This window comes from Pseudomonas sp. 7-41 (genome assembly GCF_021233075.1).
Lineage (GTDB): Bacteria > Pseudomonadota > Gammaproteobacteria > Pseudomonadales > Pseudomonadaceae > Aquipseudomonas > Aquipseudomonas veronii.
This window is the reverse complement of the sequence record NZ_CP089551.1, coordinates 1,954,442-2,009,287: the sequence shown is the minus strand read 5'-3', so window position 1 is coordinate 2,009,287 and position 54,846 is coordinate 1,954,442. Positions and strand designations below refer to the sequence as shown.

General features: G+C 63.0%; 58 protein-coding genes (2 of these 58 only partly in view). 24 read left to right on the top strand and 34 right to left on the bottom strand.

The window, feature by feature from the left end:
- On the bottom strand, positions 1-889 hold the 5' portion of the coding sequence (gene pdxB, locus LQ249_RS09050; RefSeq protein ID WP_017848766.1) for a 4-phosphoerythronate dehydrogenase PdxB. The gene continues 254 nt to the left of window position 1, outside the view; 889 of the gene's 1,143 nt are visible here — the first part of the coding sequence; the start codon lies at positions 887-889; its stop codon lies off the left edge, out of view.
- A gap of 180 nt (positions 890-1,069) precedes the next feature.
- Between pdxB and LQ249_RS09045 the strand changes: the two genes are divergently transcribed.
- Entirely contained in the window at positions 1,070-2,464 is a 1,395-nt protein-coding gene (locus LQ249_RS09045) for an MATE family efflux transporter (RefSeq protein ID WP_232566399.1), read from the top strand.
- 116 nt (positions 2,465-2,580) lie between these two features.
- On the opposite strand, the gene tusA is transcribed toward LQ249_RS09045, so the two are convergent.
- Together tusA and rlmM are read right to left on the bottom strand one after the other, a co-directional pair.
- Positions 2,581-2,832: a sulfurtransferase TusA gene (gene tusA, locus LQ249_RS09040; protein WP_017848764.1), complete on the bottom strand. Its 252-nt coding sequence runs from the start codon at positions 2,830-2,832 to the stop codon at positions 2,581-2,583.
- A 27-nt stretch (positions 2,833-2,859) separates the two neighbouring features.
- Positions 2,860-3,936 carry a 23S rRNA (cytidine(2498)-2'-O)-methyltransferase RlmM gene (gene rlmM, locus LQ249_RS09035; protein ID WP_232566398.1) on the bottom strand — a complete coding sequence of 359 codons (1,077 nt, stop codon included), beginning with the start codon at positions 3,934-3,936 and terminating at the stop codon, positions 2,860-2,862.
- A gap of 195 nt (positions 3,937-4,131) precedes the next feature.
- Between rlmM and acnA the strand changes: the two genes are divergently transcribed.
- Positions 4,132-6,873 carry an aconitate hydratase AcnA gene (acnA, locus tag LQ249_RS09030; RefSeq protein WP_057004998.1) on the top strand — a complete coding sequence of 914 codons (2,742 nt, stop codon included), beginning with the start codon at positions 4,132-4,134 and terminating at the stop codon, positions 6,871-6,873.
- Positions 6,874-7,017: 144 nt separating this feature from the next.
- On the opposite strand, the gene LQ249_RS09025 is transcribed toward acnA, so the two are convergent.
- Both LQ249_RS09025 and cysK read right to left on the bottom strand, forming a co-directional pair.
- The gene (locus LQ249_RS09025; RefSeq protein ID WP_017848761.1) at positions 7,018-7,956 is read right to left on the bottom strand and encodes an aspartyl/asparaginyl beta-hydroxylase domain-containing protein; all 939 of its coding nucleotides are present in this window, start codon (positions 7,954-7,956) and stop codon (positions 7,018-7,020) included.
- Positions 7,957-8,142: 186 nt separating this feature from the next.
- Entirely contained in the window at positions 8,143-9,117 is a 975-nt protein-coding gene (gene cysK, locus LQ249_RS09020; protein WP_017848760.1) for a cysteine synthase A, read from the bottom strand.
- Positions 9,118-9,373: 256 nt separating this feature from the next.
- Between cysK and LQ249_RS09015 the strand changes: the two genes are divergently transcribed.
- Positions 9,374-10,219 carry an AAA family ATPase gene (locus LQ249_RS09015; RefSeq protein ID WP_017848759.1) on the top strand — a complete coding sequence of 282 codons (846 nt, stop codon included), beginning with the start codon at positions 9,374-9,376 and terminating at the stop codon, positions 10,217-10,219.
- Between the two features lie 11 nt (positions 10,220-10,230).
- Positions 10,231-11,409 carry a vWA domain-containing protein gene (locus LQ249_RS09010; RefSeq protein WP_232566397.1) on the top strand — a complete coding sequence of 393 codons (1,179 nt, stop codon included), beginning with the start codon at positions 10,231-10,233 and terminating at the stop codon, positions 11,407-11,409.
- A gap of 25 nt (positions 11,410-11,434) precedes the next feature.
- Here LQ249_RS09010 and LQ249_RS09005 read toward each other — a convergent pair whose 3' ends face one another.
- The 4 genes from LQ249_RS09005 to LQ249_RS08990 form a co-directional block, all read right to left on the bottom strand.
- Entirely contained in the window at positions 11,435-12,175 is a 741-nt protein-coding gene (locus LQ249_RS09005; RefSeq protein WP_046384331.1) for a 5-oxoprolinase subunit PxpA, read from the bottom strand.
- Between the two features lie 217 nt (positions 12,176-12,392).
- Positions 12,393-12,935, bottom strand: coding sequence for a DUF2937 family protein (locus LQ249_RS09000; RefSeq protein WP_017848756.1), 543 nt, complete (start codon positions 12,933-12,935; stop codon positions 12,393-12,395).
- An 11-nt stretch (positions 12,936-12,946) separates the two neighbouring features.
- Positions 12,947-13,723 carry a class II glutamine amidotransferase gene (locus LQ249_RS08995; RefSeq protein WP_108524354.1) on the bottom strand — a complete coding sequence of 259 codons (777 nt, stop codon included), beginning with the start codon at positions 13,721-13,723 and terminating at the stop codon, positions 12,947-12,949.
- 30 nt (positions 13,724-13,753) lie between these two features.
- Positions 13,754-14,287 (bottom strand): hypothetical protein, encoded by a 534-nt coding sequence (locus tag LQ249_RS08990; protein WP_017848754.1) that lies wholly within the window; start codon positions 14,285-14,287, stop codon positions 13,754-13,756.
- A 21-nt stretch (positions 14,288-14,308) separates the two neighbouring features.
- Here LQ249_RS08990 and LQ249_RS08985 point away from each other — a divergent pair, with 21 nt between their 5' ends.
- Complete coding sequence (locus LQ249_RS08985) at positions 14,309-16,363, top strand: S9 family peptidase (RefSeq protein ID WP_017848753.1); 2,055 nt, start codon at positions 14,309-14,311, stop codon at positions 16,361-16,363.
- A gap of 34 nt (positions 16,364-16,397) precedes the next feature.
- Here the strand turns inward: LQ249_RS08985 and LQ249_RS08980 are convergent, their stop codons facing one another.
- Positions 16,398-16,676: a hypothetical protein gene (locus LQ249_RS08980; protein ID WP_017848752.1), complete on the bottom strand. Its 279-nt coding sequence runs from the start codon at positions 16,674-16,676 to the stop codon at positions 16,398-16,400.
- 78 nt (positions 16,677-16,754) lie between these two features.
- Between LQ249_RS08980 and LQ249_RS08975 the strand changes: the two genes are divergently transcribed.
- The 4 genes from LQ249_RS08975 to LQ249_RS08960 all read left to right on the top strand — a co-directional run bounded on the left by LQ249_RS08975 (position 16,755) and on the right by LQ249_RS08960 (position 18,962).
- Positions 16,755-17,441, top strand: coding sequence for a spermidine synthase (locus LQ249_RS08975; protein ID WP_017848751.1), 687 nt, complete (start codon positions 16,755-16,757; stop codon positions 17,439-17,441).
- Between the two features lie 60 nt (positions 17,442-17,501).
- Positions 17,502-17,876, top strand: a complete 375-nt coding sequence (locus LQ249_RS08970) for a YajD family HNH nuclease (protein ID WP_003210675.1) — start codon at positions 17,502-17,504, stop codon at positions 17,874-17,876.
- Between the two features lie 199 nt (positions 17,877-18,075).
- Positions 18,076-18,543: an RNA methyltransferase gene (locus LQ249_RS08965; protein WP_017848750.1), complete on the top strand. Its 468-nt coding sequence runs from the start codon at positions 18,076-18,078 to the stop codon at positions 18,541-18,543.
- Positions 18,544-18,611: 68 nt separating this feature from the next.
- Entirely contained in the window at positions 18,612-18,962 is a 351-nt protein-coding gene (locus LQ249_RS08960; RefSeq protein WP_017848749.1) for a YgaP family membrane protein, read from the top strand.
- A 65-nt stretch (positions 18,963-19,027) separates the two neighbouring features.
- Here the strand turns inward: LQ249_RS08960 and LQ249_RS08955 are convergent, their stop codons facing one another.
- Together LQ249_RS08955 and LQ249_RS08950 are read right to left on the bottom strand one after the other, a co-directional pair.
- Positions 19,028-20,248, bottom strand: a complete 1,221-nt coding sequence (locus LQ249_RS08955; RefSeq protein WP_108524353.1) for a hypothetical protein — start codon at positions 20,246-20,248, stop codon at positions 19,028-19,030.
- 13 nt (positions 20,249-20,261) lie between these two features.
- Entirely contained in the window at positions 20,262-20,711 is a 450-nt protein-coding gene (locus LQ249_RS08950) for a YcgN family cysteine cluster protein (RefSeq protein ID WP_017848747.1), read from the bottom strand.
- A gap of 153 nt (positions 20,712-20,864) precedes the next feature.
- Here LQ249_RS08950 and LQ249_RS08945 point away from each other — a divergent pair, with 153 nt between their 5' ends.
- Positions 20,865-21,458 (top strand): nitroreductase family protein, encoded by a 594-nt coding sequence (locus tag LQ249_RS08945; protein ID WP_232566396.1) that lies wholly within the window; start codon positions 20,865-20,867, stop codon positions 21,456-21,458.
- Between the two features lie 51 nt (positions 21,459-21,509).
- Here LQ249_RS08945 and LQ249_RS08940 read toward each other — a convergent pair whose 3' ends face one another.
- From LQ249_RS08940 to LQ249_RS08920, 5 genes are all read right to left on the bottom strand, one after another.
- Positions 21,510-22,442 (bottom strand): D-2-hydroxyacid dehydrogenase, encoded by a 933-nt coding sequence (locus LQ249_RS08940; RefSeq protein ID WP_232566395.1) that lies wholly within the window; start codon positions 22,440-22,442, stop codon positions 21,510-21,512.
- 109 nt (positions 22,443-22,551) lie between these two features.
- The gene (locus tag LQ249_RS08935) at positions 22,552-22,845 is read right to left on the bottom strand and encodes a YcgL domain-containing protein (protein ID WP_017848744.1); all 294 of its coding nucleotides are present in this window, start codon (positions 22,843-22,845) and stop codon (positions 22,552-22,554) included.
- Complete coding sequence (gene rnd / locus LQ249_RS08930) at positions 22,842-23,975, bottom strand: ribonuclease D (RefSeq protein WP_046384335.1); 1,134 nt, start codon at positions 23,973-23,975, stop codon at positions 22,842-22,844. Before rnd ends, LQ249_RS08935 begins: the two co-directional genes overlap by 4 nt.
- A 122-nt stretch (positions 23,976-24,097) precedes the next feature.
- Entirely contained in the window at positions 24,098-24,697 is a 600-nt protein-coding gene (locus LQ249_RS08925; protein ID WP_079443069.1) for a class I SAM-dependent methyltransferase, read from the bottom strand.
- A gap of 101 nt (positions 24,698-24,798) precedes the next feature.
- Complete coding sequence (locus tag LQ249_RS08920) at positions 24,799-26,169, bottom strand: glutamine synthetase family protein (protein WP_046384337.1); 1,371 nt, start codon at positions 26,167-26,169, stop codon at positions 24,799-24,801.
- 410 nt (positions 26,170-26,579) lie between these two features.
- Here LQ249_RS08920 and LQ249_RS08915 point away from each other — a divergent pair, with 410 nt between their 5' ends.
- Positions 26,580-27,353: a transporter substrate-binding domain-containing protein gene (locus LQ249_RS08915; protein WP_079443068.1), complete on the top strand. Its 774-nt coding sequence runs from the start codon at positions 26,580-26,582 to the stop codon at positions 27,351-27,353.
- Between the two features lie 50 nt (positions 27,354-27,403).
- Positions 27,404-28,243, top strand: a complete 840-nt coding sequence (locus LQ249_RS08910) for a cache domain-containing protein (RefSeq protein ID WP_057004993.1) — start codon at positions 27,404-27,406, stop codon at positions 28,241-28,243.
- Between the two features lie 69 nt (positions 28,244-28,312).
- Here LQ249_RS08910 and LQ249_RS08905 read toward each other — a convergent pair whose 3' ends face one another.
- A complete protein-coding gene (locus LQ249_RS08905; RefSeq protein ID WP_108524352.1) occupies positions 28,313-29,830 on the bottom strand; it encodes an MDR family MFS transporter in 1,518 nt (505 codons plus the stop codon).
- Between the two features lie 65 nt (positions 29,831-29,895).
- Positions 29,896-31,080 (bottom strand): 4-hydroxybenzoate 3-monooxygenase, encoded by a 1,185-nt coding sequence (pobA, locus tag LQ249_RS08900; RefSeq protein WP_442962253.1) that lies wholly within the window; start codon positions 31,078-31,080, stop codon positions 29,896-29,898.
- A 189-nt stretch (positions 31,081-31,269) separates the two neighbouring features.
- Here pobA and LQ249_RS08895 point away from each other — a divergent pair, with 189 nt between their 5' ends.
- The gene (locus tag LQ249_RS08895; protein WP_046384341.1) at positions 31,270-32,157 is read left to right on the top strand and encodes a helix-turn-helix domain-containing protein; all 888 of its coding nucleotides are present in this window, start codon (positions 31,270-31,272) and stop codon (positions 32,155-32,157) included.
- Between the two features lie 25 nt (positions 32,158-32,182).
- Here LQ249_RS08895 and LQ249_RS08890 read toward each other — a convergent pair whose 3' ends face one another.
- Positions 32,183-32,359 carry a hypothetical protein gene (locus tag LQ249_RS08890; protein ID WP_164887019.1) on the bottom strand — a complete coding sequence of 59 codons (177 nt, stop codon included), beginning with the start codon at positions 32,357-32,359 and terminating at the stop codon, positions 32,183-32,185.
- Between the two features lie 99 nt (positions 32,360-32,458).
- Positions 32,459-33,364 carry a LysR family transcriptional regulator gene (locus tag LQ249_RS08885; protein ID WP_032804836.1) on the bottom strand — a complete coding sequence of 302 codons (906 nt, stop codon included), beginning with the start codon at positions 33,362-33,364 and terminating at the stop codon, positions 32,459-32,461.
- Positions 33,365-33,469: 105 nt separating this feature from the next.
- Here LQ249_RS08885 and LQ249_RS08880 point away from each other — a divergent pair, with 105 nt between their 5' ends.
- Positions 33,470-34,336, top strand: coding sequence for an MBL fold metallo-hydrolase (locus LQ249_RS08880; RefSeq protein WP_169865084.1), 867 nt, complete (start codon positions 33,470-33,472; stop codon positions 34,334-34,336).
- Between the two features lie 34 nt (positions 34,337-34,370).
- Positions 34,371-34,985 (top strand): NAD(P)-dependent oxidoreductase, encoded by a 615-nt coding sequence (locus LQ249_RS08875; RefSeq protein ID WP_017848732.1) that lies wholly within the window; start codon positions 34,371-34,373, stop codon positions 34,983-34,985.
- Between the two features lie 59 nt (positions 34,986-35,044).
- Here LQ249_RS08875 and LQ249_RS08870 read toward each other — a convergent pair whose 3' ends face one another.
- The gene (locus LQ249_RS08870; protein ID WP_057004989.1) at positions 35,045-35,917 is read right to left on the bottom strand and encodes a LysR substrate-binding domain-containing protein; all 873 of its coding nucleotides are present in this window, start codon (positions 35,915-35,917) and stop codon (positions 35,045-35,047) included.
- A gap of 111 nt (positions 35,918-36,028) precedes the next feature.
- On the opposite strand from LQ249_RS08870, the gene LQ249_RS08865 reads away from it, so the two are divergent.
- The 4 genes from LQ249_RS08865 to LQ249_RS08850 all read left to right on the top strand — a co-directional run bounded on the left by LQ249_RS08865 (position 36,029) and on the right by LQ249_RS08850 (position 41,495).
- Entirely contained in the window at positions 36,029-37,654 is a 1,626-nt protein-coding gene (locus LQ249_RS08865) for a 5-guanidino-2-oxopentanoate decarboxylase (protein WP_232566393.1), read from the top strand.
- The gene (locus LQ249_RS08860) at positions 37,651-39,093 is read left to right on the top strand and encodes an aldehyde dehydrogenase family protein (RefSeq protein WP_232566392.1); all 1,443 of its coding nucleotides are present in this window, start codon (positions 37,651-37,653) and stop codon (positions 39,091-39,093) included. The genes LQ249_RS08865 and LQ249_RS08860 overlap by 4 nt, the downstream gene beginning before the upstream one ends.
- 141 nt (positions 39,094-39,234) lie before the next feature.
- Positions 39,235-40,422, top strand: coding sequence for a cyanate transporter (locus LQ249_RS08855; protein WP_232566391.1), 1,188 nt, complete (start codon positions 39,235-39,237; stop codon positions 40,420-40,422).
- A gap of 137 nt (positions 40,423-40,559) precedes the next feature.
- Positions 40,560-41,495: a LysR family transcriptional regulator gene (locus LQ249_RS08850; RefSeq protein ID WP_032804835.1), complete on the top strand. Its 936-nt coding sequence runs from the start codon at positions 40,560-40,562 to the stop codon at positions 41,493-41,495.
- A gap of 35 nt (positions 41,496-41,530) precedes the next feature.
- Here the strand turns inward: LQ249_RS08850 and LQ249_RS08845 are convergent, their stop codons facing one another.
- Positions 41,531-41,893: a 5-carboxymethyl-2-hydroxymuconate Delta-isomerase gene (locus LQ249_RS08845; RefSeq protein WP_017848726.1), complete on the bottom strand. Its 363-nt coding sequence runs from the start codon at positions 41,891-41,893 to the stop codon at positions 41,531-41,533.
- A gap of 55 nt (positions 41,894-41,948) precedes the next feature.
- A complete protein-coding gene (locus tag LQ249_RS08840; RefSeq protein ID WP_046384347.1) occupies positions 41,949-42,872 on the bottom strand; it encodes a LysR substrate-binding domain-containing protein in 924 nt (307 codons plus the stop codon).
- Between the two features lie 129 nt (positions 42,873-43,001).
- Here LQ249_RS08840 and LQ249_RS08835 point away from each other — a divergent pair, with 129 nt between their 5' ends.
- Entirely contained in the window at positions 43,002-43,181 is a 180-nt protein-coding gene (locus tag LQ249_RS08835) for a hypothetical protein (protein WP_017848724.1), read from the top strand.
- Here LQ249_RS08835 and LQ249_RS08830 read toward each other — a convergent pair.
- From LQ249_RS08830 to LQ249_RS08800, 7 genes are all read right to left on the bottom strand, one after another.
- Complete coding sequence (locus LQ249_RS08830) at positions 43,159-44,478, bottom strand: MFS transporter (protein ID WP_232566390.1); 1,320 nt, start codon at positions 44,476-44,478, stop codon at positions 43,159-43,161. The genes LQ249_RS08835 and LQ249_RS08830 overlap by 23 nt on opposite strands.
- A 56-nt stretch (positions 44,479-44,534) precedes the next feature.
- A complete protein-coding gene (locus tag LQ249_RS08825) occupies positions 44,535-45,857 on the bottom strand; it encodes an MFS transporter (protein ID WP_232566389.1) in 1,323 nt (440 codons plus the stop codon).
- Positions 45,858-45,930: 73 nt separating this feature from the next.
- Positions 45,931-46,809 (bottom strand): SMP-30/gluconolactonase/LRE family protein, encoded by an 879-nt coding sequence (locus LQ249_RS08820; RefSeq protein ID WP_232566388.1) that lies wholly within the window; start codon positions 46,807-46,809, stop codon positions 45,931-45,933.
- Between the two features lie 65 nt (positions 46,810-46,874).
- Entirely contained in the window at positions 46,875-47,807 is a 933-nt protein-coding gene (locus LQ249_RS08815) for a 3-keto-5-aminohexanoate cleavage protein (RefSeq protein ID WP_017848720.1), read from the bottom strand.
- An 80-nt stretch (positions 47,808-47,887) separates the two neighbouring features.
- Entirely contained in the window at positions 47,888-48,676 is a 789-nt protein-coding gene (locus tag LQ249_RS08810) for an SDR family oxidoreductase (protein ID WP_026140238.1), read from the bottom strand.
- Positions 48,673-49,395 carry a GntR family transcriptional regulator gene (locus LQ249_RS08805; protein ID WP_046384352.1) on the bottom strand — a complete coding sequence of 241 codons (723 nt, stop codon included), beginning with the start codon at positions 49,393-49,395 and terminating at the stop codon, positions 48,673-48,675. The genes LQ249_RS08810 and LQ249_RS08805 overlap by 4 nt, the downstream gene beginning before the upstream one ends.
- A gap of 135 nt (positions 49,396-49,530) precedes the next feature.
- Entirely contained in the window at positions 49,531-49,677 is a 147-nt protein-coding gene (locus LQ249_RS08800) for a hypothetical protein (protein WP_165933314.1), read from the bottom strand.
- 198 nt (positions 49,678-49,875) lie between these two features.
- Here LQ249_RS08800 and LQ249_RS08795 point away from each other — a divergent pair, with 198 nt between their 5' ends.
- Both LQ249_RS08795 and LQ249_RS08790 read left to right on the top strand, forming a co-directional pair.
- On the top strand, positions 49,876-51,183 hold the full coding sequence (locus LQ249_RS08795; protein WP_134939598.1) for an MFS transporter: 1,308 nt from the start codon (positions 49,876-49,878) through the stop codon (positions 51,181-51,183).
- Entirely contained in the window at positions 51,180-51,938 is a 759-nt protein-coding gene (locus LQ249_RS08790; protein WP_108524345.1) for a substrate-binding domain-containing protein, read from the top strand. Before LQ249_RS08795 ends, LQ249_RS08790 begins: the two co-directional genes overlap by 4 nt.
- Here LQ249_RS08790 and LQ249_RS08785 read toward each other — a convergent pair.
- A complete protein-coding gene (locus LQ249_RS08785) occupies positions 51,930-52,832 on the bottom strand; it encodes a LysR family transcriptional regulator (protein WP_017848714.1) in 903 nt (300 codons plus the stop codon). The two genes, LQ249_RS08790 and LQ249_RS08785, sit on opposite strands and share 9 nt — an antisense overlap.
- Before the next feature lie 269 nt (positions 52,833-53,101).
- Between LQ249_RS08785 and LQ249_RS08780 the strand changes: the two genes are divergently transcribed.
- Together LQ249_RS08780 and LQ249_RS08775 are read left to right on the top strand one after the other, a co-directional pair.
- On the top strand, positions 53,102-53,314 hold the full coding sequence (locus LQ249_RS08780) for a cold-shock protein (protein ID WP_169865068.1): 213 nt from the start codon (positions 53,102-53,104) through the stop codon (positions 53,312-53,314).
- A gap of 70 nt (positions 53,315-53,384) precedes the next feature.
- On the top strand, positions 53,385-53,594 hold the full coding sequence (locus LQ249_RS08775; RefSeq protein ID WP_046384355.1) for a cold-shock protein: 210 nt from the start codon (positions 53,385-53,387) through the stop codon (positions 53,592-53,594).
- Positions 53,595-53,668: 74 nt separating this feature from the next.
- Here the strand turns inward: LQ249_RS08775 and LQ249_RS08770 are convergent, their stop codons facing one another.
- Positions 53,669-54,103: a nuclear transport factor 2 family protein gene (locus LQ249_RS08770; RefSeq protein ID WP_232566387.1), complete on the bottom strand. Its 435-nt coding sequence runs from the start codon at positions 54,101-54,103 to the stop codon at positions 53,669-53,671.
- A gap of 147 nt (positions 54,104-54,250) precedes the next feature.
- Positions 54,251-54,846, bottom strand: the 3' portion of a protein-coding gene (locus tag LQ249_RS08765) for a hypothetical protein (RefSeq protein WP_232566386.1). The gene runs 1,003 nt beyond the window's last position; only the last 596 of its 1,599 coding nucleotides appear in the window; its start codon lies beyond the right edge, outside the window; the stop codon is at positions 54,251-54,253.

Below are 54,846 nucleotides of genomic sequence, written 5' to 3'. Positions count from 1 at the left end.
CCTCGGCCAGCCACGGCGGCGGCAGCAAATCACTCAGTTCAATCGCCGGCGCCTGGCCCAGATGCGCGCAGAACGCCTGGTAGATCTGCGCCGTGCCGCGCTGCTTGCCGTCCAGGCTGTAACCGGCGATGTGCGGGGTGGCCAGCACGCAGAGGTCGGCCAGGTCGACATCCACTTCGGGCTCGCCTTCCCACACATCCAGCACCGCTTGCAGGTCTTCACGCGAAAGCAGCACGTCGCGCAGGGCGGCGTTGTCCACCACCGGGCCACGGCTGGCGTTGATCAGCCAGGCACCAGGCTTGAGGCGATTGAGGCGCTCGCGGTCGAACAAGTGCCAGGTGGAGCCGTTGCCGGACTTGGTCAACGGCGTGTGCAGGCTGATCACGTCGCATTGCTCGATGATCTGCTCCAGGCTGACGTAGTCACCGTCTTCGGCGATCTGCCGCGGCGGGTCGCAGACCAGCACGTTCCAGCCCAGGCCCTTGAGCACCTTGACCAAACGCCCGCCCACTTCACCGGCGCCGACGACACCGTAAGTCCGCTGGTTGAGGTCGGCGCCCTCGATCTCGGCCAGGGTCTGCAAGCTGCCCAGCACGTAGTCCACCACGCCACGGGCATTGCAGCCGGGCGCGCTGGACCATTGAATGCCGGCACGCTGGAAATAGTCGAGGTCCAAATGATCGGTGCCGATGGTGCAGGTGCCGACAAAGCGCACCTTGGAACCTTCGAGCAAGGCCCGGTTGACGTTGGTCACCGAGCGCACCAGCAGCACATCGGCCTGCTCGACGGTGGCGCGGTCAATGGAACGGCCGGGCACCCGGCGTATTTCGCCAAATCCTTGGAAGAAAGCATCGAGCAGCGGAATATTTTCGTCGGCAACAATCAGCATGGCAGGCTCCTTTGGCGGAACAGCAGTGTACAGGGATGCGATCGGTGTTCCACCGCAGATCGAAGGTGGACGCTGCGGCGCCTGGAAGATCGCTTACAAATCGCTAACACAGGTTTTTTCCTGACCGCTGCGTCAACGCGTAGAATCCGCCGTCCTGCGCTCTTCTTTGGACATCTGCACGTGAACACCGCCACCGCCCCCCTCACCCGTCCCGCCCGCATCAGCCGGGAAGTGCGCGGCCTGCTGACACTCGCCGTGCCGATCATGATCGGCCAACTGGCAACCACCGCGATGAGCTTCGTCGATGCGGTGATGGCCGGGCGCGTCAGCCCGCAGGACCTGGCGGCGGTGGGCCTGGGCAATTCGATCTGGATTCCGGTGTACCTGCTGATGACCGGCACCTTGCTGGCCACCACGCCGAAAGTCGCCCAGCGCTATGGCGCCGGTCACTACAGCGAGATCGGGCCGCTGGTGCGCCAATCCCTGTGGTTGGCGGTGGTGGTCGGCATCACCGCGTCACTGCTGCTGCTCAGCGCCGAACCGATCCTGCACGCGATGAAGGTTGAACCCGACCTGATCAAACCCTCCATGGGCTACCTGCACGGTATCGCCGCAGGCATGCCGGCCGTTGCCCTGTATTACGTGTTGCGTTGTTTCAGCGACGGCCTGGGCCGCACACGCCCGAGCATGGTCCTGGGCCTGTGCGGGTTGGCGCTGAATATCCCGCTGAACTACATCTTCATCTATGGCCATTTCGGCGTGCCGGCCATGGGCGGCGTGGGCTGCGGCTGGGCCACGGGCATTGCGATGTGGGTGATGATGCTCGGCCTGGCGGGCTGGACGCGCTGGGGGCCGGCATACCAGAGCAGCGAACTGTTCAAGCGTTTCGATTGGCCGCAATGGGCGGTGATCAAGCGCGTATTGGGCATCGGCCTGCCGATCGGCATCGCGATCTTTGCCGAATCGAGCATCTTCGCGGTGATCGCCCTGCTGATCGGCAGCCTGGGGGCCACGGTGGTCTCCGGCCATCAGATCGCCCTGAACGTCAGTTCCCTGGTGTTCATGATCCCCTACTCCCTGAGCACGGCCGTCACCGTGCGCGTCGGCCAGGCCCTCGGCCGTGGCCTGCCGCGTGAAGCGCGCTTCGCTGCCGGGGTCGGCATGGGCACGGCGCTGGCGTATGCCTGCCTGTCCTGCAGCCTGATGCTGGTGTTTCGCGAGCAGATCGCGGCGATCTACACCCCGGACCCGGTGGTGATCCACCTGGCGTCGACGCTGATCGTGTTTTCCGCGTTGTTCCAGTTTTCCGACTCGATCCAGGTCACCGCCGCCGGTGCCTTGCGCGGCTATCAGGACACCCGCGTGACCATGGTGCTGACCCTGTTTGCCTACTGGGGCGTGGGGTTGCCGGTGGGTTACGCCCTGGGGCTGACCGACTGGCTGGGCGCGGCGAGCGGCCCCAGCGGTTTGTGGCAGGGGCTGATCGTGGGCCTGAGCTGCGCGGCGGGGATGTTGCTGGTGCGCCTGGCGCGCAGCGCACGCCGACGCATTCGCCGGGACAAGGCGCGGGGTTAAGCAGCACACACCCGCGCTTGCTCGCGAAGGTCGCCAGCGATAACGCAGCTTGCCTGGTTTGACGTGGCGCTCTCGGGGTTTTCGCGAGCAAGCTCGCTCCTACAGGAATCGGGGGCTTAGTCGAGCTTCTTGCGAATCCAGTACAGGTACGTACCGGCTTGTTCCTGCTGAGCCACCAGTTCGTGGTCGAGGAACACGCAGAACTTGGGAATGTCGCGGCGGGTCGACGGGTCGGTCGCGATCACCTTGAGCAAGCCGCCAGGCGGCAGGTCACGGATGTGCTGGTGCAGCATCATCACCGGCTCCGGGCAGTTCAGCCCGGTGGCGTCGAGGGTGCCGTCGACGGCAGTGTCGGTCATATCGCTCATTGATTACTCCTACGGCAGGCGCTCAGTTTAACGGGCCTTGGTTTTCTTCACATCCACCAGCCGACGCAAGTGGCAGGTCACTTCCTCACGGTCGTGGTACAGCTGCTTACAGCCGATTTCCACACGAATACCGCGCGCCTTGAAGCCGTCTTCGATGCGCTCGAGCAAACGCTTGACCTCGGCGTAACGCTGCTTCATCGGCAGTTTCAGGTTGACCACCGCTTCACGGCAATAGCCTTCGCCGATCCAGGTTTCCAGCAAGGCGGCGTTGCGAGCCGGTTTTTCGACGATGTCGCACACCATCCAGTCCACCGACTGCTTGGGCACGAAGGTGAAACCGTCGGCCATCAAGTGTTGCACCAGGCCGGTGTCCATCAGGCTTTCGGCCATGGGGCCGTTGTCGATGGCGGTCACCAGCATGCCCCGGTTGACCAGTTGCCAGGTCCAGCCGCCCGGAGCCGCGCCCAGGTCGACGCCGGTCATGTCGCCGTGCAGGCGCTCGTCCCACTGGTCGCGGGGGATGAAGTGGTGCCAGGCCTCTTCCAGCTTCAGGGTCGAGCGGCTGGGCGCATCGCGGGGGAATTTCAGGCGCGGGATGCCCATCGGCCACATCGCCGAGTTATTCGACTCGGCCAGGCCCATGAACACTTCGCGGCCGCTCTTGAAGGTCAGCAGCAGGCGCGGCTTGCTCGGGTCGTCCACCAGCTTGCCGGCGTTCAGCAGGGCTTTGCGCAGGTGGACTTCGAATTTCTTGCAGAAGTTCGACAGCTCCTTGCCGTCGTTGGTGTCGACCATCTCCAGCCACAGGCTGCCGCACACCGGGAATTCGCGCAGGTGCGCGAGGATCACGCTGATGCGGTCGGTTTCCGGCAGGTCGATGAACACCCCGCGCGCCCACTGCCGCGGGAAGATCAGCTCGGCAAAACGCTGGCCGTGCATCAGGCGCTGGGCGCCGTCTTCCTCGGTGCAGACAAATTCGGCGCAGGCGCTGCCGGTCTTGGCCTTGGCGTAGCCGGAAACGTTCAGGCGCGCGGCGTGTTCCGCGATCTCGGAACAGACCTCGCCTTCAAAACCCGGGCGGCAGTGCATAAAAAGGGTGTTCATCGACTCTCCTGGCGACCCAACGGACTTGCGCTATCGCAATGTCTGTCATGAAAACGCGCGCATGATAACTGACTTCGGAACCTTGGATCTGTCCATAGAGTCCAGTAATTAGCCAGCTACTGAAAACAGGGCTAGTTTGATAGTTCTGTTCGTCCCGTCAGGTCCGTAGCCGTGCGGACCATAAGGAGTCATGTAATGTCATCCCTTGATAGCCTGAGAACCCTTAAAACCCTGCAAATCGACGACAAAACTTATCACTATTTCAGCTTGCCCGAAGCCGCCAAGCGCCTGGGTGACCTGGATAAGCTGCCGATGTCCCTCAAGGTGCTGCTGGAAAACCTGCTGCGCTGGGAAGACAACAAAACTGTCACCGGCGCCGACCTCAAGGCCATCGCCGCCTGGCTCAAAGAGCGCCAGTCCGACCGCGAGATCCAGTACCGCCCAGCCCGCGTGCTGATGCAAGACTTTACCGGGGTGCCCGCCGTGGTCGACCTGGCCGCCATGCGCGCCGCCGTGGCCAAGGCCGGTGGCGACCCGCAGCGCATCAACCCGCTGTCGCCGGTGGACCTGGTGATCGACCACTCGGTGATGGTCGACAAGTTCGGCACCACCGCCGCGTTCGGGCAAAACGTCGACATCGAAATGCAGCGCAACGGCGAACGCTACGCCTTCCTGCGCTGGGGCCAGAGCGCCTTCGACAACTTCAGCGTGGTGCCGCCGGGCACCGGCATCTGTCACCAGGTCAACCTCGAATACCTCGGCCGCACCGTGTGGACCAAGGACGAAGACGGCCGCACCTACGCCTTCCCCGACACCCTGGTCGGCACCGATTCCCACACCACCATGATCAACGGCCTCGGCGTGCTCGGCTGGGGCGTGGGCGGGATCGAAGCGGAAGCGGCGATGCTCGGCCAGCCGGTGTCGATGCTGATTCCGGAAGTGATCGGCTTCAAGCTCACCGGCAAATTGAAAGAGGGCATCACCGCCACCGACCTGGTGCTGACCGTCACCCAGATGCTGCGCAAGAAAGGTGTGGTCGGCAAATTCGTCGAGTTCTACGGCGACGGCCTGGCCGACCTGCCCCTGGCTGACCGCGCCACCATCGCCAACATGGCCCCGGAATACGGCGCCACCTGCGGCTTTTTCCCGGTGGATGAGGTGACCTTGGACTACCTGCGCCTGTCCGGTCGCCCGGCGCAGACCGTCAAACTGGTCGAGGCCTACACCAAGGCCCAAGGCCTGTGGCGCAACGCCGGCCAGGAGCCGGTGTTCACCGACAGCCTGGCCCTGGACATGGGCAGCGTCGAAGCCAGCCTCGCCGGACCGAAGCGCCCGCAGGACCGCGTGTCGCTGCCGAATGTCGGCCAGGCGTTCAGTGACTTCCTCGACCTGCAATTCAAACCGACCAACAAGGAAGAAGGCCGCCTGGAAAGCGAAGGCGGCGGCGGTGTGGCCGTGGGCAATGCCGATCTGGTGGGCGAAACCGACTACGAGTACGACGGCCAGACCTATCGCCTGAAAAATGGCGCCGTGGTGATCGCCGCGATCACCTCCTGCACCAACACCTCCAACCCCAGCGTGATGATGGCCGCCGGGCTGGTGGCGAAAAAGGCCGTGGAAAAAGGCCTGACCCGCAAACCCTGGGTAAAAACCTCCCTGGCCCCCGGCTCCAAAGTGGTCACCGACTACTACAAGGCGGCCGGCCTCACCCAATACCTGGACAAGCTCGGTTTTGACCTGGTGGGTTATGGCTGCACCACCTGCATCGGCAACTCCGGCCCGTTGCCCGAGCCGATTGAAAAAGCCATCCAGAAAGCCGACCTGGCCGTGGCGTCAGTGCTGTCCGGCAACCGCAACTTCGAAGGCCGCGTCCACCCGCTGGTGAAAACCAACTGGCTGGCCTCGCCGCCGCTGGTGGTGGCGTATGCGTTGGCCGGTACGGTACGTATCGATATCAGCCGCGAACCGTTGGGCAACGATCAACACGGCAATCCGGTCTACCTCAAGGACATCTGGCCAAGCAGCCAGGAGATTGCCGACGCGGTCGCCCAGGTCAGCACCGGCATGTTCCACAAGGAATACGCCGAGGTGTTCGCCGGCGACGCACAGTGGCAAGCCATCGAAGTGCCGCAGGCCGCGACCTACGTATGGCAGAAGGATTCCACCTACATCCAGCATCCGCCGTTCTTCGACGACATCGCCGGGCCGCTGCCAGTGATCAAGGACATCCACGGCGCCAACGTCCTGGCCCTGCTGGGCGATTCGGTGACCACCGACCACATCTCCCCCGCTGGCAACATCAAGGCCGACAGCCCCGCCGGCCATTACCTGCGCGAACAAGGCGTGGAACCGCGCGACTTCAACTCCTACGGCTCACGCCGCGGCAACCATGAAGTGATGATGCGCGGCACCTTCGCCAATATCCGTATCCGCAATGAAATGCTCGGCGGCGAGGAAGGCGGCAACACGCTGTATGTGCCCACCGGCGAGAAAATGCCGATCTACGACGCCGCCATGAAGTACCAGGCCGCCGGCACACCGCTGGTGGTGGTCGCCGGCCAGGAATACGGCACCGGCTCGAGCCGCGACTGGGCGGCCAAGGGTACTAATCTGCTAGGGGTCAAGGCAGTGATCGCCGAGAGCTTCGAGCGCATTCACCGTTCCAACCTGGTGGGCATGGGCGTGCTGCCGTTGCAGTTCAAGCTGGACCAGAACCGCAAGGCGCTCAAGCTCACCGGCAAGGAGAAGATCGACATCCTGGGCCTCAGCGACGCGCAGCTCGTGCCGCGCATGAACCTGACCCTGGTGATTACCCGCGAGGATGGCAGCAGCGAGAAGATCGACGTGCTGTGCCGGATCGACACCCTCAATGAAGTGGAATACTTCAAAGCGGGCGGCATCCTGCACTATGTGCTGCGCCAGTTGATCGCGTCATAAGGCGATCTCAAAAGCAATGGAGGTCCAATGTGGGAGGGGGCTTGCCCCCGATAGCGGTGGATCAGTCGATACATCTGATGACTGACACACCGCTATCGGGGGCAAGCCCCCTCCCACAGTTTTGACCGCATTTAAAACTTCAAGTCAGCCGAAGAGCCACTTCCACAGCAGTACCAAGACGACAACCGCCAGCACCGGCCGCGCAATGCGGTAGGCCTTGGGATGCTTGCGCTTCCACTGCTTGACCACGCTGCTGATCTTGTCGCTGAACGACTTGCTCCAGGCATAAGCCTGGTTGATGCCGCCGACGCGTTCGTCGTCCAGGTTCTGCGGCGCGGTGGCGCGGCCCAGTTGCGCGCTGACCCAGCGGTTGATGCGGGTCATCAGCGGATTGCTCAGCGGGCGCTCGATGTCACAGAACAGGATCACGCGGGTCTTTTCCGTCTCGTTCTTCACCCAGTGTACGTAGGTCTCGTCGAACATCACGTCTTCACCGTCGCGCCAGGCGTATTCCTGGCCGTCGACGAAAATGCGGCAGTCGTCGGAGTTCGGCGTGGACAGGCCCAGGTGATAACGCAGGGAACCGGCAAACGGGTCGCGGTGCGGGTTGAGGTGACTGCCGCCCGGCAACAGCGCGAACATCGCGCCCTTGACGTTGGGGATGCTGCTGACCAAGGCCACGGTTTTCGGGCACAGGGCCTCGGCCGAGGGCAGCGGTTTGTCGTACCACTTAAGGTAGAAACGCTTCCAGCCCTTCTTGAAGAACGAGCCGAAGCCGGCGTCATTATTCTTTTCGGCGGCGCGGATGTAACCCTCGTCGAACAGGTGCATGGCCTCTTCGCGGATCACTTCCCAGTTGTCCTTGAGCACGTCCAGTTCCGGGAACTTGCTGCGGTCCAGGTACGGCTTGGACGGCACGGCCGAGAACAGGTACATCAAGGCGTTATACGGGGCAAACAGCGCCGAGTGGTTGACGAACTGGCGCAACATCGGCAAACGGGCCTTGCCGCGCAGGTGTACGTACAGCGTGCTGCCGATAAACACCAGCAACACCGACAGTTTGGCGGCCAAAGAAAAGGTCATGCAGCAACTCCTGGAAATAAGCGCCTGGCCAACAACCTCCCGTCGAGGGGAAACCAGGCGTAGCAGCCGGCCATGATAAACACTCCGGACCTCGGGAAAAACCCGCGCAGTCCAACAATCAGCGTTTAAAACGGCGCGAGGGTAGGCCAATTATGCATAAGGCCCCCGCTCTCACGCTGATTTGCATCAAGCCTGGTTTTCTTGATCGGTAAACAAATCACTGAACAGCATGCTCGACAGGTAGCGCTCGCCGGAGTCCGGCAGGATCACCACGATGGTCTTGCCCTGCATCTCCGGCTTCTCGGCCAGGCGCACGGCGACCGCCATCGCCGCGCCGCAGGAGATCCCGCACAGAATCCCCTCTTCCCGCATCAGGCGCAGGGCCATGGCCTTGGATTCGTCGTCGCTCACCAGTTCCACGCGGTCGACCATCGACAGGTCGAGGTTCTTCGGCACGAACCCGGCGCCGATGCCCTGGATCTTGTGCGGACTCGGCTTGATCTCTTCACCGGCCAGCGCCTGGGTGATCACCGGCGAGACGATCGGCTCGACGGCCACCGACAGAATCGGCTTGCCCGCAGTGTTCTTGATATAGCGCGACACCCCGGTAATGGTGCCGCCGGTGCCCACGCCCGCCACCAACACGTCGACGGCGCCGTCGGTGTCGTTCCAGATTTCCGGACCGGTGGTTTTTTCGTGGATCGCCGGGTTGGCCGGGTTTTCGAACTGCGCTGGCATGTAGTAGGTGGCCGGGTCGCTGGCGAGGATTTCCGCGGCTTTGTCGATTGCGCCCTTCATGCCCTTGGCCGGCTCGGTCAACACCAGCTCGGCGCCCAGGGCCTTGAGCACTTTGCGGCGCTCGATGCTCATCGACGCAGGCATGGTCAGCACCAGTTTGTAGCCACGGGCCGCGGCGACGAACGCCAGGCCGATACCGGTGTTGCCCGAGGTCGGTTCGACAATGGTCATGCCCGGCTTGAGTTTGCCGGTGCTTTCCGCGTCCCAGATCATGTTCGCGCCAATGCGACACTTCACCGAATAACCCGGGTTACGCCCTTCGATCTTGGCCAGGATGGTCACGCCACGCGGTGCGATGCGGTTGATCTGAACCAGAGGCGTGTTACCGATGGAGTGCGCGTTGTCTGCAAAAATGCGGCTCATGACGGGTCCTTGAGGCGGCTTGAAGAAAGCCCCAAGGGTATGCCTCGTCTTCCAAAGCGTCCAGTCAGAGGAACGTCGGAGACATCGCAATAGTCAATCTCCTACAAGCCAGCAGAACGGCCCCGGGAACGACCACGCCTTCGATCGACTGAGCGCACGCGTGACTGGTCATTCAGAGACTGAATAACCCGTCTGCGTTCACAGTCGCCGGGGCCGCACGGTATAGTCGGGCATTGATGAATTCGAGGAATGACCGATGAAGTTCGAAGGCACCCAGGCCTACGTTGCCACCGATGACCTGAAACTGGCCGTCAACGCGGCCATCACCCTGGAGCGGCCGCTGCTGGTCAAGGGCGAGCCGGGCACCGGCAAGACCATGCTCGCCGAGCAGTTGGCCGAATCCTTCGGCGCCAAGCTGATCACCTGGCACATCAAGTCCACCACCAAGGCCCACCAGGGCCTGTACGAGTACGATGCGGTCAGCCGCCTGCGCGACTCGCAGCTGGGCGTGGACAAGGTGCATGACGTGCGCAACTACCTGAAGAAGGGCAAGCTCTGGGAAGCCTTCGAGGCCGAGGAACGGGTGATCCTGCTGATCGACGAAATCGACAAGGCCGACATCGAATTCCCCAACGACCTGCTGCAAGAACTCGACAAGATGGAGTTCTACGTCTACGAAATCGACGAGACCATCAAGGCCAAGAAACGCCCGATCATCATCATTACCTCCAACAATGAAAAAGAACTGCCGGATGCGTTCCTGCGCCGCTGCTTCTTCCATTACATCGCCTTCCCCGACCGCGCCACCCTGCAGAAGATCGTCGATGTGCATTACCCCGACATCAAGAAAGACCTGGTCAGCGAAGCGCTGGACGTGTTCTTCGACGTGCGCAAAGTGCCGGGCCTGAAGAAAAAGCCCTCCACCTCCGAACTGGTCGACTGGCTCAAGCTGCTGATGGCCGACAATATCGGCGAAGCGGTACTGCGCGAACGCGACCCGACCAAGGCCATCCCGCCCCTGGCCGGTGCGCTGGTGAAGAACGAGCAGGACGTGCAATTGCTCGAACGCCTGGCGTTCATGAGCCGTCGCGGTAACCGATAAGGGCGCCTGCCATGTTGCTCAACCTGTTCAATGAAATGCGTGCAGCCAAGGTGCCGGTGTCGGTGCGCGAGCTGCTCGACTTGATCAACGCCCTGAAACAGCGGGTGATCTTCGCCGACATGGACGAGTTCTACTACTTGGCCCGGGCGATCCTGGTCAAGGACGAACGCCATTTCGACAAGTTCGACCGCGCCTTCAGCGCCTATTTCAACGGCCTGGAAAAGCTCGACGACCACCTGCAGGCGCTGATCCCCGAAGACTGGCTGCGCAAGGAGTTCGAACGCTCGCTGAGCGACGAAGAACGCGCGCAGATCCAGTCCCTCGGCGGCCTGGACAAGTTGATCGAAGCGTTCAAGAAACGCCTGGAAGAACAGAAAGAGCGTCACGCCGGCGGCAACAAGTGGATCGGCACCGGCGGCACCAGCCCGTTCGGCTCCGGCGGCTACAACCCGGAAGGCATCCGCGTCGGCGATGCGGGCAAGCGCCAGGGCAAGGCGGTGAAAGTCTGGGACCAGCGCGAGTACAAGAACCTCGACGATCAGGTGGAACTGGGCACGCGCAACATCAAGATCGCCCTGCGCCGCCTGCGCAAGTTCGCGCGCCAGGGTGCGGCGGAAGAGCTGGACATCGACGGCACCATCGACCACACCGCCCGCGATGCCGGCTTGCTGAATATCCAGATGCGCCCGGAACGGCGCAACACCATCAAGCTGCTGTTGCTGTTCGACATCGGCGGCTCGATGGACGCCCATGTGAAGATCTGCGAAGAGCTGTTCTCCGCGTGCAAGACCGAGTTCAAGCACCTGGAGTACTTCTACTTCCACAACTTCGTGTACGAGTCGGTGTGGAAGAACAACCAGCGCCGCACGTCGGAGCGCACCTGCACCCAAGACTTGCTGCACAAATATGGCGCCGATTACAAAGTGATCTTTATCGGCGATGCCTCGATGGCGCCGTATGAAATCACCCAGGCCGGCGGCAGCGTCGAGCATTGGAACGAGGAGCCGGGGTATGTGTGGATGCAGCGCTTCATGGCCAAGTACAAGAAGCTGATCTGGATAAACCCGTATCCGAAGGACACCTGGGGCTATACGGCGTCGACCGGGATCGTGCGGGAGTTGGTCGAAGACCAGATGTATCCGCTGACCTTGCGCGGGCTGGAAGAAGGCATGCGGTTCCTTTCCAAGTAACCCGATATCTCCCATAGGCGTGGCGTCACTGGCACTTCAACGCCTCGCGAATGCGCTGCACGGAGGCCACCGAACTGGCGTTATCGCCATGCACACACAAGGTATTGGCCCGCAGGACCAAGGGGCTGCCATCGCTGGCGGTCAAGGGTTCGCCACGGGAAATGGTCAGGGATTGCTGGATGATGGCTTCGGTATCGTGGTGTACCGCGCCGGGCAATTGGCGGGAAACCAGGTGCCCCTTGTTGTCGTAGGCGCGGTCGGCGAACGCCTCGAACCACAGGATCACACCGTATTCGTCGCCCAGCGCCTGGGCCGCGCGGTTGTCGCGAGTGGCCAGCAGCATCAGCGGCAGTTCGCCGTAAGCGGCAACGGCCTGGATCACCGCACGCAACTGCGCGGGGTTGGCCATCATGTCGTTGTACATCGCGCCATGGGGTTTGACGTAGCTGACCCGTCCGCCCTGGGCGCGGCAAATGCCGTCGAGCGCGCCGATCTGGTAGTGCAACAGGTCTTGGATTTCTTCGGGCGTGTAGGCCATGGAACGGCGGCCGAAACCTTGCAGGTCCTGATACGCCGGGTGCGCCCCGACCAGCACGCCATGCTTGAGCGCCAGGCCGACGGTCTTGCGCATGACGCTCGGGTCGCCGGCATGGAAGCCGCAGGCCACGTTGGCGCAATCAATGAACGGCATGACCTCAGCGTCCAGACCCAGGTTCCAGTTGCCATAGCTTTCGCCGATGTCGCAATTCAATAGCAGACGGCTCACGCTGAGTGCTCCTGTAGGCTTTGTTTTTTTGTAGTGTGGGATCTTTTACACAAGACTCGCAACTTATCCCACCGTCCCAGCGACACTTATCGTGAAACGGCGCGATTTTTGGCGTGTGTCCGGGACGGTGTCCACCCCATAAAGGTCGACCCTATGAAGTTGAAGGAACGCGATTAAAACGGTGGGAGCAAGCCCCCTCCCACCATTACAGGCCTTTCTACAGCCCTTTCAAATCACGCTCTTCGATCGGCCGGCTCTGGCGCAGGCGCTTGCCGCCCAGCACCACCCAGTCGATCAAGCGGAACAGGCACTCCAGGCCGAACGACAACAACATCGCCCCGCCCAGGCCCCAGCCCATGGCTTCGGGGGTCAGCAGGATCTGGTAGCTGTAGCCGTTCCAGGTTTCCAGGCGGATCGCCGGGTCGGCCGCGACCGCTACCTGCAATGCGCGAATGTACCAGGGGCCTTGCATGGCCTGGAATTGCTTGTCCAGCGCCAACTGACGATCCAACAACGTGCCGAGGCTGTTGGCATCGCTGCGAAACACCGGGTCGTCGCTGGCGCGGTAGTGGGCGACCAGGGCCTGCAAGTCGCCGTTGAAGAACTGTTGCGCGGTGGATTCAAAGCCGCGCAGGCCGGTCTGGGCCTCGATCAGGTGGGCTTCGACGCGCTTGGCGTAGTCATTGATGAACCCCGGCACTTGCACACCGACCAACAAGCCAATGGCAAACAACACCAACCGCAGATAGCTGAGCAACATAGTCGACTTCCTTACTCGGTAATGCCCTGGCTGACGCATTCACCGCGCCGCCACAGGCTCCACTGGCCCGGTTCGTAGCGGGTCCAGTTTTCGTTGTCGGTCAGGGGTTCGGTGGCGATCACCGTTACCACATCGTTGGGCGTGGTTTCGGCCTGGAAATCGACGATCACGTCGACATCTTTCAAGCGTGCCGGGCCGAACGGAGCGCGCCGGGTGATCTGGGCCAATTTGGTCGTGCAGTAGCAGAACAACCAATCGCCGTCGCTGAGCAGGCAGTTGAACACGCCTTTGCTGCGGTATTCGGTGCAGGCGGCGATCAGGTCCGGCAGCATCTGTTCGATCTCCACCGGCTCCGGGAACGCCTCGCGGACGCGGTTGAGCAGGTCGCAGAACGCCGCTTCGCTGTCGGTGTCGCCCACCGGGCGGTAAAACGTGGCGCGCGGTTTGAAGTCGGCCAATTGGCCGTTGTGCGCAAAGCACCAGTTACGCCCCCACAGCTCGCGCACGAACGGGTGGGTATTGGACAGGCACACCTTGCCCACGTTGGCCTGGCGGATATGGCCAATCACCACTTCACTTTTGATGGGATAACGCTGCACCAGCCGCGCGACTTCCGATTCGCTGCTCGCGGCCGGGTCCTGGAACAGGCGCAGGCCACGGCCTTCATAGAACGCGATGCCCCAACCGTCGCGGTGGGGGCCGGTACGCCCACCGCGCTGCATCAGCCCGGTAAAGCTGAACACGATATCGGTGGGGACGTTGGCACTCATGCCCAATAATTCACACATGCCAGGGCTCTCGCTGCAGGGCAGACAACGTTAAAGGCGCGGTTCGACCCGCATACCGCCCACAGGCGCCGGGCGACGGAACGGCTCGTCATCGTCTTCGGGCTCGGCGGCCAAGGCGGCATCAGCGGCGGCCTTGCGCTCACGGCGGGCATTGGCGGCGCGCTCGATGGGCCAGCGGATCAACACAAACACGAGGTACACGCCAAAGGCGATCATCGTGTACATGAACAAGTCGGAGACGGCCCGCCAGGCGTTATTGCCGACCTTGAGCACCAGGTCCAGCGCAGTAATCGCCACGGCCGGCGCGAACTGGGTCTTGACCGGGTCGACGATGGTCGGGCTCAACAGCAGCACGGCCATCAGCAATTGCAGTGGCTCGCGCAACCAGCGCCAGATCCAGCGGGTCATGCGCCACCACACCAACAGGCAGCCCAAAGCGGCGAAGGCGTAAAGGCCCCAAGCGGTCAGATAATCGTTCTCGGTCATGGTGTCCATGGCAAGGTAGGCAAACAGGCCGCTATGATAACGGCTTTTGCGTGTCGCGGCTGCAATGCCTGCCACCATCCGCCAGACAGAGAGTGATCCATGCCGCCATCGACCCCCATCACTGCCGCCCCGATTGCCCGCAAGGCCCCAGGCCAGGACCCTTACGCCTGGCTGCAAGTGCGTGACAGCGCAGAAGTGATGGATTACCTGAAAGCCGAAAACGCCTGGCAGGAAGCCCAACTCGCCGGGCAACAGGCGCTGCGTGAAACCCTGTTCGAAGAGATCAAGGGCCGTATCCTCGAAACCGACCTGTCGCTGCCCTCCCCCTGGGGCCCGTACCTGTATTACACGCGCACCACCGCCGGCGACGAATACGCCCGCCACTACCGCTGCCGCCGCCCGGCCGACGACAGCAACCAGGTGGATGACAGCAGCGAGGAGCTGTTGCTCGACCCCAACGTGCTGGCCAACGGCGGCTTTTTCTCCCTCGGTGCGTTCAGCATCAGCCCCGACCATCAGCGCCTGGCCTACAGCCTCGATACCAATGGCGAAGAGATCTACACCCTGTACGTGAAGGAATTGGCCACCGACAAAGTCAGCGAACTGGCGTTCGATAACTGCGACGGCAGCATGACCTGGGCCAATGACAGCCTGACCCTGTTTTTCGGCGAACTGGACGATACCCATCGTCCGCACAAACTCTACCGCTATCGCCTGGACGGCACCGCCGCGCAGGAAGTGTTCCACGAGACCGACGGGCGTTTCTTCCTGCACTGCTACCGTTCCAGCTCCGAGCGCCAGTTGCTGGTGGCCCTGGGCAGCAAGACCACCAGTGAAATCTGGGCGCTGGACGCCGACCAGCCGCACCTGGACTTCACCTGCCTGGCGCCACGGGTCGAAGACCACGAGTACGACGTCGACCACGGCCAGCTCGACGGCGCGTGGACCTGGTTCATCCGCAGCAACCGCGACGGCATCAACTACGCCCTGTTCGTCGCCGCCGACACCGGCCGCGTGCCGACCCAGGCCGACTGGAAAAACCTGATCCCCCACAGCGATGAGGTGATGCTCGACGGCGTGAGCCTGAATGCCGGCGCCATGACCTTGAGCCTGCGCATCGGCGGCCTGCCGGTCATCGAAGTGCATCCCCAGGGTCTAGCGACCTATCGTGTGGAATTGCCTGACGCTGCCTACAGCCTCTACGTACAAAACAGCCTGGAATTCCCCAGCGACAAGATCCGCCTGCGCTACGAAGCCCTGAACCGTCCGGCCCAGGTGCGCCAGCTGGAACTGGCCAGCGGCGCGCAACAGGTGCTCAAGGAAACCCCGGTACTCGGCGTCTTCAACGCCGACGATTACGTCAGCCAGCGTTTGTGGGCAACCTCCGCCGATGGTACCCAGGTGCCGATCAGCCTGGTGGTCAAGCGCGACCAGCTCGGCAAGCCGACGCCGCTGTACCTCTACGGTTATGGCGCCTACGGCCAGAGCCTCGATCCGTGGTTCTCCCACGCGCGCCTGAGCCTGCTGGACCGTGGCGTCGCGTTTGCCATTGCGCATGTGCGCGGCGGCGGCGAGCTGGGCGAAGCCTGGTATCGCAATGGCAAACAAGAACACAAGCAGAACACGTTCAACGACTTTATCGCCTGCGCCGAACACCTGATCGCACAGGGTTTGACCTGCGCCAAACAGCTGGTGATCAGCGGCGGCAGTGCCGGTGGCCTGTTGATCGGCGCGGTGCTCAACCAGCGTCCGGAGCTGTTCCAGGCGGCGATTGCCGAAGTGCCGTTCGTCGACGTGCTCAACACCATGCTCGACCCGGACCTGCCGCTGACCGTCACCGAGTACGACGAGTGGGGCAACCCGCAGGAGCCCGAGGTCTATGCGCGCATCAAGGCGTATGCGCCGTATGAGAACGTGCGCGCCCAGGCCTACCCGGCCCTGCTGGTGATCGCCGGCTACAACGACAGCCGCGTGCAGTACTGGGAAGCGGCCAAGTGGGTGGCCAAGCTGCGCGACACCAAGACGGACGACAACCTGCTGCTGCTCAAGACCGAACTGGGGGCCGGCCATGGCGGCATGAGCGGGCGTTACCAGGGATTACGTGACGTAGCGCTCGAATATGCATTTGTGTTCAAGGCGCTGGGGCTGGTTTAGCGGTCCTGGCTGAACGCCGGAGCGCTCGACGCGGTTAACCGCCGGGCGTCTTCGGCTTGCTGTCGTTCGGCGGCACGCCGGGGACCGTCTGGTCCTTCGGTGGCGCAGGTAACACGATAGGCACCAGCGGCGGCGAGCCGTTCGTCTTGGGCACCGCCGGCGGGGTGACTTGCGGATACAGCGTCGGGGTGGGGGTGCCCGGCGCGCCTGGGGTTGGCGCCGGCGCAACCGGTACGGTTTGCAACTCCTGAGCCTGCGCCACACCCAATGTGAGCGCGCCCAACACAATGACCGTTAGAATGCTGCACTTCATCGATGGCTCCATGGCCTGACCGGAATGTCGTAAGGCTACTCCCAACCGCGCAAGAATGCCCTTCCCAATGAGATCTCCATGAAACGTTTCGTTCTGCTGGACACCACCCCGATCCCCGACAACGGCGGTGCCTTGTGCCTGTTCGAATACGGCGAGGACTTTGTCATCAAGATCCAGGGCGGCGACGGCGGCCAGTTGATGAACACGCGCATGCACGGCTCCGAAGACGCGCTGGCAGAAATCCCTTGTCGCAAAGTCGCCGGCCGCCCCGGTTCGCGGGTATTGATCGGCGGGCTGGGCATGGGTTTCACCCTCGCGTCGGCCCTCAAGCACCTGGGCAAGACCGCCGAAGTGGTGGTGGCAGAACTGGTGCCCGGTGTCGTGGAATGGAACCGTGGCCCTTTGGGCGAAAAGGCCGGGCGCCCGCTGCTTGACCCGCGCACCGTGGTCCGCATGGAAGACGTGGCCAAGGTGCTGCAAGCCGAGCCCCAGGGCTTTGATGCGATCATGCTCGACGTGGACAACGGCCCCGAAGGCCTTACGCAAAAAGCCAACAGTTGGCTCTACTCCGCCGGTGGCCTGGCCGCCTGCGCCAAGGCCCTGCGCCCCAAGGGCGTACTTGCGGTGTGGTCGGCCAGCGCCGACAAGCTGTTCAGCGACAAGCTGCGCAAGGCCGGTTTCAAGGCCGAGGAAGTGCAAGTGTTCGCCCATGGCAACAAGGGCACGCGGCACACCATCTGGATTGCGGAAAAGCTCAAGGGCTAATTGCGCCGCGATTGGCTAGAATCAACCCTATCCGTGACCCACCCGAAGACAGGAGCCATGATGAGCTCGACCAACCCGCCCTCCCACACCGCCAAGCTCGACCGCATCCTCGCCGATGCCCAGCGCGACCGGGAAATGGGCTACCGCGACAAAGCCCTGAAAATGTACCCCCACGTGTGCGGCCGCTGCGCCCGTGAGTTCGCCGGCAAGCGCCTGAGCGAACTGACCGTACACCACCGCAACCACAACCATGACGACAATCCCCAGGATGGGTCCAACTGGGAGTTGCTGTGCCTGTACTGCCACGACAACGAGCACTCGCGCTACACCGACCAGCAGTACTTCGGCGAAGGCTCCACCAGCAGCCCGACGATCGCCAAGGCCACGCACAACCCGTTCGCGGCGTTGGCAGGGTTGATGAAGAAAGACGACTGAAGTTGCGCGCGGGCTGCCCCGCCCTCTTCGCGGGCAAGCCCGCTCCTACCTTTGACCGCATTCCAGAGCATGGACACGGACCAATGTGGGAGCGGGCTTGCTCGCGAAGGCAGCAGCGCCAGCGACGCAGCGCTCGATAGCGACCACAGCCCGACCAATCCCCGTATAATCGCCGCTTTTCTCCAAGGCACCCTTCCCCGTGGGCAATAAACGCTACAGCTGCATCGGTCTGTATAACCCCAAATCCCCCGAAAACGTCGGTTCGGTGATGCGCGCCGCCGGTTGCTACGGCGTGGCCTCGGTGTTCTACACCGGCAAACGCTACGAGCGCGCCCGGGATTTCATCACCGACACCAAGAAGGTCCACCACGACATTCCGCTGATCGGCATCGATGACCTGAGAAAAATCCTGCCGCTGGGCTGCATCCCGGTCGCCGTCGAACTGGTGGACGGCGCCCGCCCGCTGCCCGAATACACCCACCCCGACCGCGCGCTGTACATCTTCGGCCCCGAGGACGGCTCCCTCGACAAAGAGATTCGCGACTGGTGTGAAGACGTGGTGTACATCCCGACCACCGGCTGCATGAACCTCGCCGCCACCGTCAACGTGGTGCTCTACGACCGCCTGGCCAAGGGCAATAACACCCGCTCTGGGCCCAAATACTGAGTTGCCGGGAACATCCGGCGCCTGCACACAGTCAGTTGCGTATCACTAGCCCTTGTTGGAGACCGATCATGAGCGACAGCAAAACCCTGCGACCTGTCATTGAATCCACCCCACGCCAGGCCCGCCCCACGCAGAACGTACACGGCTGGGAGCGCATCGGCTCGGTGGCCGGCGGCGTGATCATGGTCGGCAAAGGCCTGCGCCGTGGCGGGATTTTCGGGCTGCTCCAGGTGGCGATTGGCGGCGTGGCGCTGACGCGTGGGTTTACCGGGCACAGTTCGCTCAAGGACAAGCTGGAACAAGGTCGCCAGGAAATGAACAGCCTGCGCACGAAAATCGAGCGGGCCGGTGACGAGTTGAAGAACCTGAAGACCAAGGCGCAAACGGGGGCCGAAAAGGCCACAAAAACCACCGGCTGAGCCAAGTCTTCTGTCTGTTGCTGATCCAGATGTGGGAGGCGGCTTGCTCCCACCTTTATTCTGGGTCAGCGCAACAGCTTGGAGTCCAACACCACCGACGACTCGCCGATGATGCTCTGAGCCAGTCGCACAAACTCTGGGGTGCTGACGCTGTTCGCCCGCATCACCACTTGCGCAAGATCATCCAGCGAGCGCTTGTTGTGGGTTTTCACGCGGATCTCGCGATCCAGCTCCTGCATCACCACCACTGCCCGCGCCACGGTTGCGCCGCTGACGTGCTCGCCACGCAGGCTGGTGACGTCCTTGCCTTCGCGGGTCAACCGCGCCTGTATCGCCGCATAGCGCTCATCGGTGATCCCGCCGCCGCGGCGCAGCAACTCGATCGCGTAATACTCCGCCAGGCCTTCGCTGATCCAGTCGCTGGCATCATGGTCACTGAAGCGGCCGATGGCATGCACCACTTCGCGGATCAACGGGCTGCTGCCGTTTTCACTGACCAGCGGCGTGCGGCTGTTGAGGTAGACCGAGTCGCGCGCCGAGAAGGCGCCACGGCGCATCGGGTCGCTGGCGCCGACAATCAATAGCTTGGCGGGGTGACGCGGGAACGCGGCTTCCACCTGCGGCCAGACGAAAGTCAGCAACGTCAGCACATCCATACGGCGCATGGCCTGGCCCTTGGGCGAGGCCACGGTGACGTCGGTTTCGCCCAGGCGCACACGGCGGCTGCCGAGGTTACCGGCGAGCATCCAGCCGGTGGGGCGGTCGAACAGGCGCGAGACGTTGTTGATCCGGAAGGTGTGCTTGCCGATACGCGGCCAGGCGGTTTCGACGCTTTTCCAGCCCGTCGGCAGCTCGAACACCAGGCGCGAGACCAGCTCGACGCCGTCCTGCTGGTCGAGGTGCGCGGTCGGCACCAGGTCTTCCCCGCGAAACAGCGCCCAATCCGGCGTCATGCGCGTTTCATAGATACCCGGCTTGCGCGCATGGCTGAGGCGTACACGGTAGGTCAGGCTGGCCTTGTCGGCGCTGGGTTGCCAAAGGCCGCGATGGCCACTGACTTTCCATTGGCCATCGGCCTTGAAATCGCTGTAGTCACCGTCGCGCCCCAGCTCGAAATCCAGGCTGCGCACCGCCGAACCCTGGGACAGGCTCACGCGCACCTCAGCCTGATCGCTCTGGGGCAGCAGTTTGACGTGATAGTCCAGGTCGACTTTCTTCGCGCACCACGCCGGTGTGCTCAGCGCCAGCAACACCAGGCTTGCCGCCAGCCGGGTCAGCCCCTTCATACTCGCTCCTTGTTCAGCCAGCGCGGAAAATCAGGTAATCCTCCCAGTCTTCTTCGGGCACGCTGCCTTCGCGGAGCATGCGGCCGGACTGGGAAATGCGTTCGTGATGCACGGCGTCACGGTCGCCGCAGACCAGGTGATGCCACAGCGGCAAGTCCTTGCGCTCGCTGACCAGGCGGTAACCGCAGGTGGGCGGCAACCACTTGAACTGGTCGGCCTGGCCCGGGGTGAGCTGGATGCAGTCGGGCACCGACGCGCGGCGGTTGGGGTAATCGGTGCACTGGCAGGTTTTCAGGTCGAGCAGTTTGCAGGCGATGCGCGTGTAATAGACGCTGTTGTCGTCTTCATCCTCGAGCTTTTGCAGGCAGCACAGGCCACAGCCGTCGCACAACGACTCCCACTCCTCCTGATCGAGGTGTTCAAGGGTTTTGCGTATCCAGAAAGGTTCGACTTTGGCGGCCATGGCTCTACATCGGTATCGGTGGGTGAAAAGGCCGCCAGTCTAGTGCCCAAGGCCACTGGGGCCAAGCGCTTACGACTGGCGGTGTTGCAAGACTTGTCAGTCTAGTGGGAGCGCAGTAGCTTTGAGCGCCGAATTGACGATCAGGAACTGCCCATGAGCACCAACCCCCGCGCTGCCGATTACCCGATAAACCCCCAGTTCACTGACCGCTGGTCGCCCCGCGCCTTTACCGGCGAGAGCATCCCGCAGGAAACCCTGCTGAGTTTTTTCGAAGCCGCGCGCTGGGCGCCATCAGCCTACAACTCGCAGCCCTGGCGTTTTCTCTATGCGCGCCGTGACACGCCGGACTGGGAGCGTTTCCTCGGCCTGTTGAACGAATTCAACCGCAACTGGGCGCAGCATGCGTCGGCCCTGGTGATCATCGCCTCGAAAACCGACTTCATCGCCCCCGGCGCCAGCGAAGAAACCCCGGCGCTGTGGCACACCTTCGACACCGGTTCGGCCTGGGGCTACCTCGCGCTGCAGGCCAGCCTCAGCGGCTGGCACAGCCATGGCATGGCCGGCTTCGATCAGGCGCTGACGCGCAAGGAGCTGAAGATTCCCGAGGGTTATGCGCTGCATGCGGCGGTCGCGATTGGCAAGCTGGGCGACAAGTCGAGCTTGCCCGAGTACCTGCAAGGCCGTGAGACCCCAAGCCCGCGCAAGCCGTTGAGCGAGCTGGTTTCGCAAGGCGATTTCAGTCTCTAGGACTGACGTGGGAGCTGGCTCGCCAGCCCCCACCTGTGGTTCGACGCGGTGTCAGTAGCCGCGCTCGAAATCCACTTCACCGCGCAACACTTGTTTGGCCTGGTAGGCGCGCACGTTTTCCAGAAACAGTTGCACCATCATCGACGGCGAGGTCGGCGCCGAGCTGTGCCCGGTCAGCAGCAAGCCCCAGGCGGTCCAGAACGGGTGGCGCTGCGGCAACGGTTCCTGGCGGCACACGTCGATCACCGCGCCAGCCAGGTGCCCTTCTTTCAACGCTTCGACCAGATCCGCATCAACCACCGCAACGCCGCGGCCGACGTTGATAAACAACCCGCTCGGCTTGAATTGCTTGAACAGCGCCGCGTCGTACAGGTCGTGGGTGTTCGGCGTGTTGGGCAACAGGTTGATCACGTAGTCCGCTTCGCCCACCAGCCGGCCGAGTTGATCGAGCGCAGCCACTTCGACAAACGGCGCCTGCTCGCGCGCCTGGCTGGCGATGCCGTACAGCTTGACGCCAAACGGCACGAGGAACTGCGCCACGCGCTGGCCGATATCACCGCAGCCGACGATCAGCACCGTGCGCCCCGCCAGGCTCTGGCCCATGCGGTTGTCCCACTTGCGCTCGACCTGGCTGACCAGGCGCGCCAAGACTTCGCGTTCATGGCCGAGCATGTAGGTGAGGATAAATTCCGCCATGACCTGGCCAAAAATCCCCACCGCACGGGTCAAGCGATAGTCGCGGGGCAGGCCGTCGGCCAGCAGCGGCGTGATGCCGGCCCAGGTCGATTGCAGCCACTGCGGCTGGTGCCCCTGGCGCAACAGGGTGGCGAGCAGGTCCGGCTGGCCGAGCCACACCGGGCAATCGGCAGCCAGGCGCGAGAGTTCGGCCGAGTCGCCGCTGGTCAACACCTCGAGGTCCGGGGCCGCTTCGCTCAGCAACTGGGCGTAGAGCGGGTGATCCTGTTCAGCAATCAGAACACGCATGGTTCAAACCTTTCAAAAACAATGCGGACGGCCGCCCGCATCCTTACGGCCACCATCCATTAATACGATTCCATGGAAAAGAATGCGCCCCGGGCAGGGCACGCCGCGATCACATCGGGTCGTTGCGGCGCAGCAGCTCTTCGGGCAAGTGTTCGATGTACTCGTCCTCGGCCGGTGGCATTTGCAAGTGGTAGCCCTGCTTTTCGAGGTTTTCCAGGACCACTGCGATGTCCTCGCGCGACAGCTTGCGCTCGGGCGTCAGCACCATGTCGAAGGCGTGATGGGCCTTGCCGAAGGCTTCCATCAAGGGTTCCGGCACGCGCTCCAGGGCATCGCTTTTCAGCACGTAGAGATACATTTCGTTGCGTTTCAAGCTGCGATAGATGGAGCAAATACGTTTCAAGGCTGTTCTCCGGCAGTGGCCAGGCTGTCGAGCAGCGCCTGGCCCATCAACTCGCGGCGCCAGCCACGCAGCGAGTCTGGCAATTGGTAAGGCCCGTCGGGGTAGCCACTTTTGACCAGGGCTTCGAGGGTTTTCTTGCGCAGCATCAGTTCCGGCGCCATCTCCAGGCGTTCGGCTTGCGCCTGGCCCAAGGCGCGCAGGTGCTTGATCAGCGCAGCGGCATCCACCGGCAGCGGTTCAGCCACGGCGGGCGGCCATTGGTCCATGGACACGCTGCCGGCGCGCTTGATCAGGTCCAGCAGAAACTGGCCATCCTGACGCACGGTGCGCGGGTGCATGTCTTCGATTTTGCCCAGGGCGGCGAGGTTATCCGGCTGGGATTTGGCCAGGGGCCACAGCGAGTGTTCACGAATGATGCGATTGCGCGGCAGGTCACGGGCACGCGCTTGCTGCTCGCGCCAGGCGCACAGTTCACGCAGCACGGCGAGTTGGGCACGGGACAGTTTCCACGCCAGCTTGGCCTCGCGGTACACCTCGTAAGGGTCGACTTCGCGGCGCAGGTTGGCCACCAGTTCGGCACCGTCTTCCAGGACCCAGGCGTATTTGTCGTCCGACAGCCGCGGGCGCAGGCGAATGAAGACCTCGGCCAAGTGGACCGCATCTTCGGCGGCGTAGCTCACTTGGGTCTCGGACAACGGGCGCTGCAGCCAGTCCGAACGGGTTTCGCCCTTGGGCAAGTCGATATCGAGCACGGCTTGCACCAGGCGCGAATAGCCCATGGAGAAGCCGAGGTTCAGGTAAGCCGCGGCCAGTTGGGTGTCGAACAACGGCACCGGCAGGCTGCCAGTCAGGCGCAGCAACACTTCCAGGTCTTCACTGCAGGCGTGGACCACTTTGATCACGGCCGGGTTTTCCAGCAACGCCGCCAGCGGTTGCCAGTTGTCGATGGTCAGGGGGTCGATCAGGTAAGCGCGAACGCCATCACCGATCTGGATCAGCCCGGCAATGGGATAAAAGGTGTCGACCCGCATGAATTCGGTGTCGAGGGCGACGAATGGCAACTGCTGCCATTCGGCGCAATGCTGGCCGAGGCTATCGTTGTCGCAGATCCAGTGAATATCGATGGCCACACGGCTCTCCCTTGAAGAATGGCGCGCAGTATATATCGCGGAAGGGACTTGCGAGCATCCGCAGTGCACACGCAATCATGAAAACTCCGACAGCGTGTAAAGAATAGTCCGACAGATTGGAGTTATCCCATCTTACGTAGAACGTAGACACGCCATACGCTGGAGCCAGGAATGAACTCCTGGTGATTCAGGACCTGGAACCCTGCCTGGCAGAACTCCTCCTCCACTGGCGTCCGGGAGGCAACCGACACGATCACGGTGTCGCGGCTGACCCGATGAAACTCCTGCAGCAGCGCTTGGCGCCCTTCGCTGCTGGGCACGTGGCGAAACAATTCCAGACAGAAAATGCAATCTACCGCGTTCGCCGACAAGCCGATGGAAAACGCCGAGCCCTGAAAGGTCTTGACCCGCTTGAGCAGCGCCGCCGGGTGATGGGTGCGGGCGTGGTCGAGCATGTCCTGGGAGTTATCCGAGGCGAGGATGACCCGGTTGACGTGTTCGGCCAACACCGGCCAGAACCGCCCCGAACCGCAGGCCAGGTCGAGGATCAGACCGGGCTCGCCGGCCACCTTGAGGGCATTGCGCACCAGCCGCCCGTCACGCCACGCCGCCAGACGCTGACGCAGCCCAGGCGGGCGCGTATCGCCGCAGACCCTGGCGTGCTCACGGTCACAGCGTTCGGCGTATTCAATCTCGATGGACGAAAGTGGTGGTGACAACATCACGGGCTCATGTGAGTGGAACGGTAGTGAATGACCTTGATTCGCAGCTTAACCAGTGCAACGTGAAAAAAAGGTCGAAAAAACCACCACCGTCAATCCGTTCACGCCGAGTGCAGATACCAGCGCCAGTCCTGCTCGCCCACCTCGCCCATGAACTGCCGATATTCAGCCCGTTTCACCGCCAGGTACACGCCGAGAAACTCACTGCCGAACGCCTCCCGTGCCCAGCTGGAGTCTTCCAGGGCGCGCAGGGTGGTGAGCCAATCGGTGGGCAGCAACGCGTTGGCCTGGGCGTAGCCGTTGCCTTCCACCGGAGCGCCGGGGTCAAGTCGTTCGCGGATGCCGCGGTGGATACCGGCGAGGATCGCCGCCGCCGCCAGATAAGGGTTGGCGTCGGCGCCGCAGAGGCGGTGTTCGATGTGCCGCGACGGCGCCGGACCACCCGGCACACGCAGGCTGACGGTGCGGTTGTCGACGCCCCAGGTGGCGGCCAGCGGCGCATAGCTGTTGGTCTGGAAGCGGCGATAGGAGTTGGCGTTGGGGCAGAACATCAGCAGCGAATCGAGCAAGGTGCTGAGCATGCCGCCCACCGCCTGGCGCAGCAGCGGCGTACCGTCGGCGGCTTCGCTGGCGAACAGGTTATGGCCCTCGGCGTCCGCCAGGCTGACGTGCATGTGCATGCCGGTGCCGGCTAGGTCGTCGAACGGTTTGGCCATGAAGCACGCCGTCATCCCGTGCTTGTGCGCCACGCCTTTGACCAGGCGTTTGTAGCGCACCGCTTCGTCCATCGCTTGCAGGGCATCGGTGCGGTGTTCGAGGGTGATTTCGACCTGGCCCGGCGCGTATTCGGAAATTGCCGTGCGCGCCGGGATGCCTTGCAGTTTGCAGGCGCTGTAAAGGTCGGCGAGAAACGGCTCGATCTGCTCCAGCTCGCGCAGGCCATAGACCTGGGTCGCACGCGGGCGGCCGCCGTCCATGTCGCGCGCCGGTTGCGGGCGGCCGTTGTGGTCGGGTTTCTGGTCGAGCAGGTAGAACTCCAGTTCCGCCGCCATCACCGGGTAATAACCATCGGCCTTGAGCCCGTCGATCACCCTGGCCAGCACGTGCCGGGGGTCGGCCACGGTGGCGGGCAAGCCTTCGGTGGGGTGCATGCTGACTTGCACCGCCGCCGTCGGAATCAGCCGCCATGGCATGCGCTGCAAACTGCCGCTGATCGGGTACGCACGGCAGTCGATATCGCCCACCTCCCACACCAGCCCGGAGTTTTCCACGTCATCGCCATGGATGGTCAGGCCAAGGATCGTGCTGGGCAGCGGGCGGCCACTTTCATACACCGCCAGCAGTTCGTCGCGATGCAGCAACTTGCCGCGCGGCACGCCATTGTTGTCGAGGATGAACAGCTCGAACATCTCGATGTCCGGGTTCTGCTCAAGGAAAGAGCGGGCTTCGTGCAGGCTGGCAAAAACACTCATGGCAATTCTCATACGTTTGCGTCAGGCAGGCGCACAGGCGCCGCCGGGCGGATGCGCGCAGGTGCGCGTCATCCATCGGATAGATCAACGTAAGAGAGAGGTATCTGGTGGGCGCGCATGTCGACAGTGGAACAGGGCCCAGAAAGCCAGCGCGGAGGGCAACGCCTCGACATCCGCCGGACCGCTCGGCGCGACGACGCCAGGCAGTGTCTCGGGGTAAGTGTCGGGGTAACCGTCCATGGGCGAATCACCGTGAGGGAGATGCCCGGCAGCGTCACACGCCGGGTCAGGGGCGTCAATTCAGGGTTGACGGAGTTTGGTTGCACGTTGGCTAAACATTCGCCGTCCTTGCCACCCCGCCATCTTGCTGGAAATAATGGCCACCCGATCATGCCCAAGGACTCGACCGCATGAAAGCTCCTTTAGCCCTGTGTGTATTGGTGAGTCTGGCGACACCCGCCTTCGCGGACACGCCCCCCTCGCGCCTGGACAACGTGCTCGACAGCGGCACGCTCACCGTCTGCACCACCGGCGACTACAAGCCCTACACCTTCCTGCGTGCCGATGGCCGCTACGAAGGCATCGATATCGCCATGGCCGAGTCCCTGGCCAAGAGCCTCAACGCCAAGATCGCCTGGGTGCCCACCACCTGGAAAAGCCTGATGCCGGACTTCCTCGCGCACCGCTGCGACATCGCCGTGGGCGGTATTTCGGTGTCGCTGGAACGCCAGAAAAAGGCGTTCTTCAGCCAGTCCCTCGGCGTCGACGGCAAGATCCCGCTGGTGCGCTGCGCCGATGTGCAGCGTTACCAGAGCGTCGAGCAGATCAACCAGCCGCAGGTGCGGGTGATCGAGCCGGCGGGCGGCACCAACGAAGTGTTCGCCCGGGCGCACCTGGGCCAGGCGCAGATACGCCTGCACGACAACGTGACCATCTTCGACGAACTGCTGGCGGGCAAGGCCGATGTGATGATCACCGACGCCAGCGAGGCGCGCTTCCAGCAGAAACTCAAGCCGGGGCTGTGCGCGGTCAACCCGCAGCGGCAGATGCAATATAGCGAGAAAGCCTTCCTGCTGCCCCGCGACGATGTGGCCTGGAAAAGTTACGTCGACCAGTGGTTGCACCTGAGCGTGGCCACCGGGGTGTACGACGGCATCGTCAATCAATGGCTGGCGGCGCCCTGAGCCGCAGCCGTCTAAGCTGTGCTCACATCTATAAGAACGAGGCACGGATAATGAAGCGACTGCTCCGATTCAGCTGGCTGCTGCTGTTGGGTTTCAGCCAGGTACACGCCGCCACCTTGCCGGAGGAGGACGCCCAGGCGGCCAAGGCTCTGCTGGGGAAAGCCTTGGCCTACTACCAGAGCAATGGCGACAAGGCCTTCGCCGCCTTCAGCCGCCAGGGCGAGTTCGTCGACCATGACCGCTATGTGTTCGTGGTCGACACTCAGGGCGTGTTGCTGGCCAGCGGCGGGCCCTCCTCCGCCTTGATCGGCCGCGATGTGTCCGAAGTGCTCGGGGCGGATTTGCGCCAGTCGTTCAAGGACGCGCTCAAGGCGCCGGAAGGCCAGGGCATCCAGCAGGCCGACTACCGCTGGCAGAACTGGAACGACGGCAAGATCGAACACAAGCATGTGTTTTATCAGCGTGTCGGCGAACGCATTCTGGCGGTGGGCTATTACCTGCCACGGGCCACGCCGGAACAGGCGCGAGCGCTGCGGGACCAGGCCGTCAAGGCGCTGGTCAAGGATGAAGCCGGCACGCTGAAGGCGATCAACTCATTGCAGGGCGGTTTCCTGCAGGACGATCTCTACGTGTTCGTGGTCGACCTCGATACCCGGCGCTATGTCGCCCATGGCACCAACCTGCGGCTGATCAACACCGACTTCAGCAAGATCAAGGACCCCGACGGCAAGCCGGTGGGCGCACCGATCCTCAAGTTGATGGCGGAGCAGGATCAGGGTGAGTACAAGTACCGTTGGAAAAACCCGGTGACCGGCAAGGTCGAGAACAAGCATGCGTATTTGCGCAAAACCGGGCATTTCATGGTGGCGGTCGGTTATTACAGCCCTTGAATTGCACAGGCGGTCAAACCGCTGGGAGCGGGCCAGCCCGCTCGCACATTTGGATGTCCAGCCGGCCCGTCAGCGGGCCTTGTCTTCACGGCCGCGCAGCATGCGATCGGGCATCGCAATCGCCGCCGCCAACCCCAGCAACGACACCGCCGCACTGACCATCAGCAAATGCCGGAACGTCACCGCCAGTTCCCCGCGCAGGGCATCCTGCGCCGGGCCTGGGGCGGCGTTCAGGCCGTCGAGCAAAACGCTGCCGGAACCGCCCTCGACCACCAGCGCGCCGCTGGCCAGGTGGGCAAAGCTGGAGTCCTGCAACAGCGCCAGCAACAACGCCGACATGCACGCCACCCCGACCGCCCCGCCCAGGGAACGGAACAGGTTGGTGGTGCTGGTGGCGACGCCGATATCGTGCTGGTCCACCGAGTTCTGCGTGCCCACCAGCGAGGTCGGGAACTGCATGCCGGCAGCGATGCCGCACAGCAGCATGAACATCGCCGTCAGCCCCATCGCCTGCGGCGCACTGTAGGCCATGCCGAGAATCGCCAAGGGGCTCAACACGGCGCCGCTGAGGATCAGTGGTTTATAGCGCCCGGTCACCGAGGTCATGCGCCCGGCAAAGTAGGCGCCCATCGGCAAGCCCATCGCCAGTGGCAGCAGGTGCAGCGCGGCACTGTCGGCGCCGGAGCCGGTCACGGTCTGAAAGCGCAAAGGCATCAGCACCGTCAGGGAAATCGCCTGGAAACTGGTGAAAAACATCGTACACCAGCACAGCACCGCGCTGCGGTTGGCGAACAGGTGCATCGGCAACAACGGTTCCCGCGCACGCCGCTCATGCCAGACAAATATGCTCAGCGCCACCAGCGCGCAGGCCAGCAACGCTAGTACCGAGTCATTGCGCCAATCATGGCCCTGGCCGATCTCGGTGATGCCCAGCAGCAAGGCGCTCAAGCCGATGATCAGCAGCACGGTACCGAGGTAATCGATGATCGGCTTGCGTTGCGGCAACGGCAGCCCGACCAGGCTGCGATGGGCCACGTACCAGGCGCCGGCGCCCAACGGCAGGTTGATCAAAAACACCCAGCGCCAGGACAGGTACTCGGTCATATAACCGCCCAGCACCGGCCCGGCCACGCTGGCCACCGCGTACATGCCGCTGAAATAGCCCTGGTAACGCCCGCGCTCGCGCGGCGGGATGATGTCGCCGATGATCGCCTGGCTCACCGAAATCATCCCGCCGGCGCCGATGCCCTGGAGCACCCGCGCCAGCACCAGTTGCTCCATGCTTTGCGCCATGCCACAGAACAGCGACGCCAGGGTGAACAGGCCCATGCCGATCAGCATCATCGGCCGCCGCCCGTACAGGTCGCCGAGCTTGCCGTAGATCGGCACCGCCACTGTCATCGCCACCATATAGCCGGAGATCACCCAGGCCAGCAGGTTGACGTCGTGGAACCGCGCGGAAATGGCCGGCATGGACACGGCGACAATGGTCTGGTCCAAGGCACCGAGGAAGATCGCCATCATCAACGAGACGAGGATGCTGCGCACGGCAGGTACGGCTGGAGTAGGCTGATTGAGCTGAGTCACGGTAAACCTTCGAGCAAGGCCCGCAGGAAAAGGCGACCTGCGGGCATGCTCGATACGATAGCAGGCTATTCGATAGCTTCGTAAGGAAGCCCGACGTAATTTTCCGCGATGGTGGTGCGACCGGCGTGCGAGTGGATGAAGTACGCCAGTTCGCTCTCGGCAATGCGCTGGCTGAACCCGTCCGCTTCGGGAAACTGATGCAGCATCGACGTCATCCACCAGGAAAACCGCTCAGCCTTCCACACGCGTCGCAGGCAGATTTCCGAATATTTCTCCAGCAACTCCACGCGCCCCTCGCGGTAGACCTTGAGCAAGATGCGAAACAGCGTGCTCACGTCGCTCGCCGCCAGGTTCAAGCCCTTGGCCCCGGTGGGTGGGACGATGTGCGCCGCATCCCCCAGCAGAAACAAACGCCCGTACTGCATCGGCTCGACCACGAAGCTGCGCAGCGGCGCGATGCTTTTTTCGATCGACGGCCCGGTCGCCAACTGCTCGGCCAACTGGCTTGGCAGGCGCGTTTTCAGTTCAGCCCAGAAACGCTGGTCCGACCACTCATCGACCGACTCCTCGACGGGTACTTGCAGGTAGTAACGGCTGCGCGTCGGCGAACGCATGCTGCACAAGGCAAACCCACGCGCATGCTTGGCGTACACCAGTTCAGGATGGACCGGCGGCGTGTCGGCCAGGATGCCCAGCCAGCCGAAGGGATACACCCGCTCGAAGACCTTCAGCGACTCGGCCGGGATCGATTGCCGGGCGACACCGTGAAAACCGTCGCAACCGGCCACGTAATCACACTCCAGGCGAAAGGCTTCGCCTTCATGTTCGAACGTCAGCCAGGGTTGATCAGTTTTGAGCCCGTGGGGTTGCACCTCACGCGCGTTGTACAAGGTGACGCCACCGGTAGCGGCGCGTGCGGCCATCAGGTCGCGGGTCACTTCGGTCTGGCCGTAGACCATCACCGATTGACCGCCGGTGAGCGCCTTGAGGTCGATGTGAGTCAGTTGGCCATTAAGCGCCAGTTCGAAGCCATCATGGACCAGGCCTTCCGCGTCCATGCGCTGGCTGACGCCGGCCTCGCGCAACAGGTCGACCATGCCTTGCTCCAACACCCCGGCACGGATGCGCCCCAGCACGTAATCGGCGCTCTGGCGCTCTAGAATCAGGGTTTGGATACCGGCCTGCTGCAACAGTTGGCCGAGCAACAGTCCCGAAGGACCGGCGCCGATGATGGCGACTTGAGTTTTCAGCGTTTTCATTATTTTTATGGCCCGAAAAATTCACCCGAACGGATAAGGTGAAAGAGTTGTCATTGGTCTTGTTGCTGACATTTTTCACTTGAGTGGGCGCTATAAGAAGGTGAAAACTGCGCCAAAGCCTGCGCTTTTTGCCAATCGGGGCGATTACCGAACCACTTGCCTGAGTATCGGATTGAAACTATGACCAAAACTGCCAGTTCCGCGATTCCGGTGTTCAAGCTGTACGGGGAAAACCAGCAATGGCCGACGCCGGATTTGTTGCACTGCGAAACGATTTCCCGACGCAGCCGGGACTACCAGTGGGAAATCCAGCCCCACCGGCACGCGGATCTGTGCCAGTTGTTGTACGTCCACCAAGGCCAGGCGCAACTGGAAATCGAAGGCCAGCGCACCACCCTCAACGAAGCGACCTTGCAGGTGCTGCCGCCGCTGTGTGTGCACGGGTTTCGGTTTGCGGAAGATGTCGAAGGCTACGTGCTGACCCTGGCGGCACCGCTGGTCAGCCACCTGCAAGCGCAATTGGGCGCAACGGTCGACGGCCTGCAGGTGCTGGGCAGTTACCCGGCAGGCAAGGACAGCGACTATCTCAACAACCTGTTCGCCCGCCTGCAGGACGAATACGCCGATGAGCAGCCGGCCCGGGACATGCTGATGCACGCCCTGGTCAGCGTGCTGCTGGTGTGGATCAGCCGCCAGGCCATCCAGCGCCGCCACCCGCGGGCACCGCGTGGGCGCGAGTATTTCCGGCGCTTTACCCAATTGGTCGAACAGCAGTATCGCGAACACCCGAAGATTGAAGACCTGGCCCACAAGCTGGGTATCTCGGTCTCACACCTGAACGGCACATGTCGGGAATTGGGTGGGCAACCCGCGCTACAGATCATGCACGACCGCCAATTGCTGGAAGCCAAGCGCCTGCTGACCTACACCAGCATGACCATCAATGAAATGTCGGAGGTATTGGGCTTTTCCGACCCGACCAACTTCTCGCGGCTATTCCGCCGCCGGGTCGGGTTTTCGCCCAAGGCATTTCGCGAACGACTCAAGGCCGAAACACCCGAGGATTAAACGCGGGATCGTCCTTGGTTGGCCATTAGCGCAACGCGCTGAAACTGCCGGTGCGCGGAATGCATTGATCCTGATGGCAACTGATCGCAAAGCTCGGCTGCATGCGGGTCTGCTCGACGCGATAGGCGGCGGTGCCGTACAGCGCGCTGACCAAGGCGCAAAGGATGAAAATTTTCAGGTACTTTCTGGTTTTGACGGTCATGGCACAGACCTCTGAAGGACCTACTCGGTGCTGTTTAAAGCATAGGTCAGCCAGGGCGAGTTGCCATTATTGGACGCCATTCAACATCTGTATGTCGGGTCACAGGCCCCGGTCCCACTCCGGCGTTTCCGGAAACCTCAGCACCAGGAAATCCAGGAGGCTACGCAGCGCCGACGGCATGTGTTTGCGCGACGCGTACACCGCGTAGATGTTCATCTGCCGCGGTTCGGCCGCGGGCAACAGGCGCACCAGTTCGCCACGGCGGATGTGCTCGCCGGCCTGATAACTGGGCAACATCGCCACCCCCGCCCCGGCGAGCGTCACGCGTAACAGCGTGCTGGCTTCGTTGGCGGTGATATTGCCGTGGACCGGCACCGAAACGTGTTCGCCGCCTTCCTCGAAATGCCACAGGCTTTTGCCGAAGTACGAGTGGGTCAGGCAGTTGTGCCGCGCCAGGTCTTCGACCTTTTGCGGCGCCGGATGCTCAAGCAGGTAGGCCGGGGTCGCGCACACCACCGAGCGACAGACCGTCAGGCGCCGCGCGATCAGGTTGGGGTCCAGGTCGTTGCTGGTGCGGATGGCCAGGTCGATGCGCTCATCCACCAGGTTGACCGTGCGATCGAGCATCTGCAGGTCGACCGTCACCAAGGGGTAGCGCCTGACGTATTCGGCGATGGCCTCGGCCAACTGCGCCTGGCCGAACGAGGTGCTGACACTCAGGCGCAGCAGGCCACGGGGCGCGTCATCCGGTTCGCTGACGGCGGCCTGCATGTCGCCGCACAGCTCCAGCAATTGCCGGCAACGTGGCAGGGTTTCCCCGCCGGCAGCCGTCAGGCTGAGTTTGCGCGTGGTGCGATGCAGCAAGCGCGCGCCGACCCAGTCTTCCAGCTCGGCCAGGTAGCGCGAGACCACCGGGCGCGACAGGTCCAGATGGTCGGCGGCGGCGGACTGGCTGCCCAGATCCACCACCGTCACAAACACGCGCATTGCTTGAAGACGATCCATGATCTGCCCGATTTTAGAAACAAACTATGTCCCAGCATCGCATTTTTTGTTGTGTTTGGTGCAACTAAGCTCTGTGCATCCCTTACCGATTGCCGGAGTTGCCCGATGTTGTCCACCCTCAAGCGCCTGACCCTGGCGACCGCCGCCCTGGCCTTCGCCGTGCAGGCGGCCGCTGCCGAGCTGACCCTCGACGTGTACAACCCCGGCGAGGCCGCGATCTTCCCGGTCAGTTCGGTGCTAGTCAGCGGCGCGAAAGACGCGATCCTGGTCGACGCACAGTTCGGCAAAAGCCAGGCCGAACACCTGGTGCAGAAGATCCGCGCCAGCGGCAAACACCTGACGACCATCTACATCAGCCACGGCGACCCGGACTACTACTTCGGCCTCGACACCCTGACCGCCGCATTCCCCGACGCCAAGGTGCTGGCCCCGCAAGCGGTGGTCGACCACATCAACGCCACCGTCGCCGGCAAACTGGCGTTCTGGGGCCCGAAAATGGGCGCCGACAAGCCAGGCAAAACCATCGTGCCGCAGGTGCTCGACGGCCACCGCCTGACGCTTGAAGGGCAACCGCTGGAAGTGATCGGCCTCGACGGCCCGCAGCCGGATCGCAGCTTTGTATGGGTGCCGTCGATCAAGGCCGTGGTCGGCGGTGTGGTCGTCGCCGACAACATCCACCTGTGGATGGCCGATACTCAGAGCGCGCAGTCCCATAAAGACTGGCTGGCCACCCTGCAACGCATCGCCGAACTGCAGCCGCGCACGGTGGTTCCGGGGCATTTCCTCGGCAACCCGTCGCTGCAATCCGTGGCCTTTACCGCCGACTACATCCAGGCCTTTGACGAAGAAGCCGCCAAGGCCAAGGACTCCGCCGCCCTGATCGCGGCGATGAAAAAGCGTTACCCGACCCTCGCCGACGAAAGTTCGCTGGAACTGAGCGCCAAAGTCGCCAAGGGCGAAATGAAGTGGTGAAGCGTTTCAAACCTTAACCGTACTGGAGAATGTCATGAGCAAGATCGCAATCATTGGGGCCACCGGCCGCGCCGGTAGCCAACTGCTGGAAGAAGCGCTGCGACGCGGGCACAGCGTCACCGCCATCGCGCGCAACACTGACAAGCTCGCCGTGCGTCCTGGCGTCAGCGTCAAACAGGTCGATGCGCTGGATGCCGAGGCCTTGCAACAGGCCATCAGCGGCAGCGATGTGGTGATCAGCGCGGCGCATTTCGCCACCCTGCCCGCCAGCGCGGTGATCGGCCCGGTGAAAAAAGCCGGGGTCAAACGCCTGCTGGTGGTGGGCGGCGCGGGTTCGTTGCTGCTGCCGGGCGGCACTCGGGTGATCGACAGCGAGGGTTTCCCAGAGGCGTACAAGGCTGAAGCCAGTGCCGGCGCGACGTTCCTCGAGGCGTTGCGTCAGGAACAGGAACTGGATTGGACCTTCCTGTCGCCATCGGCCGAATTCGTTGAAACCGAGCGCACCGGCACCTTCCGCCTGGGCCAGGATGATTTGCTGGTGAGCCGCGAAGGCCGCAGCTGGATCAGCTTCGCCGACTTCGCCATCGCGATGATCGATGAAGTGGAAACACCGAAGCATTCGCGCCAGCGTTTCACCGTCGGTTACTGAGCCGACACGATCAACCTGTGGGAGCTGGCTTGCCGGTTCCCACAGGTGGATCTTCAGCGTTACGCCTGTTGCGCCTGGTTGACCAACCACTCCATCAACGCGTCAAGCCCGGCGGACGGCTTTGTCCCCGGCGGATACACCAGGTAATAGCCCATCCCCGTCGGCACCCGCAATTCAAACGGCGTCACCAAGCGCCCCGCGCTCACATCCTCGCCAATCAACGCGCTGTCGCCGATCGCCACGCCTGAACCCTGGGACGCCACTGTCATGGCCAGATCCAGCGTCTCGAAATGATGGCCCTGGCTCACATTGCTCAAGCGCGTCTTCGCCGCGTTCAGCCATAACGCCCAGTCCCGCTCGTCCCGCGTGGGGTGCAGCAGCACCTGTTGCTGCAGGTCCGCTGGCGTATTCAACGCGCCCAGCAAGGCCGGCGCGCACACCGGGGTGAGGTGTTCGTCGAACAGATGCCGAGCCTCGGCCGACTGTTCGGCGCTGGGCGCATAGATCACCGCGGCATCGAATTGCTCGCGACGAAAGTCCACGGTGTAGGCCACGGTCGTGGTCAGCTCCACCGGCACATCCGGGCGCTCCCGCTGCCATTGCATCAAGCGCGGCAGCAGCCAGCGCATCACGCAGGTGGAGGCCTTGAGCTGCAGGGTGTCGCGGCGGCGGCCGATCTGCTCCAGCGCGTCACCGATCAGGCCGAAGACCTGCTGCACCCGCAGCGACCACTCGCGGCCTTCTTCGGTCAGGCTCAGGCCCCGTGCCTGGCGCTGGAACAAGGCATAGCCCAAATGGCTTTCCAGCCCGGCGATCTGCCGGCTCACCGCGCCTTGGGTGATGTGCAACTGCGCGGCAGCGTGGGTGAAGTTGCAGCACTGGGCGGTGACCCAGAAGGTGTGCAGCGCGGGCAGCGGCGGGAGGCGTTTCATAGGGCAAGCAGCCATGACGTGAGGACATGGCTAGTATGACTTTTTATCGATTGTTGCCGCTACGGGCCAGCCGGTCCAATACCGCCTCACCTCAGCCTGAGAGCGACATGTATGGCGACCTGCGGCGAAGTATTGGTCAAGCTCCTGGAAAGCTACGGCGTGGACCAGGTGTTTGGTATTCCTGGCGTCCACACCGTGGAGTTGTATCGCGGCCTGGCGCGCTCGAACATCCGCCACGTCACCCCGCGCCACGAACAGGGCGCGGGTTTTATGGCCGATGGCTATGCGCGCACCAGCGGCAAGCCCGGCGTGTGTTTGATCATCACCGGCCCCGGCATGACCAACATCACCACGGCCATGGGCCAGGCCTATGCCGACTCGATCCCGATGCTGGTGATCTCCAGCGTGCAGGCGCGCAGCCAGCTGGGCGGCGGGCGCGGCAAGTTGCATGAGCTGCCGAACCAAAGCGCGCTGGTCGCCGGCGTGGCGGCGTTCTCCCACACCGTGATGTCGGCAGCAGAATTGCCCGGCGTGCTGGCGCGGGCGTTTGCACTGTTCCAGGCAGGGCGCCCGCGCCCGGTACACATCGAAATCCCGCTGGATGTGCTGGTGGAAAACGCCGATGCGTTGCTCGGCACCTCCCCCATCAGCGTGGCGCGTGCCGGAGCGGCGCCAGTGGCGGTCGCACAGATGAGCCAACGGCTCGCCGCCGCCCAACGCCCGCTGATCCTGGCCGGCGGCGGCGCCATCGAGGCCGCCGCGGCGTTGACCCGCCTGGCCGAAACCCTCGGCGCCCCCGTGGCGCTGACCATCAACGCCAAAGGCCTGCTGCCCGCGGCCCACCCGCTGCTGATCGGCTCGACCCAGTCCCTGCTCGCCACCCGCGCCCTGGTCGCCGAAGCCGATGTGGTGCTGGCGATCGGCACGGAGCTGGCGGAGACCGACTACGACGTGACCTTCGCCGGCGGTTTCGAGATTCCCGGCGCACTGCTGCGCATCGATATCGACCCCGACCAGACCGTGCGCAATTACCCGCCCGAGCTGGCCTTGGTGGCCGACGCGCAGATCGCCGCCGACGCCTTGCTCGCCGAACTCCAGCGCCAACCGCTGGCACCTCGCCACAGTGCCTGGGGCGCCCAGCGCGTCGCCCGCCTGTGGGCCGAATTGACGCCGACCTGGGAGGCCGCCACCCGCGCGCAAACCCGCATGCTCCACACGGTGCTGGAGGAACTGCCCGGCGCGGTGCTGGTGGGCGACTCCACACAGCCGGTGTACAGCGGCAACCTGACCCTGAACCTTGACCACCCGCGCCGCTGGTTCAACGCGTCCACCGGCTACGGCACCCTGGGTTATGCCCTGCCCGCGGCCATCGGTGCCTGGTTGGGGCGTGGCGATGGCCAGCCGGTGGTGTGCCTGATCGGCGACGGCGGGCTGCAATTCACCCTGCCGGAACTGGCCAGCGCCGTGGAGGCGCGCACGCCGATCATCGTGCTGCTGTGGAATAACCAGGGCTACGAGGAGATCAAGAAGTACATGGTCAACCGGGCCATCGAACCGGTCGGCGTCGACATTTACACGCCGGACTTCATCGGCGTGGCCACGGCCCTCGGTTGCGCCGCCGAACGCATCCAGGGCCTGGACGCACTGCGCGTGGCCTTGCGTGCCGCCGCGGATCGCCAGGGGCCGACGCTGATTGAAATCGACCAGGAACGTTGGATGCAGGAGGTAGCGGTATGAGTACGGTCGTAAACGGTGTGTATATCAATGGTGCGTGGCGTGCGGGCCATGACGTGTTGGACGTGATCAACCCGGCCACCGAGGAAATACTCGCCCAGGTCAGCGTCGGCGATGCCCGCGCCGTGACCCAGGCGGTCGACGCCGCCAGCGCGGCGTGTGTCGGCTGGTCGCAGAGCACCGGCCGCGAGCGCGGCGCCCTGCTGCGCAAAGTGGCTCAAGGCGTGAGCGAGCAGCGCGAGCCGTTGATGCGTGTACAGTCGCGCAACAGCGGCAAACCGTTGTTCGAAGCGGGAATCGATGTGGACGACGTCATCGCCACCTTCGAGTACTACGCCGGTCTCGCCGAGGCGCTGGACGCCGAGCAAGACCGCGCGGTGGCGCTGCCCACTGATGCCTTCAGCGCCCGCCTGCGCCGCGAGCCCAGCGGCGTGGTGGGGCTGATCGTGCCGTGGAATTTCCCCATGGTCACCACCGCCTGGAAACTCGCCCCGGCGCTGGCCGCCGGCTGTTGCGTGGTGCTCAAACCGTCGGAAGTGACGCCGCTGGCGGAGTTGCAACTGGCGCAGATCATCGCCGCGGCCGGCTTCCCGGCGGGGGTGTTCAACCTGGTCTGCGGCACCGGCTTGGCCGTGGGCGCCCCGCTGGCGGCGGACCCTCGCGTGGCGAAGATTTCCTTCACCGGCAGCAATGCGGTGGGCGTGCAGGTAATGCAACGCGCCGCCGAAACCGTCAAGGGCGTGAGCCTGGAACTGGGGGGCAAATCCTCGCTGCTGGTGCTGGAAGATGCCGACCTCGACCTGGCGCTTGAGCTGGCCTGTGGAGGTGGCTTTTTCAACGCCGGGCAGATGTGTTCAGCGACCAGTCGTGTGCTGGTGGCTGACAGTCTCGCGGATGAATTCCTACAGCGTTTAACTGCGCGGGCTGAAGGGATTCGCGTCGCCGACCCATTTGCCGACGACGTGGAAATGGGCGCGTTGATCAACCGCGCCCAGTACCAACGGGTGTTGGCGCATATCCAGCGCGGCGTGCAGGACGGTGCCCGCTTGCTGTGCGGCGGTGAGCGCCCGGCGCACTTGGCGAAGGGTTATTTCATTCGCCCCACGCTGTTCACCGACGTGCCGCTGGACAGCGCGTTGTGGCGGCAAGAAATCTTCGGCCCGGTGCTGTGTGTACGACGCTTTACCACGGAGGCCGAGGCCATCGCCCTGGCCAACGACAGCGATTTCGGCCTGGTGGCCAGCGTGGTCAGCCGCAACGACGAAACCGCCGAACGCGTGGCCAATGCCTTGCAGGCCGGCATGGTGTGGATCAACGCGCCGCAGGTGATCTTCCCGCAAACGGCGTGGGGCGGTTACAAGCAGAGCAGCATCGGCCGCGAACTGGGCCCTTGGGGGCTGGCGACGTTTCAGGAGATCAAGCATGTAATCCGGTCTAACTGACGACGCAGCCTCCCGATGGAATGTGGACCAATGTGCGGTATTTCAGTTAACTGCATTTTTTAGATAGCCCCTGCGACTTTCTCATTTGCCCCACTACCCCGCCCGTGGCCTGATTCGCCCTTGTTCACTCAAGGCAGGCCCATGGAAAACGTTCACGCAAAACCCACCACCGCCGTATGGCTGATGATCAGCGTCGTGCTGGTCGCGCTTAACCTGCGCCCGTCGATGGCGGCCGTAGGGCCGTTGTTAGCGTCGATTCGCGGCGAGGTGCCGTTGAGTTTCAGCAGCGCGGCGCTGCTGACCATGTTGCCGGTCATGGCCATGGGCCTGGCGATGTTTTTCGGCATGGGCCTGGCCAAGCGCTTCGGCGAACATCGCAGCATTGCGGTGTCGCTGCTGGTGATCGGCGTGGCGACGCTGTCGCGGTTGTTGCTCGATTCGGCGCTGGAGTTGATCGTCAGCGCCATCGCTGCGGGGGTCGGCATCGCGATGATCCAGGCGGTGATGCCGGCGCTGATCAAGTCGCGCTTCAGCGCTGACGTTTCATTGTTCATGGGCTTGTACGTCACGGCGATCATGGGCGGCGCGGCGCTGGCGGCGTCGTTCTCCCCGTTCGTGCTGGTGCAGACCGGTAGCTGGCGCATCGGCCTGGCGATCTGGGCGGGGCTGGCCGTGCTCGCCCTGGTGTGCTGGTCCGCCCAGCGTGCGGCGCTGCCGGTTCTGCCCCAAGCAGGTTCTGACAAACAGGAAGGATTTTTCGGCAACGGCCGCGCCTGGTTGCTGGCGATCTTTTTTGGCCTCGGTACAGCCTCCTACACCTGCGTACTGGCGTGGCTGGCGCCGTACTACGTAGAACAAGGCTGGAGCGAACAGCATGCCGGTTTGCTCCTGGGTTTCCTCACCGCGATGGAAGTCATCTCGGGCCTGGTCACCCCCGCCCTCGCCAACCGCCGCCGGGATAAACGCGGAGCGTTGGCCGTGTTGTTGGTGCTGATCATCCTCGGGTTCTGCGGCCTGATCCTCGCGCCCCAACACCTGAGCCTGCTGTGGCCCTGCCTGCTCGGCCTGGGCATCGGCGGCCTGTTCCCGATGAGTTTGATCCTGTCCCTCGACCACCTCGACCACCCGCGCCGCGCCGGTAGCCTGACGGCGTTCGTGCAAGGCATCGGTTACCTGATTGCCGGCCTGTCGCCGCTGATCGCCGGGATGATCCGCGATCAGTTGGGCAGTTTCGAATGGGCATGGTGGTCGCTGGCGGCGGTGATCGGGGTGATGCTGCTGATCGTCACGCGCTTCAATCCGAAGCATTACGCAGACCACATCCGCTGACGTCGTGTTGCAAACACTTTTTGTCCCACGCACAACACTGAAATACCCTACAGAGCTTTCTATTGGCACTCCCGTTCCGTTAAGCTTTTGCCCTTGTCGCGCGCTGCCACAGTGCCAAGGCTTACCGGATGGAATGGATGCTAAACAGTAACTTGCTCAGAAAGCTCGATATGCAGGATTTGATGGTGTTTATCGCCGTCTACGACCAGAGCAGCGTTACCGAGGTGTCAGAAACGCTGTTCGTCAGCCAGTCGACCGTGAGCTACAGCTTGAAGAAGCTGCGCACCAGCTTCGAGGATGAGCTGTTCATCAACACGCGGGCGGGTATGCGTCCGACGTACAAGGCCAGCACCATGTACGGCCATGTGCAGAAAATCCTCGAAAGCATCAACCTGTGCCACGCCGGTGGCCAAGCTTTTGACCCCACCCAGAAAGCCGTGACCTTCAACGTGTGCGCCCCGGAGTATTTCGAGCAACTGATCCTGCCGCGCCTGTTGAAACACTTCGACCGCGCGAACCTGCCGGTGATCGTCAATGTGCGCAAGCTGGAAACCGAGATCCCTGCCGACGACCTGCGCGAAGGCCGCCTCGACCTGGTGATTTGCTTTGGCCCGCACTTTCACCGCGCGCATAAAGACTTCAAGACCCAGATGTTGCTGGAAGATGATCTGGTGTGTGTCTTCGACAAGCGTGCGGCGCCCCGCGAGGCGGCGTTCAGCCTGCAGTCGTTCGTCGAGCGGCGCCACGTGTTTCCCACGCCGTGGACCTCCGACACCAACATGGTCGACGGCTGGCTGGCGCGTCAGGCCCACAAGCGCCAGGTGGTCGCACGGGCCAACAGCTATGGCGCGGCGTTGAAGATGATCACCGGCACCGACTTCATCGTGACCCTGCCCCGCCGCGTCCACAAACTGCTGGCCCCGGCGTCGGTGTTCGGCCACTGCGAGGCGCCCCACGGGTTGCCGGGGTTCACCCTGGATATGCAGTGGAACGAAACCAGTGAACAGGACAGCGCCAATACCTGGTTCAGGGAGCAGGTGGTCAAAGTCTGCGCTGAACAGGGATTACTCTGACCTTACGCATCGACGGTTGTGGTGGATGGAAGCGCTTAGCCGATCGCGACCTTACTGTAGGAATCGCGATCGATATCCAGCAATTCGACACTCAGTTGCACCTGCACACCTTCCGGCCATGGCCCAAGTTCCTGCACCACGGCCAGCAGGCTTTCCGACAGCTGCTTCTTGACCTGCGCCGAGCGTCCACTGAGCAACGCCAGGCGCACGGCGACAAAACCCCGCGGGTTCATGCCGGTGCCCACGCGAAAACTCTCGACCTTGAGTGAACGGCTCTTGATATCCAGCTCGGCGCCAAACTGACCGGAGGCCACCAATGCATGGTTCAGACGCAACAGGGCCTTGTCGGTGTCCAGTTGCGTCAGGTTGGCGGTGTATTCCAGGTGCAGGTGTGGCATGGGAGTCTCCGAAGTATCGATAGGAAGATTCCTAGATATACCACGGATAAAAGCATCAGACCTTTTTCGCCAGCCCACGGTCGCTCATGAACGCCTCCAGCCGCGAACGCACCCAGCGCTCGGCCGGATCGGTGTCCACATGGCTGAGCCAGACCATGGACAGATCCAGGGTCGGCGTCTCGAATGGGTAGGGCTCACAAAACAGATTGCCCGACAGCGTCATGGCTTCGGCGGTGTAGTCCGGCAGGCTGGCGATCAGGTCGGTGCCGGCCAGCAGCGCCGGCAGCGCGCTGTATTGCGGCACCGACAGCACCACATGGCGCTTGCGCCCGATTTCCGCCAGCCACTCATCGGCAAACCCGGATACGTTGGCGGTGTGGGACACCAGCACATGGGGCCGCGCACAATATTCATCGAGGGTCAGCGGCCGGTCAGACGCGTCGGCGCGCAGCAAGCGCGGGTGGATATGGCGCAGCAACTTGCGCTTGGCATTCGCCGGCAGGCCACGGGTCTGGGTGATGCCGACGGTGATATCACCGGATGCCAGCAGATCGGGAATCCGCCAGTAATCCACATGCTGCACCACGAACACCACCATCGGCGCTTCCTGGCGCAAGGCGCGCAACAACGGCGGCAACAGGCCGAACTCGACGTCATCGGACAGGCCGATCCGGAAGGTCATGGTGCTGACGGACGGGTCGAAATCGTGGGTCAGGCTCAGGGCCGATGAAAGAGAGTCCAGGGCCGGCGACAGGTGCCGGATGATTTCCTCGGCCCGCGCGGTAGGTTCCATGCGGTGGCCGACGCGAATGAACAGCGGATCGTTGAACAAGGTGCGTAACCGGTTGAGCGCCGAACTGATGGTCGGCTGGCCGAGAAACAACTTCTCCGCCACCCGCGTCACATTGCGCTCGAGCATCAGTGCCTCGAAGACCACCATCAGGTTGATGTCGGCCTTGCGTAATTCATTGCGATTCATCGGCACCTGCCCTTTCCCCACGACAAGCCGCAGTTTAGAAAGCCCGAGGGGCTGCGTCTATGCGCGCACTGTTCATTGGGCGGCTTTACGACTATATATTCAGCTCTTCACGGTCGCAGGAACACTATCGTGCTGGTTATTCTCGCCGCGGCCTTCCTCCTGGCCGGGTTCTGCATCTGGGTCATCCAGTTTATCGCGCACCCCACCGCCCGCACGTTGCTGCGGGTATTCGTCGGCCTGTGCCTGGCGGCGGTGGTGGCGTACCTGGTCTTGGCGTCGGGTTATCCTATTTCGTTGCTGGTCTCATAACGACCCGAGGGGCCGGCGCCTGTTCCTGGCCCTGGCGCAAACGCAGCGCGGCCAACGCCGCGACCACCAGCACCACGGCAATCACCTTCAGGCCATTCATCGCGTTGCCGGTACTCATCTCAATCAGGCCCATCACCGACGGCCCGACAAACCCGCCCAACAGCCCGCAGGCATTGACGAAACCCAGCCCGCCCGCCAAGGCGACGCCCTTGAGACGCGAGGCCGGGTAGAGGAACACAATCGACTGCACCACAAAAAACATCACTGCCGACAGACAAAAGCCCAGCAGGCTGAACACCGGCCCCGACACCGACGCGATGCCCAACCCCAGCGCCATGGTCAGCAACCCGGTGATCAACAGGCGCCGCGCGCGGGTGGGTGTGGTCGCAAAACGCGGCAGCCACACTGCGCCCAAGGCGGCGGCGATCCAGGGCAGCGAGGTCAGCAACCCCACGCTCATGGTGCTCAATTCACCGTATTTGCTGATGATGCTCGGCAGGAAAAAGATCACCGTGTAGACCGTGATCTGATGGCAAAAATACACAAAGATCGCCAGCAGGATCTGCGGGGTCAGCCAGTTTTTCAACGCGTGGCCGCCCTCCCCGGCGCCTTCCTCGGTTTCCTGGGCAATGCGCTGTTCGATACCCTGCGCTTCCGCCGCCGTCAGCCACGGCGCCTGGCTCGGGCGGTCCGGCAACTTGCGCCACACCACCCAGGCGAACGCCACCGCCGGCAAGCCTTCGAGCAGGAACATCCACTGCCAGCCATGCCAGCCAAGCAGCCCGTCCAGGCGCATCAACGCCGCGCCCACCGGGCCACCGATGATGTTGGCAAAGCACACACCGAGCAGGAAATAGCCGGTAGCCCGTGCGCGTTGTTCGCGGTTGAACCAGTAGGTCAGATAGAGCATGACCCCGGGAAACAGGCCCGCTTCAGCGATGCCCAGCAGCAAGCGCAATACGTAAAACGAGGTCTCGCCCTGCACAAACGCCATGGCCGCCGAGATCAGGCCCCAAGTCACCATGATCCGCGCGATCCAGAAGCGCGCGCCGACTTTGTGCATGATCAGGTTGCTGGGGATTTCCGACAGTGCATACGTGAGGAAGAACAAGCCCGCGCCCAGCCCGTAGGCCGCGGCGGAGATGCCCAGGTCGACGTCCAGGTGGTGCTTGGCCAGGGCGATGTTGGTGCGGTCCAGAAAGCTCAGGATGTAGGCGATGATCAACAAGGGCATCAACTTGGCGAACATCAATTTGTTCAGCACCTGCGGTTCGCGGGCCTGGGTGGCGGTAGTCATCGGGCAGTTCCTCCTGGCGCCCCGCCAGCGCGGCTGGGGGGCGCATCAATGTTGTTCTAGGGTTCGAGTTGCACAACCAACGCCTGCGGGCGATGGGAAAACAGTTGCAGCAGCGCGCCGCCCAGGGCGCAGCCGGCCATCACGAAAAAGCACACGGTGTAGCCATGCAGCGTGGTCCAGCCGCCGCCCATCGCGATCAGGCTGCCCATCAACACCGGCGCCAGGCCGCCGCCGATGAACATCGCGGTGGTGATGATGCCGTTGGCCGTGGAGGTGGCCGACGGCTCGGCCGAGTCGCAGGCCACCGCGTAGTAGATCGGCCAGACCGCATTGGCGACCAGGCCGAACAGCAACTGCACGACGATGATCAGGGTCAGGGTGCTGGCGAAGTAGAACGCGCCGACACTGACGGCCATCCACAGCCCGCAGATGATCAGGGTGGTACGGCGACCGATGATGTCCGACAACGACGGCCACACCAGTTGCCCGAGAATCCCGGTCAGGGTGAACACCACGCTCATCCCCGCCGACTGCGCCAGCGACAGCCCGACGATGTTGTAGAGGTAGGCCGGCAACACGATATTCACGCCCATGTACACCACCTGCGTGAGCAGGGTGTTCCCCGCCGTCAGCGCGATATTGCGGTTGCGCAGGGTGGCGACAAAGGTGCGCCAGGCGTCGCCCTTGATCTGGCTGGCCGGGGCATTGTCCGGTGGCGTCATGCCTTTGGCGGCGATGTCGACGTACAGCGCGGTGATACGTTCGGTCGTGGAATACCGCGCCCAGAAGATCATCAGCGGCAAGGCCACCACGAAGGCGAAGAAGAACACGTAGCGCCAGTTGTCCTCGCCGAAGGTGCTGATCACAAAGCTGGCGACGATGCCGCTGAGCATCGCGCCAATCGGGTAACCGGTGTGGTGCGCGCCGAGGGCAAAACCGCGGCGTTCCACCGGCCACCATTCGGCGGTGTTGCTCACGCCCACCGGTTCGCCCCAGCCCGCGCCGAGGTTGACCCCGACACGCAGGGCGATAAACGTCGCGAGGTTGCCGCTCAACGCCTTGAACCCGGACAGAAACGAGATCGCCGTGTAGCCCAGCACCAACGGCACCTGGAACCGCGCGCGCTTCCAGCCGCCGCCGTAGCGGTCGCTCCACATCGAACCCGGGATATCCAACAGGGCCAGGGCGAGCATGATCACCGTGGCCACGGTGCCCCACTGATCGGCGGACAAATCGAAATGCTTGGAGATGGTCGGCCCCAGGCGCAACACGATCTCACGGTCGTAGGCGTTGAGAATCCAGATCATCCAGCAAACCAGCAGCGACACCCAGGAATGCCGGTGAATGCTGCGCAGCGACGCTTTTTTTAAAGTAGCCATGGGCCTCTCCAGGCGCGCGAAGGCGCGCACTGACACAAGGTTGCGAAGGAATGTTGCTGATCGAACACACGCGCTAGCTGGCGAACCGTCGCTCGGCTATTCCTTGCACGCCCAACCCGGTAATGGCGAACAGCGCGCCGCGCTGCTGGCCGTCGTGCGGAAAACGCGGCAGCGGCGGCTTGGCCATGGAGGTCACAAACAGGGTGTCGAGGTTCGGCCCGCCGAAGGTCAGGCTGGTGACCTTCTTCACCGGCATTTGGATGACCCGGTCGACGTGGCCATCGGGGGTGTAACGCACCAGCTTCCCGGCATAGACCAGGGCCTGCCACAGGCAACCTTCGGCGTCCACGGTGCAACCGTCCGCGCCGCCGCCACCCGAGGTGTCGACCTTGGCGAAGGTGCGCCGGTTGCTGACATTGCCGCTGGCGAGGTCGTAGTCATAGGCCCAGATCTCGCCCGACCAGGTGTCGCAAAAGTACAAGGTGTCCCCGGATGGGCTCCAGCACGGGCCATTGGAAACGATGATGCCTTCGTCCAGGGTGTGCAGGCGCAGGTCCGGGTCCAGGCGGTAGAGTCTGGCGCTGGCGCGGTCTTCCTGGGTGTCCATGGAACCGAAGACAAAGCGGCCCTGGCGGTCGACCTTGCCGTCGTTGAGACGGTTGTTCGGCAGGTGCGGTTCAGGGTCTTCGATCAGCGCCAGTTCGCCACTGGCCAGGTCCAGAGTGTGTACGCCATTCTGCAAGGCGACGATGGCCGCCGCGCCGTTGTGGCGCAGGGCCATGGAGCCGATTTTCTGGCCCACGTCCCAGGCACGCAGTTCGCGGCCGTCGTCGGTGCAACGCAGGATGCGGCCGTCGGCGCTGTCGATCCAATACAGCCGCTGTTGTTCGACGTCCCACACCGGGCCTTCGCCCAGGGTGGTCTTGACGTCCACAAGCACTTCGATACGCATGGTGTGATCCCCTTATTGTTGTTGTGCGGGATTCGGGCCGCGCCAGCACGCGGCCGTGTCGTCGGTTAGAAATTGACCTGGTCGCGCCCCTTGAGCCCGAGGATGTCCCGCGCTTCATCCGGCGTGGCGACGCGATGGCCGAGGGCTTCGATCACGCTGCGAATGCGCCGTACCTGATCGGCGTTCGAAGCGGCCAATTTGCCCGGCCCGTCCCACAACGAATCTTCCAGGCCGACCCGGGCATGGCTGCCCATAGACAGGCCCATGGTCGCCAGCGGAATTTGCCCACGCCCGGCACCGAGGATCGACCACACATAATCGTCGCCAAACAGGCGATCGGCGGTACGACGCATGTGCGCCAGGTCTTCCGGGTGCCCGCCGATGCCGCCGCGCAGGCCGAACACCGATTGGATGAACAGCGGCGGCTTGAGCAGGCCACGTTCCAGGAAGTGCGCGGCGGTGTAGAGGTGACCGATGTCGTAGCACTCGATCTCAAAACGGGTGCGGTTCTCGGCGCAGGAATTGAGGATGTGGGCAATGTCGCGGAAGGTGTTGCGAAAGATCCGATCGTCACTCTCTTCCAGGTATGGACGCTCCCAGTCGTGCTTGAACTCGGTAAAGCGGTTGAGCATTTCGTACAGGCCAAAGTTCATCGAGCCCATGTTCAGCGAGGCCAATTCCGGCTTGAACTGCATCACCGGCTGTAGGCGTTCTTCCACGCCCATGGTCGGCGCGCCGCCGGTGGTGATGTTGATCACCACGTCGCTGGCGGCCTTGATCTGCGGCAGGAATTCAGCAAACAACGCGGGGTCCTGGCTGGGGCGGCCGTCGTTGGGGTCACGGGCATGCAAGTGAACAATCGCCGCGCCGGCTTCGGCGGCGCCGATGGCGGCGGCGGCAATTTCCTCGGCAGTGATGGGCAAATGCGGCGACATCGACGGCGTATGGATGGCACCGGTCACGGCACAGGTAATGATCACAGGACGTTTTTTGGACATGACGATTCTCCGACTTTTATTCTTATGAAAAAAATCCTGGGTACAGCTCTGGGTTCTTCCTTGGCGACTGGCTCCGCGTCCTACAGGTACTCGACGTTACCGTCGACACTGATCGCCTGGCCGGTCACGTTGCGGGCGGCGGGCGAACAGAGGAACAGCGCCATGGCCGCGACGTCTTCGGCGGTGACCATGCGCTTGAGGGAGATTTTGTTGAGGTATTCCTGGCGCATCTCGGGTTCGGGTACGCCGACCTGCTCGGCACGGGCGCGAATCACCGCGTCCATGCGCGGGCCTTCGACGATGCCGGGCAGCAAGGCATTGACGCGGATGTCACTCTCGCCCAACTCCGAGGCCAGGGATTTCATCAGGCCGACAATCGCCCACTTCGTCGCCGCATACGGCGTGCGCCACGCGTAGCCCAGACGCCCGGCCACCGAGGCGATATGCAACAGATGGCCGTGGGACGATTGCTTGAGCATCGGCACCGCATGGTGGGCAAAACGGTATTGCGCGGTCAGGTTGATGTTGATGGTGGCTTGCCATTCGGCGTCGCTGATCGCGTCGATACCGCCAGTGGGGCCGGCGATGCCGGCATTGTTGACCAACACGTCGAGGCCGCCGAAATGCTCGCGCTGCACCTCGAACACCGCCGCGATCTGCGCGGCATCACTGACATCGGCGCGGGTGGCGACGCTGCCTGGGTATTTGTCGCGAAACGCCGCCAGGGCCGGTTCGCTGACATCACACACATGCACCTGGGCACCGGCCTCCAGGTACGCCGCGGCCAACACTTCACCGATGCCGGCAGCCCCGCCGGAAATCAATACACGTAACCCAGGATAGGGCTGTAGCCGCTGTAGGACACTCATGCACGTTTACCTCCTGAAGCAGACGACCGCGAACGGTCGTTCTTGACGAGCAGGCGCGCCAGGGAATCGGCGGCCTGCATGATGTCATCGGTCACCGCCGCCCGTGCGCCAGCGCCGTCGCGGGCGGCCAGGGCTTCGACGATGCGCGTATGCGCCTCCATCGAGCGTTGCAGGTGAGCTTTATCGGGGGCGACCAGGGCAAAGCACGGCCCCATGTGCAGCCAGAAATTCTCCACGGCGGCCATGGTCAGCTCGGCCTGGGCCACTGCGTAAATCCGGCGGTGGAAGGCGAAGTTGGTCCATAGGTAGCGCGACACATCGACTTCGTCGGCGGCGTGCTGCATTTGCTGGCACAGGTCGGTGATTTCGTCGAGGTCGGTTTTTTTCAGGAGCAATACCGCCTTCTCGGCCAGCAAGCCTTCAAGAGCAACCCGCGCATCGCGGATTTCGCGCAGGCGCTCGACCGTCATCATGCGGACCCGCAGACGCGAGGTTTCGGTGACTTCAAAGGCGTTTTCGGCGCTGAGGCGTTGCAGGGCTTCGCGCACCGGCATCGGGCTGGAGCCGAGCGCTTCGGCCAGGCCACGGATGGTGAGTTTCTGGCCGGGTTGGAAACGGCCACTCATCAACGCTTCGCGGATCTGGCGATAGACCTGGTCTTGCAAGGTATCGCGAGACACCTGGCGCAGGGTGGGCAGGAGGAGCGGACCATCTGTCATGAGGCAAACCTGTGTTGTGGTTCTTATGCCTCCAATATGTGATCACAAATCAAATATGTCAAATAGTTTGCCTATTCCCGAGAAACGCCCGTTGCACATGTGGGAGCGGGCATGCCCGCCCCCACCGATCACGCATCAGGGTTTCAGCGGAATTTCCTGATCCCGCTCCGAAAGCTCCGTGCCGTCGTCGGGATGCTTCCAGGTCTGCGGCTTTTCTTCCTCCAATTGCTGCTTGCGTCGCTCCTGCTTCCGTTCGTCCCGCTGTTTCTGTTCGTCAGTCATAGGCACCCCCGACCGTAAGAATTAGTTACGCCTGCAAGCATAGAACAAGGACGCCGCCGTGGGCCTGCACTGACCACTGATAATCAAAACGCATCAATAGATCAAAAATATTCACTTATCATTTCTAAATGTGTCAGCCACTATCCTTGGCCTTAAGCGAAACAAGCACTTTAAAAAGAACGCTGGAGACACAAAAGCATGACTAGCCCTACCCGCCCTGACTCTGCCCGTTCGAAAATTGGTGCGGTTTTCCGCGTTACTTCGGGCAACTTCCTCGAACAGTTCGACTTCTTCCTGTTCGGCTTCTACGCCACCTACATCGCTGCCGCGTTCTTCCCCGCCGCTAATGAGTTTGCGTCATTAATGATGACCTTTGCCGTGTTCGGCGCGGGCTTCCTGATGCGTCCGCTGGGTGCGGTCATCCTGGGTGCCTACATCGACGATGTGGGGCGGCGCAAAGGGTTGATCGTGACGCTGTCGATCATGGCCAGCGGTACGCTGCTTATCGTGCTGGTGCCGGGTTATCACACCATTGGCCTGTGGGCTCCGGCGCTGGTGTTGCTCGGCCGTCTGCTGCAAGGCTTCTCGGCCGGTGCGGAACTGGGCGGGGTGTCGGTGTACCTCGCTGAAATGGCCACCCCCGGCCGCAAAGGTTTCTACACCAGCTGGCAGTCGGGCAGCCAACAGATCTCCATCGTGGTCGCCGCTGCGCTGGGCTATGGCCTGAACGTGTGGATGCAACCGTCGGTCGTGGCCGACTGGGGCTGGCGCATTCCGTTCGCCGTCGGTTGCGTGATCATTCCGTTCATCTTTGTGCTGCGGCGCAACCTTGAGGAAACCGAAGAGTTCGCCAACCGCAAACATCGCCCGAGCATGCGTGAAGTGCTGGCGACCCTGGCGAAAAACTGGTCCGTGGTCATCGGCGGCATGTTGATGGTGGCCATGACCACCACCGCGTTCTACCTGATCACCGTGTACGCGCCGACCTTCGGCAAGACCGTGCTGCAACTGACCACGTCCGATGCGTTGCTGGTGACCCTGTTGGTGGCGATCTCGAACTTTGTCTGGCTGCCCATCGGCGGCAGCCTGAGCGACCGCTTCGGGCGCAAACCGGTGCTGGTCGCGATGACCGCGCTGACGGTGCTCACGGCTTATCCGGCGTTGTCCTACGTGGTAAACGCTGCGAGCTTTGCGCATATGCTGGAAACCCTGCTGTGGTTCTCCTTCCTGTACGGCATGTACAACGGCGCGATGATCCCGGCGCTGACCGAAATCATGCCGGTGGAAGTGCGCGTGGCGGGCTTCTCCCTGGCCTATAGCCTGGCGACTGCGGTCTTCGGCGGTTTCACTCCGGCGATCTCCACCTGGTTCATTCACATCACCGACGACAAAGCCTCGCCGGCCTACTGGTTGATGTTCGCCGCCCTGTGCGCCCTGTGCTCGACCCTCGCGCTGTATCACCGCGCCAATACCCGCGGGCAGGTCATGCAAGAGGCGGCGCAATGAAAGCGCTGTCGAAAACCCTGACGGCCCTGGCCCTCGGTGCCCTGGCACTGACGGCCCAGGCCGAACAACTCAAGGTGATGACCTCCGGTGGCTTCACCGCTGCCTACAAGCTGCTGGGCCCGCAATACGCCCAGCGCAGCGGCGACACCCTCGACACCGTCCTCGGCCCGTCCATGGGCAAGGCGCCGGAAGCGATTCCCAACCGCCTGGCCCGTGGCGAACACGCGGATGTGGTGATCATGGTCGGCTACGCCCTGGATGAGCTGATCAAACAGGGCAAGGTCGACAAAGCGTCCCGCGTGGAACTGGCGGATTCGCGGATCGGCCTGGTGGTGAAAGCCGACGCAGCCAAACCGGCCATCGGCACCGATGCCGAACTCAAAGCGGTGTTGCTCAAGGCCAAGTCCGTGGCGTATTCGGACAGCGCCAGCGGCGTGTATGTCGAGAAGGAACTGTTCAAGAAACTCGGCATGCCGGCCAAGGGCACCATGATCGAACGCATCCCCGTGGCCGAGCAGGTCGCCAAGGGTGACTACGAGGTGGGCTTGCAGCAGGTGGCGGAACTGTTACCGGTGCCGGGGGTGACTTACGTCGGCAAGATCCCTGAAGACGTGCAATCGGTGACGCGCTTCGCCGCGGGTATTCCGGTCAACGCCGAACACCCGGCGCAGGCCAGGGCGCTGCTGCACTACCTGGCCTCGCCCGAGGCGCAAGCGGTGGTGCAATCCACCGGCCTGGACTCGGTGTCACGCTGACCGAAACGGCAGCTCCCGCACCAACCGCTCCAACTCCAGCGCCGCTGGTGGCAACGTCCGCCCGCGGCGCTTGATCAAGCCCACATTGCGCATCACCTGCGGTTCCACCAGCGGCACACTCAGCAGGATCGGGTGTTCAGTGCCCGGCATGGCAATCGACGGCACCATCGCCACACCCAGCCCCGCCTCGACCAAGCCGATCATGGTGGTCACGTGGTGCGTCTCGCAGATACTCGGCTTTTTCACCCGCACGCCGCGCAGGGCCTGGTCCAGCAGAAAACGGTTGCCCGAGGTTTTGTCCACCGTGATGTAGTCATGCTCGTAGGCCTCGGCCCAGCTCACGCTGGCGCGCTCGGCCAGCGGGTGATCGCGGCGGCAGGCCAGCACATAACGCTCCTGAAACAGCAACTCGAACTCCACCTCATCGGCCAGGCTGCCGCTGAAACTCACGCCGAAATCCGCCTCGCCGCTTTCCACCGCATTGCACACCTCGCCGGCACTGGCATCCAGCACCCGCAGGCGAATCTTGGGGTAGAGCTTGTGGAATGCCGAGATCACGTGAGGCATGAAGTAATACGCAGTGGACGGCACACACGCGATGGTCACATCGCCCATCCGCGTGGAGGCGACGTTGCTGATGCCCATCAGCGCGATGTCGAGGTCGTCGAGGATACGCTCGACCTGCGGCAGGAAGGCGCGCCCGACCATGGTCAGGCTGACGCGGCGCGTGGTGCGCTCGAACAGCTTCACGTCGAGGGCGGTTTCGAGCTTTTCGATGCGCCGGCTGAGCGCTGGCTGCGAGATCCGGATGGCATCGGCGGCGCCGCGAAAACTACCCTTGTCTACTACGGCACGAAAGGCTTGGAGGTCGTTGAGGTCGAAGTTGATGATCACGGTAGGAAGCCAGTGGGAATCGGGATGGAGGGCATTATCGTATGGCAGGTGACGGGGCGCCATGTGCGTAAGGAACGGCGCCCGGATACGCCAGGTTGTCAGCATGAAACTGCGCAGTATGGCGCGTTTCGACGGCCTGCGAACCTGTCAGGAATGACAGTACCGCTGGTCTTGCGCAGTGTTGACGACGGGCTGGCGCGGGGCTTTTATTAAGCATGTCGCACTGCGTCGGTGCGCAGTAGGACATCAGGGTTTAGAGGATACGAACAATGAGCGACAGACAGAACGGCACGGTGAAGTGGTTCAGCGATGAAAAAGGCTATGGGTTCATCACTCCGGACAGCGGGCCCGACCTGTTCGTACACTTCAGGGCGATTGAGGGCACTGGATTCAAATCATTGAAAGAAGGACAGAAAGTCAGCTTCGAAACGACAAAAGGGGAAAAAGGCATGCAGGCGGACAAAGTCCAATTGATCAGCTGATAAGCCTGCGACTCACCGCGTCACCCCGCCCACCCTGGGCCATGTATTGCACTGAAAATGGAGAACGGCCATGTCCAGAAAGACTCCACAGACTGCAATCTTCATCAGCAGCGAAACTGCCGCCCACGATGCACAGGACGTTTTCTTTCGCAGCAGCACCGCCCAGGGTGGTCAGGTGCTGCGCGAAGGGCAAACCGTCACCTACGAATTGGAACGGGGGCCGGGGGGCGAGTGGCAAGCGGTCAATATCAGGATCGTGGAAGAACCGACGCTGAATTAGCGCCATCCTGCGCGCCGCCTCGTCGATCACAGAGGTCATCTCGTTTTCCGTACGCATCAACTCAGGTCAGGCTTTCAAGGCTTCGTCATCTCGGGGTGTTTAGGCGGTGCGATCTTGTTGATGCCACTCCAATGTTCGGCGAGCTTTCCATCGCGGACGCGGTAGGCATCGAACACGAAAAAGGGATAGGTCCTCGTAGGATCTTCCGGCTCGGGTTGAGGGAACTCGCCCGCAATCACCACGACATCGCCGTCAGCAACGATGAGCGTCGACGGCATCAACAGGTCAGGCTTAACCGGCAGTGGCGACAGACCACGAAACATTTCGGTCACGAGGGCCTCCAGACCAGCGCGGCCGTTGGGCAGATGAGAGTTATGTTGCTGGTAGTCCTCCGTCACGAAATCCTTTATCGCGGCGGGATTGCGAGCATCAAACACATGCCGGTAGAAATCGATCACGAGCTGACGGTTGCGAGCGGCTTGATCCGTCGATTGGAGCGGGTTAGTCATAGTCTTCATTTCCCGTGGCAGAACATCACATGAACACAGGTCCCTGCTGCTTCGGCGCGTCAGGATTCCGGTTGAAGAGTATGAGTGGCCGCAAAAGGAATGCGTAAGTCACAAAGGGTCGCATCACGTCCCGTCCTGTTGATAGGCCTAGGAAGCGTTCAGACGACCCGCGAATGAATTGAAATGTGGATGGGAACGCAGAATGTCGTAAGCGGGCGATGTGAGTAGCAGTAATTCCTGGGTATGGGCGCGCGAAGTGAGGGCTTGATCCAGCCAATGAAAAGCCTGTTCCACCTCTTGCAAACCAACGTGAATCATCGTCATCGCCGCCGAGTTGGGGCCTTCTGGATTATCACCGCTGTCCTGCAGGACATTGAGAATGCGCCTTGCCTTGGTTTCCTGTCCGGTTTGGGCGTAGGCGTAGCCCAGATGCCCCAGGGCGATAGGGTGTTCGTCCATTAGCCGGCAAGTTTCCTCCAGTTGAGCGATGGCGGTGTTGGCGAGTCCGGCGTAAAGGAAACAATCGCCCAGCATCAGTTTGACCGCATCGAACTCGGGAGCCAAAGCCACGGACCTCTGGGCGAACATGATCGCTCCGTCGAAGTCACGCATATGCATGCAGATCGCGGCCAACGAAGAAACCGCGAAGGCGGACCGCGGAGCCAGTTCTACCCCGCGCCCGGCCGCCTGGTAGGCCTCTTCCAGCCGCCCGGCTTGAAGATACCCCAACCCCATCGCGGTAT

What these genes read in the sequence shown, in the direction of transcription:
- LQ249_RS08870 (WP_057004989.1), bottom strand. Translation starts at nt 35,917, where the DNA reads ATGAAACGCCTCCCGCCGCTGCCCGCGCTGCACACCTTCTGGGTCACC.
- LQ249_RS09015 (WP_017848759.1), top strand. Translation starts at nt 9,374, where the DNA reads ATGAAGTTCGAAGGCACCCAGGCCTACGTTGCCACCGATGACCTGAAA.
- LQ249_RS08820 (WP_232566388.1), bottom strand. Translation starts at nt 46,809, where the DNA reads ATGCGTATCGAAGTGCTTGTGGACGTCAAGACCACCCTGGGCGAAGGC.
- LQ249_RS09000 (WP_017848756.1), bottom strand. Translation starts at nt 12,935, where the DNA reads ATGTTGCTCAGCTATCTGCGGTTGGTGTTGTTTGCCATTGGCTTGTTG.
- LQ249_RS08940 (WP_232566395.1), bottom strand. Translation starts at nt 22,442, where the DNA reads ATGCGTGTTCTGATTGCTGAACAGGATCACCCGCTCTACGCCCAGTTG.
- LQ249_RS08770 (WP_232566387.1), bottom strand. Translation starts at nt 54,103, where the DNA reads ATGACTAACCCGCTCCAATCGACGGATCAAGCCGCTCGCAACCGTCAG.
- LQ249_RS08895 (WP_046384341.1), top strand. Translation starts at nt 31,270, where the DNA reads ATGACCAAAACTGCCAGTTCCGCGATTCCGGTGTTCAAGCTGTACGGG.
- LQ249_RS08825 (WP_232566389.1), bottom strand. Translation starts at nt 45,857, where the DNA reads ATGGCTACTTTAAAAAAAGCGTCGCTGCGCAGCATTCACCGGCATTCC.
- LQ249_RS08815 (WP_017848720.1), bottom strand. Translation starts at nt 47,807, where the DNA reads ATGTCCAAAAAACGTCCTGTGATCATTACCTGTGCCGTGACCGGTGCC.
- LQ249_RS08925 (WP_079443069.1), bottom strand. Translation starts at nt 24,697, where the DNA reads ATGTTGTCACCACCACTTTCGTCCATCGAGATTGAATACGCCGAACGC.
- LQ249_RS08885 (WP_032804836.1), bottom strand. Translation starts at nt 33,364, where the DNA reads ATGGATCGTCTTCAAGCAATGCGCGTGTTTGTGACGGTGGTGGATCTG.
- LQ249_RS08810 (WP_026140238.1), bottom strand. Translation starts at nt 48,676, where the DNA reads ATGAGTGTCCTACAGCGGCTACAGCCCTATCCTGGGTTACGTGTATTG.
- LQ249_RS08850 (WP_032804835.1), top strand. Translation starts at nt 40,560, where the DNA reads ATGCTAAACAGTAACTTGCTCAGAAAGCTCGATATGCAGGATTTGATG.
- LQ249_RS08945 (WP_232566396.1), top strand. Translation starts at nt 20,865, where the DNA reads ATGAGCACCAACCCCCGCGCTGCCGATTACCCGATAAACCCCCAGTTC.
- LQ249_RS08985 (WP_017848753.1), top strand. Translation starts at nt 14,309, where the DNA reads ATGCCGCCATCGACCCCCATCACTGCCGCCCCGATTGCCCGCAAGGCC.
- LQ249_RS08970 (WP_003210675.1), top strand. Translation starts at nt 17,502, where the DNA reads ATGAGCTCGACCAACCCGCCCTCCCACACCGCCAAGCTCGACCGCATC.
- LQ249_RS08780 (WP_169865068.1), top strand. Translation starts at nt 53,102, where the DNA reads ATGAGCGACAGACAGAACGGCACGGTGAAGTGGTTCAGCGATGAAAAA.
- LQ249_RS08840 (WP_046384347.1), bottom strand. Translation starts at nt 42,872, where the DNA reads ATGAATCGCAATGAATTACGCAAGGCCGACATCAACCTGATGGTGGTC.
- LQ249_RS08790 (WP_108524345.1), top strand. Translation starts at nt 51,180, where the DNA reads ATGAAAGCGCTGTCGAAAACCCTGACGGCCCTGGCCCTCGGTGCCCTG.
- LQ249_RS08955 (WP_108524353.1), bottom strand. Translation starts at nt 20,248, where the DNA reads ATGAAGGGGCTGACCCGGCTGGCGGCAAGCCTGGTGTTGCTGGCGCTG.
- LQ249_RS08800 (WP_165933314.1), bottom strand. Translation starts at nt 49,677, where the DNA reads ATGACTGACGAACAGAAACAGCGGGACGAACGGAAGCAGGAGCGACGC.
- LQ249_RS08775 (WP_046384355.1), top strand. Translation starts at nt 53,385, where the DNA reads ATGTCCAGAAAGACTCCACAGACTGCAATCTTCATCAGCAGCGAAACT.
- LQ249_RS08910 (WP_057004993.1), top strand. Translation starts at nt 27,404, where the DNA reads ATGAAGCGACTGCTCCGATTCAGCTGGCTGCTGCTGTTGGGTTTCAGC.
- LQ249_RS08795 (WP_134939598.1), top strand. Translation starts at nt 49,876, where the DNA reads ATGACTAGCCCTACCCGCCCTGACTCTGCCCGTTCGAAAATTGGTGCG.
- LQ249_RS08830 (WP_232566390.1), bottom strand. Translation starts at nt 44,478, where the DNA reads ATGACTACCGCCACCCAGGCCCGCGAACCGCAGGTGCTGAACAAATTG.
- LQ249_RS08860 (WP_232566392.1), top strand. Translation starts at nt 37,651, where the DNA reads ATGAGTACGGTCGTAAACGGTGTGTATATCAATGGTGCGTGGCGTGCG.
- LQ249_RS08990 (WP_017848754.1), bottom strand. Translation starts at nt 14,287, where the DNA reads ATGGTGGCAGGCATTGCAGCCGCGACACGCAAAAGCCGTTATCATAGC.
- LQ249_RS08995 (WP_108524354.1), bottom strand. Translation starts at nt 13,723, where the DNA reads ATGTGTGAATTATTGGGCATGAGTGCCAACGTCCCCACCGATATCGTG.
- LQ249_RS08880 (WP_169865084.1), top strand. Translation starts at nt 33,470, where the DNA reads ATGTTGTCCACCCTCAAGCGCCTGACCCTGGCGACCGCCGCCCTGGCC.
- acnA (WP_057004998.1), top strand. Translation starts at nt 4,132, where the DNA reads ATGTCATCCCTTGATAGCCTGAGAACCCTTAAAACCCTGCAAATCGAC.
- LQ249_RS08875 (WP_017848732.1), top strand. Translation starts at nt 34,371, where the DNA reads ATGAGCAAGATCGCAATCATTGGGGCCACCGGCCGCGCCGGTAGCCAA.
- LQ249_RS08950 (WP_017848747.1), bottom strand. Translation starts at nt 20,711, where the DNA reads ATGGCCGCCAAAGTCGAACCTTTCTGGATACGCAAAACCCTTGAACAC.
- LQ249_RS08980 (WP_017848752.1), bottom strand. Translation starts at nt 16,676, where the DNA reads ATGAAGTGCAGCATTCTAACGGTCATTGTGTTGGGCGCGCTCACATTG.
- LQ249_RS08865 (WP_232566393.1), top strand. Translation starts at nt 36,029, where the DNA reads ATGGCGACCTGCGGCGAAGTATTGGTCAAGCTCCTGGAAAGCTACGGC.
- cysK (WP_017848760.1), bottom strand. Translation starts at nt 9,117, where the DNA reads ATGAGCCGCATTTTTGCAGACAACGCGCACTCCATCGGTAACACGCCT.
- LQ249_RS08805 (WP_046384352.1), bottom strand. Translation starts at nt 49,395, where the DNA reads ATGACAGATGGTCCGCTCCTCCTGCCCACCCTGCGCCAGGTGTCTCGC.
- LQ249_RS08975 (WP_017848751.1), top strand. Translation starts at nt 16,755, where the DNA reads ATGAAACGTTTCGTTCTGCTGGACACCACCCCGATCCCCGACAACGGC.
- LQ249_RS08845 (WP_017848726.1), bottom strand. Translation starts at nt 41,893, where the DNA reads ATGCCACACCTGCACCTGGAATACACCGCCAACCTGACGCAACTGGAC.
- LQ249_RS08855 (WP_232566391.1), top strand. Translation starts at nt 39,235, where the DNA reads ATGGAAAACGTTCACGCAAAACCCACCACCGCCGTATGGCTGATGATC.
- LQ249_RS08920 (WP_046384337.1), bottom strand. Translation starts at nt 26,169, where the DNA reads ATGAGTGTTTTTGCCAGCCTGCACGAAGCCCGCTCTTTCCTTGAGCAG.
- LQ249_RS08915 (WP_079443068.1), top strand. Translation starts at nt 26,580, where the DNA reads ATGAAAGCTCCTTTAGCCCTGTGTGTATTGGTGAGTCTGGCGACACCC.
- LQ249_RS08960 (WP_017848749.1), top strand. Translation starts at nt 18,612, where the DNA reads ATGAGCGACAGCAAAACCCTGCGACCTGTCATTGAATCCACCCCACGC.
- LQ249_RS09025 (WP_017848761.1), bottom strand. Translation starts at nt 7,956, where the DNA reads ATGACCTTTTCTTTGGCCGCCAAACTGTCGGTGTTGCTGGTGTTTATC.
- rlmM (WP_232566398.1), bottom strand. Translation starts at nt 3,936, where the DNA reads ATGAACACCCTTTTTATGCACTGCCGCCCGGGTTTTGAAGGCGAGGTC.
- LQ249_RS09010 (WP_232566397.1), top strand. Translation starts at nt 10,231, where the DNA reads ATGTTGCTCAACCTGTTCAATGAAATGCGTGCAGCCAAGGTGCCGGTG.
- tusA (WP_017848764.1), bottom strand. Translation starts at nt 2,832, where the DNA reads ATGAGCGATATGACCGACACTGCCGTCGACGGCACCCTCGACGCCACC.
- LQ249_RS08890 (WP_164887019.1), bottom strand. Translation starts at nt 32,359, where the DNA reads ATGACCGTCAAAACCAGAAAGTACCTGAAAATTTTCATCCTTTGCGCC.